The 44788-nt window shown below is 43.1% G+C and carries 47 protein-coding genes and 1 pseudogene (1 of these 48 cut by a window edge); 26 read left to right on the forward strand and 22 right to left on the reverse strand.

Features of this window, described 5'->3' with window-relative positions; genetic code table 11:
* The 3 genes from F0145_RS13385 to gpmI all read right to left on the reverse strand — a co-directional run.
* On the reverse strand, nucleotides 1-932 hold the 5' portion of the coding sequence (locus tag F0145_RS13385) for a M43 family zinc metalloprotease (protein ID WP_150088923.1). Its footprint begins 574 nt before the window's first position; only the first 932 of its 1506 coding nucleotides appear in the window; it begins with the start codon at nucleotides 930-932; its stop codon lies beyond the left edge, outside the window.
* An 82-nt stretch (nucleotides 933-1014) separates the two neighbouring features.
* Nucleotides 1015-1614, reverse strand: a complete 600-nt coding sequence (locus F0145_RS13390; RefSeq protein WP_150088924.1) for a hypothetical protein — start codon at nucleotides 1612-1614, stop codon at nucleotides 1015-1017.
* Between the two features lie 6 nt (nucleotides 1615-1620).
* On the reverse strand, nucleotides 1621-3147 hold the full coding sequence (gene gpmI / locus F0145_RS13395) for a 2,3-bisphosphoglycerate-independent phosphoglycerate mutase (RefSeq protein WP_150088925.1): 1527 nt from the start codon (nucleotides 3145-3147) through the stop codon (nucleotides 1621-1623).
* A gap of 159 nt (nucleotides 3148-3306) precedes the next feature.
* Between gpmI and F0145_RS13400 the strand changes: the two genes are divergently transcribed.
* Together F0145_RS13400 and nadC are read left to right on the forward strand one after the other, a co-directional pair.
* Nucleotides 3307-3711, forward strand: coding sequence for a DUF4783 domain-containing protein (locus F0145_RS13400; protein ID WP_150088926.1), 405 nt, complete (start codon nucleotides 3307-3309; stop codon nucleotides 3709-3711).
* Nucleotides 3712-3794: 83 nt separating this feature from the next.
* Nucleotides 3795-4658: a carboxylating nicotinate-nucleotide diphosphorylase gene (gene nadC, locus F0145_RS13405; protein ID WP_150088927.1), complete on the forward strand. Its 864-nt coding sequence runs from the start codon at nucleotides 3795-3797 to the stop codon at nucleotides 4656-4658.
* Between the two features lie 377 nt (nucleotides 4659-5035).
* On the opposite strand, the gene F0145_RS13410 is transcribed toward nadC, so the two are convergent.
* The gene (locus F0145_RS13410; protein ID WP_150088928.1) at nucleotides 5036-6169 is read right to left on the reverse strand and encodes a hypothetical protein; all 1134 of its coding nucleotides are present in this window, start codon (nucleotides 6167-6169) and stop codon (nucleotides 5036-5038) included.
* Nucleotides 6170-6585: 416 nt separating this feature from the next.
* Here F0145_RS13410 and F0145_RS13415 point away from each other — a divergent pair, with 416 nt between their 5' ends.
* The 4 genes from F0145_RS13415 to F0145_RS13430 all read left to right on the forward strand — a co-directional run bounded on the left by F0145_RS13415 (nucleotide 6586) and on the right by F0145_RS13430 (nucleotide 8689).
* Entirely contained in the window at nucleotides 6586-7059 is a 474-nt protein-coding gene (locus F0145_RS13415; RefSeq protein WP_150088929.1) for a YcxB family protein, read from the forward strand.
* A gap of 79 nt (nucleotides 7060-7138) precedes the next feature.
* On the forward strand, nucleotides 7139-7432 hold the full coding sequence (locus F0145_RS13420; protein ID WP_150088930.1) for a hypothetical protein: 294 nt from the start codon (nucleotides 7139-7141) through the stop codon (nucleotides 7430-7432).
* A gap of 50 nt (nucleotides 7433-7482) precedes the next feature.
* Nucleotides 7483-7773: a heavy metal-binding domain-containing protein gene (locus F0145_RS13425; protein WP_150088931.1), complete on the forward strand. Its 291-nt coding sequence runs from the start codon at nucleotides 7483-7485 to the stop codon at nucleotides 7771-7773.
* A 163-nt stretch (nucleotides 7774-7936) separates the two neighbouring features.
* Nucleotides 7937-8689, forward strand: coding sequence for a ZIP family metal transporter (locus F0145_RS13430; protein WP_150088932.1), 753 nt, complete (start codon nucleotides 7937-7939; stop codon nucleotides 8687-8689).
* Nucleotides 8690-9058: 369 nt separating this feature from the next.
* On the opposite strand, the gene F0145_RS13435 is transcribed toward F0145_RS13430, so the two are convergent.
* The 3 genes from F0145_RS13435 to F0145_RS13445 all read right to left on the reverse strand — a co-directional run bounded on the left by F0145_RS13435 (nucleotide 9059) and on the right by F0145_RS13445 (nucleotide 12251).
* Complete coding sequence (locus tag F0145_RS13435; RefSeq protein ID WP_150088933.1) at nucleotides 9059-9535, reverse strand: OsmC family protein; 477 nt, start codon at nucleotides 9533-9535, stop codon at nucleotides 9059-9061.
* A gap of 88 nt (nucleotides 9536-9623) precedes the next feature.
* Nucleotides 9624-11117, reverse strand: coding sequence for a hypothetical protein (locus tag F0145_RS13440; RefSeq protein WP_150088934.1), 1494 nt, complete (start codon nucleotides 11115-11117; stop codon nucleotides 9624-9626).
* A 213-nt stretch (nucleotides 11118-11330) separates the two neighbouring features.
* Nucleotides 11331-12251 carry an NAD(P)/FAD-dependent oxidoreductase gene (locus F0145_RS13445; protein ID WP_150088935.1) on the reverse strand — a complete coding sequence of 307 codons (921 nt, stop codon included), beginning with the start codon at nucleotides 12249-12251 and terminating at the stop codon, nucleotides 11331-11333.
* 172 nt (nucleotides 12252-12423) lie between these two features.
* Between F0145_RS13445 and F0145_RS13450 the strand changes: the two genes are divergently transcribed.
* Entirely contained in the window at nucleotides 12424-12798 is a 375-nt protein-coding gene (locus tag F0145_RS13450; RefSeq protein ID WP_150088936.1) for a Fur family transcriptional regulator, read from the forward strand.
* Between the two features lie 87 nt (nucleotides 12799-12885).
* Here F0145_RS13450 and bla read toward each other — a convergent pair whose 3' ends face one another.
* The 4 genes from bla to F0145_RS13475 form a co-directional block, all read right to left on the reverse strand.
* Nucleotides 12886-13629 (reverse strand): subclass B1 metallo-beta-lactamase, encoded by a 744-nt coding sequence (gene bla / locus F0145_RS13455; RefSeq protein WP_150088937.1) that lies wholly within the window; start codon nucleotides 13627-13629, stop codon nucleotides 12886-12888.
* 210 nt (nucleotides 13630-13839) lie between these two features.
* Entirely contained in the window at nucleotides 13840-14619 is a 780-nt protein-coding gene (locus F0145_RS13460) for a hypothetical protein (protein ID WP_150088938.1), read from the reverse strand.
* A 408-nt stretch (nucleotides 14620-15027) separates the two neighbouring features.
* A complete protein-coding gene (locus tag F0145_RS13470) occupies nucleotides 15028-15285 on the reverse strand; it encodes a hypothetical protein (RefSeq protein ID WP_150088939.1) in 258 nt (85 codons plus the stop codon).
* A 398-nt stretch (nucleotides 15286-15683) separates the two neighbouring features.
* Nucleotides 15684-19451 carry a DUF7948 domain-containing protein gene (locus F0145_RS13475; RefSeq protein WP_150088940.1) on the reverse strand — a complete coding sequence of 1256 codons (3768 nt, stop codon included), beginning with the start codon at nucleotides 19449-19451 and terminating at the stop codon, nucleotides 15684-15686.
* A gap of 287 nt (nucleotides 19452-19738) precedes the next feature.
* On the opposite strand from F0145_RS13475, the gene F0145_RS13480 reads away from it, so the two are divergent.
* From F0145_RS13480 to F0145_RS13490, 3 genes are read left to right on the forward strand one after another with little or no spacing between them, the layout of a single operon-like run.
* On the forward strand, nucleotides 19739-20281 hold the full coding sequence (locus tag F0145_RS13480; RefSeq protein ID WP_223816042.1) for an RNA polymerase sigma factor: 543 nt from the start codon (nucleotides 19739-19741) through the stop codon (nucleotides 20279-20281).
* Nucleotides 20271-21035 carry a hypothetical protein gene (locus tag F0145_RS13485; protein ID WP_150088941.1) on the forward strand — a complete coding sequence of 255 codons (765 nt, stop codon included), beginning with the start codon at nucleotides 20271-20273 and terminating at the stop codon, nucleotides 21033-21035. Before F0145_RS13480 ends, F0145_RS13485 begins: the two co-directional genes overlap by 11 nt.
* A gap of 23 nt (nucleotides 21036-21058) precedes the next feature.
* Nucleotides 21059-21802: a hypothetical protein gene (locus F0145_RS13490; protein ID WP_150088942.1), complete on the forward strand. Its 744-nt coding sequence runs from the start codon at nucleotides 21059-21061 to the stop codon at nucleotides 21800-21802.
* 70 nt (nucleotides 21803-21872) lie between these two features.
* On the opposite strand, the gene F0145_RS13495 is transcribed toward F0145_RS13490, so the two are convergent.
* Nucleotides 21873-22451, reverse strand: coding sequence for an Hsp20/alpha crystallin family protein (locus F0145_RS13495; protein WP_150088943.1), 579 nt, complete (start codon nucleotides 22449-22451; stop codon nucleotides 21873-21875).
* 203 nt (nucleotides 22452-22654) lie between these two features.
* Nucleotides 22655-23029: a septal ring lytic transglycosylase RlpA family protein gene (locus F0145_RS13500; RefSeq protein ID WP_150088944.1), complete on the reverse strand. Its 375-nt coding sequence runs from the start codon at nucleotides 23027-23029 to the stop codon at nucleotides 22655-22657.
* Nucleotides 23030-23134: 105 nt separating this feature from the next.
* On the opposite strand from F0145_RS13500, the gene F0145_RS13505 reads away from it, so the two are divergent.
* Nucleotides 23135-23395: a hypothetical protein gene (locus F0145_RS13505; protein ID WP_150088945.1), complete on the forward strand. Its 261-nt coding sequence runs from the start codon at nucleotides 23135-23137 to the stop codon at nucleotides 23393-23395.
* A gap of 180 nt (nucleotides 23396-23575) precedes the next feature.
* Here F0145_RS13505 and F0145_RS13510 read toward each other — a convergent pair whose 3' ends face one another.
* Complete coding sequence (locus tag F0145_RS13510; protein ID WP_150088946.1) at nucleotides 23576-24334, reverse strand: hypothetical protein; 759 nt, start codon at nucleotides 24332-24334, stop codon at nucleotides 23576-23578.
* Nucleotides 24335-25017: 683 nt separating this feature from the next.
* Here F0145_RS13510 and F0145_RS13515 point away from each other — a divergent pair.
* The 6 genes from F0145_RS13515 (at nucleotide 25018) to msrA (ending at nucleotide 29521) form a co-directional block, all read left to right on the forward strand.
* Nucleotides 25018-25326 carry an SH3 domain-containing protein gene (locus tag F0145_RS13515; RefSeq protein WP_150088947.1) on the forward strand — a complete coding sequence of 103 codons (309 nt, stop codon included), beginning with the start codon at nucleotides 25018-25020 and terminating at the stop codon, nucleotides 25324-25326.
* A gap of 523 nt (nucleotides 25327-25849) precedes the next feature.
* Nucleotides 25850-26161: an SH3 domain-containing protein gene (locus tag F0145_RS13520; RefSeq protein ID WP_150088948.1), complete on the forward strand. Its 312-nt coding sequence runs from the start codon at nucleotides 25850-25852 to the stop codon at nucleotides 26159-26161.
* Nucleotides 26162-26926: 765 nt separating this feature from the next.
* Entirely contained in the window at nucleotides 26927-27271 is a 345-nt protein-coding gene (locus tag F0145_RS13525; RefSeq protein WP_150088949.1) for a hypothetical protein, read from the forward strand.
* A gap of 124 nt (nucleotides 27272-27395) precedes the next feature.
* The gene (locus tag F0145_RS13530) at nucleotides 27396-27833 is read left to right on the forward strand and encodes a DUF2231 domain-containing protein (RefSeq protein ID WP_150088950.1); all 438 of its coding nucleotides are present in this window, start codon (nucleotides 27396-27398) and stop codon (nucleotides 27831-27833) included.
* A 1-nt stretch (nucleotide 27834) separates the two neighbouring features.
* Nucleotides 27835-28500, forward strand: a complete 666-nt coding sequence (locus F0145_RS13535; RefSeq protein WP_150088951.1) for a sigma-70 family RNA polymerase sigma factor — start codon at nucleotides 27835-27837, stop codon at nucleotides 28498-28500.
* A gap of 337 nt (nucleotides 28501-28837) precedes the next feature.
* The gene (gene msrA, locus F0145_RS13540) at nucleotides 28838-29521 is read left to right on the forward strand and encodes a peptide-methionine (S)-S-oxide reductase MsrA (protein ID WP_150088952.1); all 684 of its coding nucleotides are present in this window, start codon (nucleotides 28838-28840) and stop codon (nucleotides 29519-29521) included.
* Nucleotides 29522-29619: 98 nt separating this feature from the next.
* On the opposite strand, the gene F0145_RS13545 is transcribed toward msrA, so the two are convergent.
* Nucleotides 29620-30660 carry a ferredoxin--NADP reductase gene (locus F0145_RS13545; RefSeq protein WP_150088953.1) on the reverse strand — a complete coding sequence of 347 codons (1041 nt, stop codon included), beginning with the start codon at nucleotides 30658-30660 and terminating at the stop codon, nucleotides 29620-29622.
* A 543-nt stretch (nucleotides 30661-31203) separates the two neighbouring features.
* Between F0145_RS13545 and F0145_RS13550 the strand changes: the two genes are divergently transcribed.
* Nucleotides 31204-31503, forward strand: a complete 300-nt coding sequence (locus F0145_RS13550) for an SH3 domain-containing protein (protein ID WP_150088954.1) — start codon at nucleotides 31204-31206, stop codon at nucleotides 31501-31503.
* Nucleotides 31504-31608: 105 nt separating this feature from the next.
* Here F0145_RS13550 and F0145_RS13555 read toward each other — a convergent pair whose 3' ends face one another.
* A complete protein-coding gene (locus F0145_RS13555) occupies nucleotides 31609-32103 on the reverse strand; it encodes a YdcF family protein (protein ID WP_150088955.1) in 495 nt (164 codons plus the stop codon).
* A gap of 93 nt (nucleotides 32104-32196) precedes the next feature.
* Here F0145_RS13555 and F0145_RS13560 point away from each other — a divergent pair, with 93 nt between their 5' ends.
* Nucleotides 32197-32592 carry a DoxX family protein gene (locus F0145_RS13560; protein WP_150088956.1) on the forward strand — a complete coding sequence of 132 codons (396 nt, stop codon included), beginning with the start codon at nucleotides 32197-32199 and terminating at the stop codon, nucleotides 32590-32592.
* Between the two features lie 43 nt (nucleotides 32593-32635).
* The gene (locus F0145_RS13565) at nucleotides 32636-32842 is read left to right on the forward strand and encodes a YwbE family protein (protein ID WP_150088957.1); all 207 of its coding nucleotides are present in this window, start codon (nucleotides 32636-32638) and stop codon (nucleotides 32840-32842) included.
* Between the two features lie 57 nt (nucleotides 32843-32899).
* On the opposite strand, the gene F0145_RS13570 is transcribed toward F0145_RS13565, so the two are convergent.
* A complete protein-coding gene (locus F0145_RS13570) occupies nucleotides 32900-33118 on the reverse strand; it encodes a TM2 domain-containing protein (protein ID WP_150088958.1) in 219 nt (72 codons plus the stop codon).
* A 247-nt stretch (nucleotides 33119-33365) separates the two neighbouring features.
* Here F0145_RS13570 and F0145_RS13575 point away from each other — a divergent pair, with 247 nt between their 5' ends.
* The 3 genes from F0145_RS13575 to F0145_RS13585 all read left to right on the forward strand — a co-directional run bounded on the left by F0145_RS13575 (nucleotide 33366) and on the right by F0145_RS13585 (nucleotide 35390).
* Nucleotides 33366-33761: a DUF983 domain-containing protein gene (locus F0145_RS13575; protein ID WP_223816044.1), complete on the forward strand. Its 396-nt coding sequence runs from the start codon at nucleotides 33366-33368 to the stop codon at nucleotides 33759-33761.
* A 61-nt stretch (nucleotides 33762-33822) separates the two neighbouring features.
* Nucleotides 33823-34701, forward strand: a complete 879-nt coding sequence (locus F0145_RS13580) for a helix-turn-helix domain-containing protein (RefSeq protein ID WP_150088959.1) — start codon at nucleotides 33823-33825, stop codon at nucleotides 34699-34701.
* A 413-nt stretch (nucleotides 34702-35114) separates the two neighbouring features.
* Nucleotides 35115-35390: an SH3 domain-containing protein gene (locus tag F0145_RS13585; RefSeq protein WP_150088960.1), complete on the forward strand. Its 276-nt coding sequence runs from the start codon at nucleotides 35115-35117 to the stop codon at nucleotides 35388-35390.
* A gap of 890 nt (nucleotides 35391-36280) precedes the next feature.
* Here F0145_RS13585 and F0145_RS13590 read toward each other — a convergent pair.
* Nucleotides 36281-36808, reverse strand: a complete 528-nt coding sequence (locus tag F0145_RS13590; protein ID WP_150088961.1) for an REP-associated tyrosine transposase — start codon at nucleotides 36806-36808, stop codon at nucleotides 36281-36283.
* Nucleotides 36809-37065: 257 nt separating this feature from the next.
* Entirely contained in the window at nucleotides 37066-37386 is a 321-nt protein-coding gene (locus F0145_RS13595; protein WP_150088962.1) for a hypothetical protein, read from the reverse strand.
* 545 nt (nucleotides 37387-37931) lie between these two features.
* Between F0145_RS13595 and F0145_RS13600 the strand changes: the two genes are divergently transcribed.
* Entirely contained in the window at nucleotides 37932-39407 is a 1476-nt protein-coding gene (locus F0145_RS13600; protein WP_150088963.1) for a deoxyguanosinetriphosphate triphosphohydrolase family protein, read from the forward strand.
* 52 nt (nucleotides 39408-39459) lie between these two features.
* Here F0145_RS13600 and F0145_RS13605 read toward each other — a convergent pair whose 3' ends face one another.
* Together F0145_RS13605 and F0145_RS13610 are read right to left on the reverse strand one after the other, a co-directional pair.
* Nucleotides 39460-41847, reverse strand: coding sequence for a ribonucleoside-diphosphate reductase subunit alpha (locus F0145_RS13605; RefSeq protein ID WP_150088964.1), 2388 nt, complete (start codon nucleotides 41845-41847; stop codon nucleotides 39460-39462).
* Nucleotides 41848-42034: 187 nt separating this feature from the next.
* A complete protein-coding gene (locus F0145_RS13610) occupies nucleotides 42035-42994 on the reverse strand; it encodes a ribonucleoside-diphosphate reductase small subunit (protein WP_150088965.1) in 960 nt (319 codons plus the stop codon).
* A gap of 384 nt (nucleotides 42995-43378) precedes the next feature.
* Here F0145_RS13610 and rplU point away from each other — a divergent pair, with 384 nt between their 5' ends.
* Nucleotides 43379-43690: a 50S ribosomal protein L21 gene (rplU, locus tag F0145_RS13615; RefSeq protein WP_146899958.1), complete on the forward strand. Its 312-nt coding sequence runs from the start codon at nucleotides 43379-43381 to the stop codon at nucleotides 43688-43690.
* A 12-nt stretch (nucleotides 43691-43702) separates the two neighbouring features.
* The gene (gene rpmA, locus F0145_RS13620) at nucleotides 43703-43975 is read left to right on the forward strand and encodes a 50S ribosomal protein L27 (RefSeq protein ID WP_146899955.1); all 273 of its coding nucleotides are present in this window, start codon (nucleotides 43703-43705) and stop codon (nucleotides 43973-43975) included.
* A 474-nt stretch (nucleotides 43976-44449) separates the two neighbouring features.
* Here rpmA and F0145_RS26220 read toward each other — a convergent pair.
* Nucleotides 44450-44788, reverse strand: a pseudogene (locus F0145_RS26220) (IS4-like element ISSysp3 family transposase); the annotation flags it as partial.

The raw sequence follows: 44788 nt of genomic DNA on the forward strand, positions 1-44788 counted from the left end.
GCCTGCCCGTGGGTAAACAGGTTCATACAGGCATCATCGGCGTAATCCATGAAATTCTGGTACATATCGCCGCCCTGTGCGCTGTTGTTGCAAGAAATAATGGTACCGGTGGGGCAGCCATTACTTGCATTATCTTGCGGTGGCGTATCGGCTATGCCATCCGAATCATCGCAACCGGTATCTTTTATGCCCCATATATGCTCCAAACCCAGCCAATGACCAATTTCGTGGGTAGCGGTACGCCCCTGGTTAAACACCGATTTGTACGGATTAGCCGGAAATTTACCAACCGTTTGGTACCACAACACCACGCCATCGATGGCCGGATCGCCGCCCGGAAACTGGGCATACCCCAAAAAACCATTCTGGACATTACACACCCAAATATTCAGGTATTGGCTGGGGTTCCAGGCATTTTGCCCACCTTTGGCCGTAAATTTCATGGCTTCGTCGGAGGCAAAACCCAGGCTGTCGGTGTACGTGCGGGTAATGCCAGTAGTAGGTTTTCCGGTTGGGTCTACGGTAGCCAGGCAAAACTGAATACCGGTATCGGCGGCCAGTTTCTTAAAAGCCGCCAGGGTTTTAACAGAATCGGCGTTGCGGTGCCGGTAATCTTCGTTTAAAACTTGTAACTGCGATTGAATTTGTGCATCCGAAATATTTTCTGCGGGCGTATGGTAAATAACATGAAAAACTACTGGAATCTGGATTACCGGTTGCTTTAACCGCGCTCGCCCCGATAACAGCAAATCATCGACTACTTTCCGGACACGTTCCTGGCGCAAGCCCAAACTGGGCTGTTGCTGGTTTAGTTTTTCGCGCAGGTGGGTGGTACCGCAGGTGCGGGAAGTAACACCCGGCGTTTTCTGCCCCCATACCAACGTAATATTAAAGCCAAATAGCAGAAAAAGAAGGTATACTATTTTAGACATCCGCTACGGAAAAAATCAGGAAGTTAAAACACAGGCACCGGGCAGCATAGGCAAACAGTAAAGCAAAAACCGCTATACCAAGTTAACCTATTTTGGTAAATATTGTATAGTACAGGGCATTGAATATTATTGGTTTCTGAAAGCCCTGAATGGTGTAGGAAATAACGCGCGCAGTTCCGTTTTTAGTATGGCATTGCAGCTTCAGTTCGCGGCGCGATTTCAGCAATATATTTTCGCTTTCCTGCAAGCCCCGCACGCCCAGCACTTGCCCGCTGGCATTGGTCGTAACCGATAAATATTGCACAGTTCCGTCGTAACCGGGTTTCTTGCGATACATAATAGTGGTATTACCGGTGGCAGGGTCTTGTTGTTGGGTGCTGGCGTACGCATTCCGGAAAGCCGGTTTGTTAATATCCAGTTCCCGGAAATTTTCCAGCTCTTTTTCCCAATCCAGGTTTTGTACTTTTTTCGATTCGGTAGTTTTCTGGTTTTCCAGTACGGTTTTAACCGCGCCTGGCTTTTCCTTTTTCAACAGCGTAGTCTGCGCTTCTACAAAACCAACTACATCAAAATATTGCCCGGCGGTGGATTGTACCGGTGCTCCCGGCGATTTTTTTTCGCCGCAAGCACCCAGATACAAAACTATTGCCAGGAGAAATAAAATAGAGATCTTTTTAGCCAATATATTTTAGTGTTGTAATAATGAAGTGCCGGTCATGTCGGCGGGTTGCGGAATACCCATTAGTTCCAGAATAGTAGGTGCCAAATCGCCGAGTTTACCATCTTTTAAGTTGTTGCGGTACTGATTATCTGCCACAATAAAAGGCACCAGGTTGGTGGTGTGGGCGGTATTTGGCGTACCATCGGGGTTAATCATCATGTCGGCGTTGCCGTGGTCGGCGATTACAATGCAGGCGTAATCGTTTTGCAGGGCGGTGGTAACTACGGCCTGGGCGCAGGCATCTACGGTTTCGCAGGCTTTAACGGCGGCTTCAAATACGCCGGTGTGCCCTACCATGTCGGGGTTGGCAAAGTTCAGGCAAATAAAATCGGCGCTGCGGTTTTGGAGTTCCGGTACAATGGTATCCCGTAGTTCGTAGGCGCTCATTTCGGGCTTTAAATCGTAGGTAGCCACTTTGGGCGATGGGCATAACAAACGTCTTTCGCCTTCAAAAACCAGTTCGCGCCCACCCGAGAAAAAGAAAGTAACGTGCGGGTATTTTTCGGTTTCGGCAATCCGGATTTGGGTACGGCCGGCATTGGCTACCACTTCGCCGAGGGTATTATTTAAGTTGTCTTTATCAAATATTGGTTTTACGCCCACAAACGAATCGTCGTAGTTGGTAAGCGTAACATAGTACAGGTTTAGCTTGTGCATGTTTTGCTCATGAAAATCGCGCTGGGTTAAGGCCTGGGTTATTTCGCGTCCCCGGTCGGTGCGGAAGTTAAAGCAAATCACCACATCATCTTCCTGAATGGTGGCTAACGGCTGATCGTTGGCATCTACCGCTACAATAGGCTGAATAAATTCATCGGTTACGCCGCTGGCGTAAGAAGCCTGAATAACCGGAATAATATCGGTAGCATGCGTACCCGAACCGTGCACCATTAAATCGTAAGCTAATTTTACGCGTTCCCAGCGGTTATCGCGGTCCATGGCATAATAACGACCAATTACCGAAGCTACTTGCCCGCCGGTTTGCGCCAAATGCGCCTGTAAATTCTGTAAATAAGCTACGCCGCCTTTCGGGTCGGTATCGCGGCCATCGGTAAAGGCGTGTACGAATACTTGCGAAACACCGGCTTCGGCCGCAATGGTACACAAAGCTTTCAGGTGTTCTATATGCGAATGCACCCCGCCATCAGACAACAACCCGATTAAATGTACTTTTTTGTTTTGTTCTTTTGCGTATTTATAGGCATCAGCTAAAACCGGCATGTGGGCCAGTTCCCCTTCCCGAATCGATTTATTAATTTTTACTAAATCCTGGTAAACCACCCGGCCGGCGCCAATATTCATGTGCCCTACTTCGGAGTTACCCATTTGTCCTTCGGGTAAACCCACGGCCTCGCCGGAAGCTTGCAGTGTCGCGTGCGGATAATTTTGAAACAAAGAATCAATAAAAGGAGTTTTGGCCTGGTCGATGGCCGATACACGCGGATCGGTTGCAATGCCCCATCCGTCTAAAATAAGCAGAATTACCTTTTTTTCCATGATGCAAATATAGGCAACTTAGTAAAATGTTAAATTAATTATTACTTTGGGCACGCTTTACCCCGTAATAAAACTTAATTCTATAATTAAGTTACGGGCTTGGCATAGTTTTAGCTTATTTAAACCGTAACAAAGAGTAAATTTGATTAAATTATACACATGAAAAATATTAAGCTTGTGCTAATCTGGGTGTTGCTGCTAGTATTGATTGTAGGAACAGGTTCTGCAAGCGCACAAGGCGATGTGCCGGCCGAGATTAAGACAGCTATCCGCAATGGTTCTTCGCGCGATCTGGCCAAGTATTTTAATAATACCATTGAAATAGGGTTAGACGGCGAAAAATCTAGTTATAGTAAAACCCAGGCCGAATTTGTACTGAAAAGTTTCTTTACTAAAAATCCGCCGGCGGGTTTTGAGTTCGACCACCAGGGCAGTTCTAACCAGGGTCAGCGTTATGCCATTGGCACTTACAACACCAAAGCTGGGGCTTACCGGGTTTTTGTGGTGGTAAAACAAGGCAATGGCAGTTATATTATTGATACCATAGATTTTACGAAGAAATAAACCGGCTTTGTAACTAGTCTGGCTAATTAAAAGTAAATAAAAGGCTCGCAACTAAGTGCGGGCTTTTTTACTTTTACGCTGCCATGAACAACCTACCCTCTTACATTACCGAAGCCGCCTTAACCCAATTTATTCAAAATGCCTTACAGGAAGACGTTGGCGACGGCGACCACTCCTCGCTGGCGGCTATTCCGGCCAATGCGCAAAAACAAGCCCGCTTGCTGGTAAAAGACGACGGCATATTGGCGGGTGTAGCCATGGCCGAATTAATTTGCCAGGCCGTAGACGCGTCGCTTACTATCCAAATATTATTGCCCGATGGTACCCCCGTAAAGCGCGGCGATGTGGCTTTTACCGTTAGTGGCCGGGCTCAGGCCATATTAACCGCCGAACGTTTACTTTTGAATTGCATGCAGCGCATGAGCGGCATTGCTACGTACACCCACTACCTTACCGGATTAATTTCCGGCACCAAAGCCCGCTTGCTCGATACCCGTAAAACCACGCCTAATTTCCGGATGATGGAAAAATGGGCCGTGGTAATTGGCGGCGGCTTAAATCACCGTTATGGGTTGTTTGATATGATTATGTTAAAAGACAACCACGTAGATTACGCCGGCGGCATCCGGCAAGCCATTACGGCTACCCACGAATATTTGCAGCAGCACAACAAACAGCTAAAAATTGTAATAGAAACCCGCAACCTAAACGAGGTGCAACAAGCTTTAGATACCGGCGGCATCGATCGGATTATGCTGGATAACATGAGCCCTGCCCAAATGCGCGAAGCCGTAGCCTTGATTAACGGCCGTTTCGAAACCGAAGCTTCCGGCGGCATTACCGAAACAACCATTGCGGAAGTAGCCGCTACCGGCGTAGATTATATTTCCGTAGGCGCGCTTACGCATTCTATCCGCAGCCTCGATTTAAGCTTAAAAGCTTTCTGATTTGGGGCAATACACCTAATAAAATCTGAAAACCAGTTATTTACAGTTTAATTTATTGTAGAGCCCACCCTTGTCATTCTGGGAATCCGAGGATTCCCAGAATGACAAGGGTGGATTGCTTAAACGCTTTATCTTATATCTTTTGCGCAACAACAATAATTAATACCCTAATAAAATGAAACTTACGCTTAAGTGTTTGCTACTGGGTCATCCTGAGCTTGTCGCAGGACCTATTACATTTATGAATATGTAAATTCAGCTATTTCGACAGGCTACCTATGACTGCAATATTTTAAGCGCGTTACCCAAATAATAAGGGTATAATATGGGGTTGCCTAAAGAAAACAACTGGAAAGCAGTTCCTTTAAATAAAAATATTACTTAACCAATTGCCGTTTGGGGCCGGCAAAAAGAGCATAATAAGGCGTTCTGGTAAAATCTTCTTCGGTTACCTCTAAAGGCATATTATTTACAATAAAGTAATGCCGGGGCGTATAAGAGGATTTTGTTCTTTTTATGCTATATCGGCCGTTTTGGAAATTAGTAATTTTTACGTCGCTCTTTACTTTGCCAACTACCGTACCCAATGCTTTATCCGGAACGGCCAATGTATTTTCCAGGAAATCAATATCTAAGATACAATTATTAACCAAGGCTATTTGCAAAGAAACGCCCGGTACTAATCTGGGAAATAAGTCTTTCAGGTGGGGGCTTAAACGCCAGGTACTAGCGCTTACCAGAAAATGGTTATAAGTTAACGGACCGTCTTCGCCAGCTGGTAAACCGAGGTAAACATATTTATCTTTTACGGTTATCTGGAGCGTAGTGGCTTGTTCCAGTCCTTCGTAATATTTTTGGTTGAGTTTAGTGCGGCTAAAAACAGTTCCGGAAACCGGCAGCAGCGTTTGGTTTACTACCAGGTAATATTTCAACTCTTTTAACGGCTGAAACCTGTTTACCTGAAATTGCCCATCGCGGTAACCAATAATTTTAACTTCGCTGGCTACTTTGGCTACTACCTGGTTAAGCGGGTTGGCAGCAGCAATTTCGTTAGCGCCCGATACAATCTCAAAATCTAATATTTCGCGGGTAGTTTTGCTTTGCACAACGGCCGCCCGGATTAAGGTACCCGGTTGTAACTTCGCAAACAACACTGGTTTATCTTCGGGCAATTGCCAGTTGCCCGCGGTAGTTTTCACAAAATACCGAAACACAATAGAGTTTTGGGTACCGGGAAGCAGCTTTATATACGTAAACCGATCTACTACTGCTAATTCTATTATTTCGCCATTGCTATTTTGTAGTTTGCTGCGGGTTTTAGGGGCACGTAAAACATACCGCATTTTAATTAGGGCTGCCGTTAAAAATAATATGCCGGTACTTAAACCTAATTTTTCTATCCCGAATGGGCTAGCTGCAAAATGGCCCAAAGCCGGATAAAAATTTACAGCAGTAGTTCTTAAAAGAAAAAACAACCCCAGCCAAACGCCCGAACTAATTATTATCATCATTATAAAATCGGGAGGCACTTAAAACCCTAAGCTACTCTTAAACGTTTTATGCCAACCTTAATAAAACAAACACATCGCAAAATCAGCCTAAATATATATAAAATATTATATATTACAAAATTATCAGAAAATAATCCTGCATTTATTTATATTTTTTAACTTTACCCAGTTCTGCAAGAACTTTATTTAAACAATTCGGCACGTTTCAGGCTATAGTAACCTGCTTGGCGCTTGTTTAATTTATGCCGGAATATTACTACCTGCCCCAAAAACCTTACGGCGCCCGAACAATCCTTTATTAGGATTAAAAAGCTAATTGCTAGAAGTTAAAATTTAACTACTTTTGTGCTCGAAATAGAAAACAGCTTTTTTAGCGGCTTTCTGTTTAAGCTAAATAATTTAATTTCTTTTTACCGGTGATTATTAAAACAAAAAAATATAGGCTGGAAACCAGCCAATATATTAAAATGGCCATGGTGGAGCTGTTGCGTAAGCAATGGTGGTTTATTATTGGCCCAATTGCAGTGGCTTGCTTGGCTTTTATCTGGCCGTCGTGGTGGTTTATTTCGGGAGCCATTTTAATTGTGGTATTGTACCTGCTGTTCTGGGCCATTCAGTTTACTGGCGTTACCCAACTAGAGCAGAACAAGGTAATGTTCGAGAAAATGTCTTATGAAATAGATGGCCGGCAAATTTTAATGAAGCTGAACGAAAAGCAGGGTATGCCTGTGAGTTGGGATATGATTAAAAGTGCGAAAAAAACCGAGGACCATTTTCTGCTTTCGCTATCGAAAGCGCAGTTTATTTACCTGCCCTTCCGCATTTTTAATAACCCCAACGATATTAAAATGATGGAGGCTTACCTGAAACGGAAAAACCTAATTGCGTAGGCCTCTCGTATTTATCTAATCCGGCACATTTAAATTATTGTGCTTTTAACAGCAGAAAATAAATTAAGCAATAACCCACATGACAAAACGGATTTTAACCATAGCTTTTGCAGTAGGTAGTTTATCGCTGGCAGCTTGCAGCAGCGAACCTTCTGATTTACGTCCCGAGAAAAAAGTATCGGTAGATGCCGTACCGCCCGGAACCCGCAGCACCTCTAACCTGGATAACGCTGCCGATAAGAGCGCACACGATACCCAGCAGCAGGTACAACTTAACCACGACGAGCACTCTAATGAGTTAAAAGGCGGAGCAAAATCGATTGATAAAAAAGAGGAAACAACTGCTAAAGATGCCGTTGAAAACCACAACTAAAACAATTTAACCATTGGCTTAGTAATTGGCTGGTGCGTTTTTTAATACCCATGAAAAACAGAATTTTAGGAATATTATTTTCGGCAATATTATTGGCGGGAGTTGGCTGTAGCGGTAATAAAACCGAAAAACTGCCGGGTGAAGGTGCTTACGATACGGCTGAGACTAACGAAGCCGCGGCCAAACAAACGGCACAACTGGCTTACATCTGCCCCATGGAATGCGAAGGCAGTGCCAGTAACGAACCCGGTAAATGCCCGGTTTGTGCTATGGATTTGGTTAAAAACCCGCATTATAAAGGTACTACTGCGCCAGATTCGGCGGCTCAGGTTGCTAACTAATAAATTATCTTGTTTACAACATAAAAGGCAGGCGCAAACCTGCCTTTTTGCACATTATTCAGCGCGTTTAACTTAAGGCATTGGGCCTTCTTACAAGCAGTTCCGGATTGTTCTGGCAGTAGTACCGGCTCCGGAAACGTTGTAGATTTAAACACCTCGGCAAATGCTCACAGCTATTTTTATTCTTTTCTTTACGGTAGTGCTGGCGGGCTGGCTGGTGCGCTTTTTTCCGCAGCGCAAGCAAAGCTGGTTAAAAATTATCCTGGCTTTTAGTGGAGCCTACCTCTTTACGCTTACCATTATTCATATTCTGCCAGATGTGCTTATGAGCAGTGCCGACCCGCACGCAGTGGGCTACTACGTGCTGGCCGGGTTCTTTTTACAACTGGTGCTCGAAATATTCTCGCAGGGCATCGAGCATGGGCACATGCACTTGCACGCCCACGAAAAAAGTACTAATTCGGTACCGTTTCTGTTGCTGCTCTCGCTCACAATTCACTCGTTCCTGGAAGGCAGTATTCTGCTCGAAAACCGGGCAGTTGCCCCGCACTCGCATATATCCGAAAACTTTTATCAGGTACTGGCCGGTATTGCCATCCATCATATTCCCGCGGCTTTTGCCCTCATGACCATCTTGGTTTTCCGGCTGAATAATTTTGCCAAAGCTTTTGCTTACCTCTTAATATTTGCCTTAGCCTCACCGCTCGGTATTTTATTCAGTAACTATATTATTCCGGAGCAATTGCAGGAAGGCAATGCTTTTACCATTTTATCGGGCTTGGTAGCCGGTAATTTCCTGCACATTTCCACTACTATTTTGTTCGAGACCAGCCCCGAACACCGGTTTAACCGCAACAAAATATTGGCCACCCTGGCCGGCGCTCTCCTGGCCTTAGCCAGCGATTTGGCGCATTAAATATTAGTGATTAGTTGTTAGTTATTAGTGATTAGTTGTTAGTTGTTAGTGATTAGTTGCTAGTTGCTAGTTGTTGGTTGTTGGTTGTTGGTTTGGTTAATTTTTACTGGTGATTAGCGAAACCATATAATATTAGCAGGTAAGAGGGATTGCTCTATTCATTATTTAGTATCCCGAATTTAATAGTTGGGAAAAATATCCAGCAATGTGTTTCCTGTAAATTCCTGTCGGGCTTGTATAATTTTGTATAACTAAATCCTGACCAACTCACATTTTTATACTTAACATAAAAACTATTAACAGCCCTGAAAGGGCCTAATATCCTAGTCCAGGGTATAGCCCTGGGAAATAACACAAATCACTTCTGTTTTATTTATTAAGCGCTTTATAGGAAGGTTTGTGGTATACCGGAAAATTGACGGAATTGGCAATAAAGCAACGTTTATTTGCAACTTGGTGCATGGCATCGGCTTTGGTTATCATCCAGGCTTCCGTAACAGTTATTACGGGGTTTAAAGTAACTTCCGTAAAATGCCCGCCCCCATCCGGGGTTTCTACCATAGTACCGGTGGCAGTATCAACATAATTCATTACCACAATCCCGGCCTCGGCGCATAAATGCAAATACCAAAGCATGTGGCACGCTGATAAAGAAGAAACCAATAATTCTTCGGGATTATACCGGGTTGTATCTCCCCGGAAGGCCGGATCGGATGAGCCTAAAATATCACTTTTATTTTCAACCGATATGGTATGGCTGCGATCATAAGCTTTATAGCCAGAGGTACCTTCTCCTTTATTCCCGGTCCACTCGATGGTTGCTTTATATAAATGCTGGCCGTGCATAAGCTGCTTTTTAGTTTAAATTTCCTGTTAAAGTTGTTGTTTGCAGTTGGGTCTAGGTTTCTATTTCCTACTTTAACTCAAACCTAATTTACCTGGTATTCTTCAACCCAGGTTTATCGCTTCCATGGTACAAATATAATGCGCCGTAAGTCCAGTTGGGGCCTTGCAGACTCGGATAGTTATAGCGGTCCATCATTAAAGCCACGTACTTAACCGGGTAGCCATCGGGTAAGGTAACAATATTAGGCCACACCCGCGTACCGGCTTTCGCATCCCAGGGCGGTAAATCCATATTTAGGGTGCCGGCGGGTTGTAAATTAGGATAGGTGTAAATAAATATTTTGCGTTCAGCGCTACCCGAGAAACAATACCATTTGTTACCAATCCGCTGCATAGATGTACCGGTCGAATTTTCTTTTACCGGCCCGGCAATGCGTTTGTAAGCACCATCCCATTTATTGGATTCCAAAATAATTGCTTTGTAACCATTCTGATTTTCGCAGGTTAGCATGTGCCATTTTTTAACGGCCGCATCGTAAATAATATGCGAATCTTCTATGTCGCCGATAATATTGGTGGGTTTGGCTTTCATTATGGAAAAACCAAAGCGGGGATCGGTTTTGCTCTCGATGGCCCAGATTTGCTTTTTCTCGGTTTTAGGGTTTGCCGCAAACGAGAACCCGGTGGTAAATCCGCGCCAAACTTTTTCATCATCGTCGTAAAAAATATGCGACGAAATTTCATTGCGCAACAATCCATCCTGGCGGTCGAATACAATAATTCCTTCGAGTTTTAAATCGAAAGCTGATGGGCTTAAGCTAAAAACGCCTTGCAAATGATGGTCCAGCGCCCGCCCCCGGATAGACAGCGTATACCATAACCGCCCCCGATCGAGGTAAGGCGAACCGTCTTTGTGCGTAATAACCCGAATATCGGCCTGGCCCAACCCGGTAGTAATAGCCGATTGTGCGTTCCGGATGCTTACTTCTCCGTCGTTTAATAAGAATAACAGCCGCGCCTGAAAAGTATGCAGCACTTCCTGCTGGCGCAAATCCAGGGTTTGGTTAAAATTAGCCTGCGCTACATTTACAGGTAGCCCGGTATCTTTCACCAAAAAATTTAAGCCACTGCCAAATAGTTGTAATATTAACTCGCTGTTTTTGCTCGGAACGGGTAGCGGGTTGGTTGAAATAGATTTTTCCAGAACCACAGCGTTGTTACGCGTAATTTTCAAGATTACATCGGTAAAGCGGCCGGCTGCAAATTTGGTAAACACCTGGAAACGTTCGGTATTTTGAGCATCAGTAAATTCAAACCCAATAGCGCCGGTTCCTTTTAAATCGGCTACCTGCATGGTATAAGTAGCAAACGGGTTGCAGCCGCCCAGCCAAATGGCAGTTTCGGTTTGCTGCCCCGATTTTACTTTTAATAAATCTTTATCAATCGCCACCACGGCGGTATCCTGGGAATAAACCGTTTGGGGGTGCATGGCGGTAAAACCAACAATATTGGCCGGGTCGAGTTTGGCCAGTAAAATAGCTTGCTGCGGATCGAAAACCAGGCGTTGTACCCCTTCGCACAAACCGGATACTGCCCGGATTGACCTTTGACTGTGCCGATAGTTTTACAATACCAAAACAGATAAAAAGTAAGAAGAAAGCAAGTATATATTTTGTCATTGCTGCTATTATTCCGGACCAGGCGAAAATTTAATTCTGCTGGCAAGTTAACAGAAAGGCAAAACGTACCGAAACTTAAAATATTAGTTTTCGGAAATAAACGGCTTTGTATTTGCTCAACTAACGCTGCTAAATTCCTCTTCTATCAGTTCTTTGTTAGCCGATGCGCCAGCCATGGTACCGGCGGCAACTGCAACGGAAACGGCCCGGCCGAAAGTAGCATTATCGCCGCAGGCAATAACTCCTGGTACCGTGGTTTTCTGCATCATATCGGTTTTAAGTAAGCCTTGCTCGGTTAGTTCGCAGCCCAATGCGGCCGGAATGGAACAATGTTGCACCAAATTAGGCCGGGCATAAAGCGCATTAACCGAAATTTCAGATTGGTCTTTAAAAACAATTCGCTCTATTTGCCCCCGATTATGGACGAATTGTTCTATTTCCTTTTGCTCAATTTCTATCCCGTTTTTCTTAATTAAATTTACTTGCTCGGGCGTTAACGCCGAAGGGCCATTGGTGAAGATGGTTAAATCTTTCGTCCAGTTTTTAATTAATTTACTTAGCTCAAAAGCAACGTCGCCGTTGGTCAGAATACCTGTTTTTTGGTTGCTGTATTCGTAGCCGTGGCAATAAGGGCAGTGTAAAACAGATATTCCCCAGCATTCGGCAAAACCATTTATTTCGGGGAATACATCGGTTAACCCGGTAGCGAAAATTAACTTTTTAGCCGTAAAGATGGCCCCATCCTGAGCTTCAATCTTAAACCCACTGTTTGTTTTAGAACCGTTTACGGCTAATGCTTCCTGAAACTGAACCGTGTTGTATTTTAAAACCTGTGCTTTGGCTGCCTCCGCAATTTGGCTGGGAGTATTTCCATCTTGGGTAATAAAATTATGCGAATGGGGCGTTTGGCGGTTACAAGGTTTACCGCTATCAATAATTAATACGCGCCGCAACGCCCGACCTAAACTCATAGCGGCCGAAAGCCCGGCGTAACTGCCACCAATAATAATTACTTCAAATTCATTTTTAGTTACCATAGCCTTACTTTTAAAATAAAAACAGCACCCGCGCTAAGCCGCTAATTAAAGCCGCTCTAAACCCAGCATTAAAAAATATTGGCAAGGGAAGCTTGGTTTTGCTTAAGTTATGTTGGCAAAGGTATTTATTTTTCTTATTATTGCAACTTAGTCGCAATAATATTTAAAACCGATGAACTCCCGAAATACAAAAGCAAAGTCAGTTATTCTTCAATTATTAAAAGAAGCTAAGCAAGCGCTGAGCCACGATGCCTTGCAGGCAGCATTGGCCGGTTCTGCCGATCGGGCTACTATTTACAGGGTTTTAAATCGGTTTTGTACTGAAGGAATTATTCACCGGACGGTGGGCGATGATGGTAAGCAATATTTTGCCCTTTGTGTAGATTGCCAGGAAAAACACCACCAGCATAATCACTTTCATTTTCGTTGTTTTACTTGTGGCAAAGTAGAATGCTTGCCCAACCAAATAGAAGTAAATTTGCCCAAAGGGTACCGCACCGAAAATTTTACTGGTTTTATTTCGGGCTACTGTGCTGCGTGTGCTTAGTTCGCCTTCGGATTTAATACGATTGTTTACGATAGGCCAAGCCGTATTATTCTTTGGTATAGTTGCTAACCAAAACCGGTTTAGCTATTAATTTTGCCCAAATAGCTTAATGGTGTAGTCCAGCAATTCGGTGCCGCCGGGTTTTCCGTGGCCTGGGATTACTATTCTGGCATCAGGATATTGGTCTTTTAATTTGGTTATGGGTTTGGGCCATGCTTGCACATTGGCATCTGCTAAGTTTCCTTTCTCAGCTCCCATTTCTTTAATTAAACAGCCGCCAAACAGCACTTCTTCCTCCGGAAAGTACCCAATCACGTTATCTTTGGTGTGTCCTTCGCCCCAGAATTGAGCAAGCACTTTTTTGTCGACAACTTCTAGCTGCAATAAATTATTGAACCCGTTTTGGGGAACAACCAGATTATTTAAACCGGCTAATTGTATTGTTAAATTATTAGCGTACGAAGGTATTTTGCGTTTATGAAATGCCTCTAAACCACCCAAACAATCGGCGTGAAAGTGCGTGGCAATAATGGCTTTTACTTTGCCATGCAGCGTATCTTCTACCCAACTTATTAGTTCAGCAGCAGCATTATTATCCGTTGGCGTATCAAAAATAATGGCTTCGTTTTTACTAAAAACTATCATGCCATTGCACGTTACTTTGCCAAAACTTTCTGTAACCAAATACGAAGTATGTTGGTAAACGTGGTCCGAAACTTGCTGAATTGTTAATATTTCGGACTGATAATTCTGAGCATCTGGCGTTTGCTTTGTTCCATTACAGGCAAATAATATTAAACTAATAATTAAATATTTGTACTGTTTCAGCATAAAAAATTTGATTGTGCATTACCTGTAACAACGGCGAACAAACACCATTTAATATTAAAAATATGCTTCAGTTTCTTAATCATGCATATCTGCTAATTATTATCAAGTCGTTTTTGTTTGCTAATATTTTAATCCAAAATAATACTTAACAAAACCAATTAAGATTTTTAAACTAATATTAAGCAAAGCTTCATTACCGTGGTTTGGTTTTTATTTTACTTCGTATTCGTATAATCTGTGATTGATAGAGTCGCGATAGTAGCCGTTACTTTCAGAAGTAAATAATTCGTAAGATTCTGTTGGCAAATTATTACTGTTGTATTTAAATACGTATTCACTCTCCGAAATGGTATCGTGGTTAGCCCCTACAAACACTTTTTTAATTAAATTATTCGGCAATTTATAACTAATAAAATCCAATTCATTGGCACTTTCATTTACAGGATCGAGCTGAAATAAGGGGTTCTTTTTATTATCAAACGTATAATATTGCACCCCTACTTCTTGTCCGTTCGAAAATAAAACCGATTTTGTAAGTACCCCCGCCTGATCGTATTCATACCTGACAAAAGAAGACGGGCCGGTTATGTCTGTTACGCGTTGATTGGCATTGTAATTAACCGAATAATTAATATTGCCCGGGTATAAAGCAAACTGCCGTATTTTATCGGAATCATATTCATACATTATATACCCCTTAGGCACCAATGTAACATCTGTATTGCTGTTAATAGCAAAATAATCGATGCGGCTTACCAAACCATTTTTATACTGGTAATCAAACTTTTCGGTAATGGTATTATTAAACGTGAATGTTCTGGAAGCGAGCCGACCAGCGCTGTTATACTGGTAATGCCTTACCTGATCTGCCTGCTGATGATAAATTACTTTCTTTAAATAAATTCCGGAAGGAAAAGAATCTTTTTGGCGGTCGCAGCTCCATATACCGGTAAGTAACAGCAGGCCGGCAATGGCTATTTTCCTCAGCATAGTACTTTGTTTTTTAATGCAATATTCTTTTGAAAAAAGGGAAGCGTAATATTTAAGGGTTTATTGTTTTTTAGAACAACACCAAATGTAAAAACAATATTTTACTTGGGCTAAATGCAGTAATTTCCAGGTGTGACTGAGCAGTTGTGTTTTTATTTTATTCGTTCTGGATTTTGTCTGCTGTCGAAAATGTAAGCAATATAAATTTCTTGTCCTCTTACCTCATAGAAAATAGTAGTCTGCTTTGTCAATACAGCTTTTCTTAATCGGGGAGCAATATTTGAGGTTGGAAAAATATTCGGAAACCTCTTATAATATTTGTTTGTTCCGAAAGTTTAATTTTGAATTTATTAACTTCTTTGTCTGTCCAGTTAGTGGCTAAATAGTTGAGGATTTGTTCTAAGTTTCTTATGGCCTCGTCCGTCCATAAAATTGTGTACCTAATAAGCCAAAACGCTTTTTTATTTCTTCATGAGAAGTTACTCGCCCTTCGTCAATATCTTTTAATCCTCTTTCGATTCCACTTTTTTGCTCAGGTGTTAAATCTTCCCACCAATCGTTTTCTGATTGGGAATCTTTAACAACTTTTAAATATTCAATTGTATCCTCATCTTCTAACTTAGTTAACCATTCAATTAACTCTAGTTTTATAGCTTCTAATCCCATCTTCTTTTTTTTTAGTTGTTAAGTTAGCAAATTTTAATCATCTTTTAATATTTGGAGATTTTCCTAGTGATTTTGATTAAAGATTTATTAAAAGGCAACAAAGAATTAAAATAAAAGCAATACCAATCAGTTTGTTTCCAACATCATAGGCTATACTATCAGCAGATATTCCTTTGTATCTATTTTTAATAATGTTAAATGATTTAGGCTTTTTTCCTCTACATAAATCAATTACATACATTACAATCCAACGGATAAATAGTCCAGTATATTCGAATAATAAAGTACTAAAAAACCTTTGAAACATCTTCTTACCTTTTTAAAGCGCCTTTATGCACTTACGGCTAATTTTATCTATTCTGGAATATTAAATTTAAATATTACCCATCTACCCCCTTCTACCGGATAATCTCGACCCAGCCTTTCCAGATTTGGCCTTTGGTGCTGGTTAGCTGGTAATAATAAATGCCATCGGTGAGGCCTTCGCCGCCCCAGTTGTTTTGGTAGTTTTTTTGCTCGTATACTTGCTTGCCCCAGCGGTTAAATATTTTCAGGTCGGTGGGCAAACAGGTAATGCGGGGTATAAAAGTATCGTTCAGGCCGTCGTTGTTGGGCGTAAATACGTTGGGTACCAGTTGTTTTTTTTCTACCTGCACCGAGGCAATGGGCCGTTGCAAGCGACAGTTGTTGCCAAAGAAAACCGTGAGCGTAACTTCGTAATTTCCTTCGTTTGCGTACTGGTGCGTTGGTAAGGTTTCGGTAGAAGTGCTGCCATCGCCAAAATCCCAGAGGTAGCCGGTAGCGCCGGTGGTGGTATTGGTAAAGCTGGCGGTAAAAGGCGCAAAGCCCTGAAGTTGGGTGGCGGTGCCGCATTCGGTGGGCACGGCAGCGGCCTGCACTACCGGCAAAGCGCTTACGGTTACGTTTTTGCTACTAATACCGCTGCAGGCCCCAACCGTTACAAAATAAGTAAGCGGCTGCGGTCCGTTCATGCCGGGTGCTGGCGTAAAAATACCATCGGAGCTCACCCCGCTTCCCGACCAGGTACCGCCCGGTGGAATAATATCGGTCACGGCAAAAGCGGTAGCATCGGGGCAAATAATTAAATCGGGGCCCTGGGTAAACTTAACGGTGGGGTCTACTACCACCGTCTTGGTTTGGGCTACGGTACAACTGCCGTTGGTAATGGTATAGGTAAGTACGTGCGTACCCACCAAAGCTTCGGAAGGGGTAAACAGGCCATTGGCACTTACGCCCGTTCCCGACCAGGTACCGCCGGCTGGCGCAAAACCACTCAGCATAATTGGGAAAGAACCGGAACAAATACGCTCATCGGGTCCGGCTGTTACGGCGGGCATTTCCGAAATAACTACCTGCCGGCTGCTGGTTACGGTACAGCCTTTCTCGTTGGTGAAACTATAGGTAATGGTGTGGGTACCGGTTCCGGCCGTGGCGGGCGTAAAAATATTGCTGCTCATGCCCGGCCCCGAAAAAGTACCGCCCGCCGGCGAGCCCACCAACGTAACAGCCGTGTGCGGCAAGCAAATTGACGGCGACAAACCCGTAAAGGAAACTACCGGCAAGGGCATTACTGTAATAATTTTGGTGCTGGTGCTAATACAACTGCCGTTGGCTACCGTGTAAGTAAGGATTTGAGGGCCAACCAAATTTGCACTGGGTGTAAAGGTGCCATTGGCCGATACGCCCGGTCCGGACCAGGTACCGCCCGTAGCCGGCGTAAAACCACTAAGCTGAAAAGGCGGCGCGTTAGCACATATTTCCTGATCGGGACCAGCTTCGGCCACTACAATATTAAAATCGAACTTAAACGAGCCGTTGTTGCAGTTAAGCGCATTGTTAGACCTGGACCAGGCATTGGGCGTAGTTGGGAATGCCTGGCTGCCGCCGCACCCGGCGCAAACCGCCTGGTACACAAAACCGCGCTTATCGAAACGGCTGGTGCCGCCATCTACGTGTTCGCCGGATTGTATACCTGTTTGCTCCGCACCAAAAAAAGTAGCGTACTCCAGCGCGCTGGCATCCCTAGATAACAGCATTAAATAAAAATCGCTGCCATCGGTGGTGCGCTGGTGCCCATCGTTGCTTACCGGTAAACCCGTGGTAGTACCGTTTGAATAAGGCTGATTGGCATTAGCGCCGCCGCCCCAGCCGGCCACGTAAATGCGGTTGCAGTTATCTACCAAAAAAGCGGTGGGCGAAATATTTACCTGCGCGCTGTTACCGGAGCCAAAAGTAGTAGATAGCAAGCTGCCGGTTAAATCGTTGTTTAGTTTATGAATAAATTGCCGGCCATCGCGGTTCGCGTAAACGCCCGCCGAAGTGGGATAACTGCCTAAGGTTTGGCCCAGCAAATACACGTTGTCTTCGCCGTCTAGTTGCACAAAATAAGTTTGGTCGTAAGCCGAAGTACCCAGGTAAGATACCCGTTGCAGCGCCGAGCCATTGTTATTTATTTTAGCCACAAAACCATCGGCTTGTCCGCCGCGGTACCCCGACAGGAACGCGCCGTTGGTGCCCGGCAAATCGGCGCTGGTGGTACCGCCGCAAATAAAAATATTGCTGTTCTTATCTAGTTGCACCGAATAAGCCGCATCGGCCCCATTTCCACCCACAAAACTGCTCCACTGCACCGCCAAAGCTGGGGTTAGTTTGGCTACTACGCCATCGTTGCTGCCGCCACCGTAAGCCGACTGAAAACCATTAACCACCGGAAAATTATTAGAACGCGTAGACGAAACAATATATACCTGGTCAGTAGCATCGGTAAAAATATCGCCCCGGAACTGATCGCCGTAATTTTTATCCAGCGGGTTGCGGGCGGTACTGTTCGATAAAATACCATCGTCGGAAGTGCCGCCCAGGTACGTAGAAGCCAGCAACGCTGAGCCGTTGGACCGCAACCGGCTGATTAATAAATCGGTGCCCTGGTTAAACTGAATGCCACTTAAGGGCACAATATTAGGGCTGCCTCCGTTAAAGCTCTGGTCGTGGGCGCCGGCCGTAGTGGGGTAATCATCGGAGCCTGTAACTCCTAAAATTAATAATTCGTTTTTGCTGTTAACCACCAGGCTGTTGGGTACATCGCTGCGGCGGCCGCCCAGGTAAGTAGCGTATAACAGCGAAGAAGCCCCGGCAGGATTTGTTTTGTATTTTAAGATACCAATATCCCAACCCGTACCGCTGCCGCCGTCGGGGTTGCCGCCCCAATCAATATTATAAGCGCCCATGGTAGCCGGAAAACCAAAACCCGCAACAATACCGCCCGAGTACATATTGCCTTCTTCGTCGTAGGTAGCCGTAAAGCCCCAATTATCGGCCCGCGAACCGGTGTAAGTAGAGAAAACCAATACCGGATCTATCACCAGCGGTTTGCTGCGATCGTACCCGGCCGGAAATTCAAACGTAACCACATCGCCATCGAGCTTAAAAAAACAAGGCACTTCTACGGGCTGGTTGTTTTGGAGCTGGTACGCATACGGCTTTTGCTCTACTACCTCGGTTACCGAAGTTTTAATGTGGAGCTCGTTGTTCTGAATAAATATTTTATCGGCACCCTGGTACTGCATCTTTATTTGAGTTGGATTGGCCTGGGGCTCTAATAAAAATTCGTATTTCAGGTGCGCATCTTGCTCGTACAGGTGCATGTTAATGCCGGGGTACAAAGCTTCGTAGGTTACCTGGGCAAATGCTTTTACGCCCGCCGCCCACCGGCTGGGGTCTTTACCAATGTAATAATTGCGCACGGCTTCGGAGGGTTGCTGGCCATTAACTTTATTATTGCCCGTACCGGCTCCCACAAAATTTACTTTATAGGCGTGGGCTTTTATTTTTTCAGTGGCTTTTTGGGCAGTAGCAGCATTGGGGTTGTTGTGGGCGTGGGCCAGTTGGCTTTCCTCGAAAAAAGTATACACCAAACTTTTGTTTTGCAGGAATAAGCGCCCACCCGGCAGTTGTGCCATAAATGCCACCGATTTATCCCATTGGTTTTTATTCTGAATAAACTGCAGACTTTTTTCCGGATGCGGTTGGTTAAGGGCTACCGGCGCGATAGGCGTACCGGGTTGCTTCATTTGGGCAAATGCCGGCTGCCCGAAAAAGTTAAAAAGAAGAATTATTAAATATAACCGGGTAAACTTGTACTGCATATATACTAAATCTGAATTATAAAGATAAAGAAGTTTTCCGGGCCGGTTTATGTTTTTGAAATTTCCTCCCAAAACCACTCCGGGCCGCTAAATGTAAGAGCATTAATTATTCTTTTTGGTTGCTTGTTTTAACTGAAGTTTCCGCATAAAATTTAGATTTAAGCCGGCTTCCGGCAATATTTTTCAGGCTGTTTATGAAATACTTACAAAAAGTTTTTAACCCCAGGCAACGGTTTAACCAACCTTAGCATTCCTATCTTTGAAAACGGTTATTACCAAAACTAAATTTGAAAGGAGAGAAATTAATAAAGCGGTGTCAGGAAGGCGATGCCAAGGCCCAGAAAAGCCTGTACGATGCGTATGCCACGCCCATGTTCCGGCTTTGTCTCCGCTACATCCGCAACCAGGCCGAAGCCGAAGATGCTTTCATGAAAGGCTTTCATAAAGTGCTAACCAATATTAAGCAGTTGCTTTACCGCGACGATAAAAGCCTAGATGGCTGGATAAAGAAAATAATGGTAAACGAATGCCTGATGGTGTTGCGCAAGTCGAATAATTTTAACCTGACCACGATTTCGGATGACCTGAAAATTGCTACAGACGTTACTCCGGACAGTAATTTATCGGCCGAAGCGATTTACGCTCTAATACTGGAACTACCCACCGGTTACCGCACCGTTTTTAACTTATACGTGCTGGAAGGCTACAGCCACAAAGAAATAGCCGACCAATTAGGAATTAGTGAGTTAACCTCCCGCTCGCAGTTAAGCAAAGCCAAAGCGGTATTACGGGAGTTGCTCACCAAAAACAACCTGAAATATGCCATCTGATAACCTGGAAAAATATATTAAAGAAAACGTAGAGGCGGTGCAGCACACACTTCCGCCCGGCGTTAACTGGGACCCGGAAGCGGCCTGGCTTAAACTACAACAACCACCGGTGCTTACCCGCCGCAAAAAAACGACTTGGTTTTCTTACGCGGCCGCTATTGTAATATTGGCTTTATTGGCCGGTTTAGCGCGGCAATATTTTGTTTCGGAACAACCGCGTACCAAAACATTAGTAGCAACCAAGCCGGCTAAAAAAATATTAACGCCTGCTAAGCCAACTGAAAATACAGTAGCAAAACCGGTTAAGTCCCAGGTTGGCAATATTGTCTCAGCAGTTAAATCCGGTGAACAGCAACTCAAAATGGCGTTAGGTAAAAAAATGGAACAGGCTGTAAAATCATCAGCTTTGCCTGCGGCTAATACCAAAATAAATAATGCAACGGTTGTGGTTATGCCCGGCACGCCGGAGGTACAACCAGCCAAAGCAACGGAGAAATCCGAAATAATAGCCGCATCCGAAGCTAAAACTCCTGCCCAAACTACGGCGCAGCCTTTAAAAATAACGGTAGTGCTGGGAAAAACCTCTACGGCTAAAATGCTGAGCCAAACGGCGAACAACAACTTACCGGCCAAAAGAAGAAAAACGCGTTTGCGCCTGAATGTACCCGTTCCGGAATCAGTGGATAACGGCCACTTTGCCACTACCGACAGTGCTTACCAACTGCTAAAACTACAAGCCAGAATAGACTTATAATTTAACCTTTAACTTATACCCCCATGAAAAACCGATTTTTTATCTCGGCAGGAATCTTTATGCTCTTTATTTTCTGCACTCCGGCTTTTGCTCAAACCCAAATCCGATACAATGCGCAATCGCAGCAAGACTCTGTTATGGTAGAACTACCGAATAATATTAAGCTGCTGTTAATAACCGATGATATAAATAAACTGCAACAACTGGATAAAATAAACCTCGACTCGGTGGTTAGAAAGGTGAACAGACAAGTGCAGGCAGCTTCCGCCGGAAATATTAAAACCCCACCCGATACTACTACTAAAAATGTAAATAAACCCGATTTACGTTACGATGTAAGCTACAAACGCAAGAACGACCAGTTAGCCTTAACCTTAGGGGCCGGAGCAGGCTTAATCCGCAGTCAGTTAGTACCTAAATTATCGCCTACGCTGGCACTTAAACGGAAAAGGATGGAATATTCGGTAACCTACGACATGAATTATTTTTTTGAACGGCAAGAAAACCGGCAATTTAAATTATACATGAATAATTTCCTGGATTTTGGTATCGGCACCAAATTATTTAACCGACCGGAAAATGTGGATGTTTATCAGAAACTAACCATTGGCTATTTAGTTTATTCTAAAGGCGATTATTTTGGCAAAAACACCTTTAAGCTCTCCTACTCTTACCCCATCACCAACAAAGCCATCCGGCTAATGCCAGAATTGTATATTACAAATAACTTTAAAACATTATTTCCGGGTATCAGCGTTAATTTTTAGGCGAAACTCTAAAATAATAAAGGCGCTCCGGGAGCGCCTTTATTATTTTAGAGTCGTGGTGCAGTTCAGCCTACTTCGAAGCTTTTGTTTTCTTCTGATGCTGGTCGATGTTAATGGTTTGACCATTCTGACCATTTTCGCCGGACTGATTATTTTGCTGCCCACTGTCGGAGGCGTTTTGCCCCTGTGCTACCCGGGTTTGGGTAGCGTCGTCTTTAATTTGTATTTGATGCTTTTGTGTTTTTTGTTGGTCTTTTGGTACGGTTAACCGCAATATACCATCCTGAAACTCGGCGCTAATCGCATTCGGATCGATATTATTGGGCAACTGGAAAGAACGGGAAAAAGAACCGTACTGCGACTCAATTATTTGGTAACGCTTGTTGGTATCTTCGTTCCGGAACTTTCTTTCGCCCGAAACAGTCAGGCGGCCTTCCTGCAACTCAATCTTAATATCTTCTTTCTTCAGTCCAGGTAAGGTTAATTCAATTTCAAATCCGCTTTCGGTTTCGCAGGCATCTACCTGCGGACTAAAATCGGTTAAGTGCCGGCGCTGGTTAACCGAATCCTGAAAGAAACGGTCGATCATGGAGCTAAAGGTGGGTGGCACAAAATCGTCCATTAAACCACCAAATTTTTGAATTGCCATAGTAACCTCCTTAGTTAATAGTTAAACAATTCTGAAAAACCACTAAATAAAAGTATACTAAACAACCAGGTATAAAGGTGTTATTTACAGCTATAATTACTGCGGATAAAAGAAAAATGTTGCAGCTAAAAACCAGAAATTTAGCATCTTAAGCTACTTAAAAATATTACCAGGCAGCGCTAAACCATTATTTTGGCTTAACACTAAGGTTTTCTGGTTACTTTAATGGTAACGGGTGCAACCCCGCTTTGTATCATATCCAGGCGCCGGGCAGCGGCCAGCGATAAGTCCAGAATACGGCTTTTGGCGTGCGGTCCCCGGTCAGTTATTTTAACTTTCACGGTGCGGCCGTTCTGCTGGTTTTTAACTTTTACTTTGGTGCCAAAAGGCAAGGTATTATGGGCCGCCGTTAGTTTACCTTTGCGGTAGGGTTGGCCGTTCGCCATTTTCTTCCCCTGAAATTTATTGCTGTAATAAGATGCTTGGCCGGTTTGGGTAAAAGCCCGGCTACCGGTGCAACTTTCCATTACCAGTAGCACCAAACCCAATAACCCCCACTTACATTGTAAAACTTTCATACGCCAAAAAATATTACTTACCTAACCAGCCAGTTTAAAACCCAAGCCCCAACCCGGCGTAAAATTAACCTTAAAATATTTTACACGGTTATAACCTGAATAATTATGGGTTTAAATCCGGCCTTAGAAGCCAAACTAGCCAAGCCCCAAACTGCCTCGGCCCGGATAGACGATAACTTCCGGGGCAAAGATATTACGTTTATTACCGATAAAGCCGGCCAGGCCATTACGCTGTTTATAGGTAAACGTAACCCCGACGGCAGTATTACCGGCGAGCGTTACGTACGGCACCTGCAATACGCGCCCAATGGCATTACCGTAATAAAAAGTCACTGGGATAATAAAGGCAAAGTAACCCGCGCCTGAGTTAGAAAGAAAAACCTCACAGGTTTTAAAACCTGTGAGGTTTGCTTAATCTACCAAACTGATTAAAGGCTATGGTGCCCACACCTGTCATTCAGGAGGAACCTATTTAGTAGGCAGCCAAATAGGTTCCTCCTGAATGACAACGATTAATTGCTTAAACTTCGCTTAACACCACGCTACTTAGTCTTTTCTTTCGTAGTTATAAAGCTCTACGGCCTGGGTTATTTTGTCTTTCTTAAACAACCCCGAAATCCAAGGAATACTAATTACCGCGGCACCTACATAAACCGTAGGAGCTACGCTGCCGCTCTGGCCGTTTTGGTAACTTTTAAAGGTTTGCGACATACCGTAAAGCAAAATAGCAGCACCCGCAATAGACAAACCGGTTTCTACGTATTTACCTTTGCGGTACTGGTTTAGCAGCGCCACACTGCCGGGGTTATCGGCTAGCGCTTCGCGTATGTTTTCGAAATTATAGCTTTGCAGCGGGCCATCGTCTTTGGTAAAGAAATAAATATTACGCGACGAGGGCATACCGTAGCCATAACCCCCAAAACCACCGTAGCCGTAACCGCCGTACCGCCCATAAGGGCTATACATGTTGTTGTAAAAAGTTTTAGAAACGTAATATTTAGAGATGCGGCCGCTAATGGTTCGTTTGGCAAAATCGTCGCGATCGTACGGGTCCGAGATGCGCAGGAAAAAACCATTATCGTTCTGGTAATATTTTACGCTGCCCATGGGATAGCGCAAGGTATCGTCCAGCAGAAAATAGCTATCTTTTAAGAAAGGATTTTTTAGTTGTACCCGCTTGGCATACACTTTCTGGCCATTCTGCAGCCCTACAAAGTGGGTGCGGGGGTCGCTATCGCTACCAACCTGGGCCATGGTAAACAAGGGCAAGCAAAAGAAGATCATTAAAAGCAATCGGTATTTCATAAATTACTAGGGTATAGAATATAAGGTAAGGATAAATAATAAAGCTGCAACAGTTTCAGCGTAATTTAATTAACGTAAAACCTGCTTAAATCTTGTTCTGGGTAAGTGTAACAAAACCGAACATTGTTTTGTCCGGAAACGAACAGAAAAATGCCGCTTATTTCTGTTTAAACCTATGTTTTTAAAAAGTTAATAAAATATTTTGGGTTGTTCTTAGCTGCTAAGTTACTACCGGAACAAGTTAAAACCAGCATTTTCACCGGAATTATAGTCCCGGATTAATACATTTCAACCAGCTAAAACTGCTATTCACCGCACTTATCAGGCTATTCGCACCATTCCGTTTTGGGCTTTGTGTGGGCTGTGCAATATTTGTACTGTTGGTAGCTGACTAACACGTTGCAACAAGGCCCACCGGATTAATACCCGGATAACAATACCAGGCACTTATGGCACAGCTCTTGATTTAAAATAAACCAGTTACGGGTTGTAACTTTTAAAAATAAGACAAGTGTGTTGGGTTAGAAGCAGTTGTAAAATTAATTTAAAATAAAAAAAGCCGTGCAGGCAACCAGCAAGTAAGTAGCTGCATCTAAATAACAAAAGCAGCTGCCAGGGTTAAGCTCCCTAAAGTTAAAAAGCTTACTAAAACAAAAACACCATAAATACTAAATATTAATACTATGAAAAAGATCATCTTCACCTTCGCTCTCTTATTACAAACTGCATTTTTATTTGCTGCCAGACCAGATCAAACTGCTTCTGCCAGCTTCGAAAACGTAAAGATGTATCGCCAGGCTGCCACTTCTACCGAAGTGCTGAGAGCCCTGAAAAGCACCGACCAGTTAGCTGTAATCCGGAAACATAATGCTAACTGGACCATTGTTACTGTAAACGGCCAGGTTGGTTATGTACTCACCTCGGAACTGACGCTGAACAAGAATGCAAGAAATATTGCAATGAATAAAGCCAGTCGCAAAAACACTTTCTAAGACATTAAAAATTTTGTTTGTTTGTTTGTTGGAAAGGGGGATATATTTTATATCCCTTTTTTTACCCTTCGCATCCCTTTTCTCCTAGCCTGTCTTTTGCCGGTTTGTGCCAAAAGTGAACTTCTTTAATAGGTACGAAACATTCCCTGGTTCTTTTAACTAACAGTTATTGCAGCACTTTTAAATTTAGATTCTTCTACCGCGCTGGCCTTGTAAATTAGCTCATCAAATTGGCTAAGTGCTAAAAGCATCAACCCTTACTAAATAGAACTAAAATCTTGTTTTTAAAACAAGACTAATATTGTATTGACACTCTCCGGCAGCAGCTACATCCCTTAAAGCTCTGAAAAATACCAATTCAACTTTAATCTTGTATTTGATTTTATTTAACAATTGCTTAACCAAACCCAGTTTAAACACCATTTAGCTTTAATTAAATTAATAGTACCAACCTTTACTTACCCCAGCACCTTAATAAAAACCATTTTTTAACCTGATAATTAAACCCATAAAATCTAAAACTATGAAAAAGTTAATCTTCACCTTCGCCTTAATTATACAAGCCGGCTTTCTTTTTGCCGCTAACGACAAAACCATTGTGGCCCAGGCCCGCCAAGATAATGTAAAAATGTACCAGCAACCCGGTACCTGCACCACTATTTTAAGGTCATTGTCTACGAACGATAAAATTGAGGTTGTACGCCGTTATAACGACCAGTGGACCATTGTAATGGTAGATGGTCAGCCAGGTTATGTGCTGCATTCCGAAATAGGCAAACCAGCCCAAACTCTCGAAATAAAAACATTGGCCTCTACTAAAACCAGTCGTAAGTAAGCATTGCCAAGTAAATAATTCTGTTTTGTTGCAGCAAGGGTATGCCGGGTGGTGTACCCTTATTGCTTTATAAGCCTTTAGGTACAATTTTCTCCGTATTATTACATAAAGGCTATTCCGGTGGGCTCCGTATAATGTCCTAATTTAAGCTAAAATACAACTGTACACGCTACCCTGGGGTAAACATTTTAAATTATTTACTTTTAGCGCGTTTTCAATTATGGTTTTAATTATAATATTAGTTGTAATCGCGGCTTTTATAGCAGCATATTTTTTATAAAAAAAATGCCGCGTCAATCCGGCGAACCAGCTACTAATAGCCCTAACTTGCAGCCGGTTTCGCCGCCAATTCCTGACGCGGAAACCCGGCCCCGCCGCCCTAAATATTAGGGCTGTTTTGGTAAGCTTTAGTAAACATTTATAATCTATACAGGAAGCCTTAACGGCTTCCTTTTTTTATGCAAAAGCTTAAATAAATTTGGCATAACCAGCGCATTGGTGGCAGATTCAAATTTACCTTACGCGGCAAAATACCTCTCACTAAATTCCTTAACCGGTACACAGTTTTAATAATCGAGGATCAAAAATATTAGCCTTTTTCCGGAGCAAAAGCAGCTAATATTTTTTTACACTTAGTTGTAACCTCCACCGGGATTGGCTACTCTATTGGGTATTAATAAAGCAAAAAGCACCAATTAAAAAAAAGCGCTTGTTCGCAAGAGCAACATCTAAATCAGATTGTACTAACCCTTAACCCATACAACCATGACTATACTTTATGCCTCCATTGGTTTCTTTGCCTTAGCCGCTTTATTTGGTTTATATTTATTAACCTTTGTTTTAAAAGGCCGGGAAACGCCCAAAGCTGTTGTTTTCACACACGGTCCTTTAGCCGCTACTGGGCTAATATTATTAATCATCTACATTTCGCGAGGCGGCCCTGGGCCAATAGAAAGCCTGGTTTTGTTTTTATTAGCAGCTTTGGGCGGACTTTACATGTTGTTCCGGGACTTGAACGGTCGGCAAATTCCTAAAATACTGGCCATTGGCCACGGCTTGCTGGCGGTAACGGGTTTTATCTTCCTGCTCGTATTTGCGCTAAATAAATAATACTTCGCACGCTAGTAACAGGCTAAAATTATTCATTTCCGGAGCAGCACGCTTATTTTTATTCTGACTAATGTACCCGCGACAACTCTGGTGCTTTGCTTAAACCCTGCTAATATTTACAGCCATGAAAATACTGGGGCACCCCATTCACTTAATAATGGTTCATTTTCCGGCAGCCTTATTCCCGATGGATTTAGTCTGTTCTTTTATATATTTTTATACAGCAGATACCGCTTTTAGAGATGCTGCTTTTTTTGCGCTGGCCGGCGGCGTAATAACCGGTTGGCTGGCTGTTTTCTTTGGCGCCGTAGATTTAACCCAAATAGCAGCCGATAGGCCCCAGGTTATAAAAAAAGCTTACCTGCACGGCGGCATTAATTCGTTGGTAATATTTTTTTATACCATAATGGGTTTTATGCAGTTAGATCTGTACCCCCACTTGCCCGCAGCAACGCTTTTAAATTTGCTTTTAAAATTAGGGCTAGTAGGCCTTTTAACGGCCGGCAATTATTGGGGTGCCAGTTTACTGTTAAAAGATAAAGTAGGTATTGAGCACTCGTAACATGGAAGCAATCCTGAAAACCAAAACAATATCAGACGCAGAACTGATAACCAAAATATTAGCCGGCGAAACAGCGGTTTACGAAATATTAATCCGGCGGAACAACCCTTATTTATTTAAGGTAGGGCGGGCTTATGGCTATAATAAGGAAGATGTAGAAGACTTAATGCAAGATACTTTTATAAGTGCTTATCAAAACTTAGTTAAATTTGAGCACCGCGCTTCTTTTAAAACCTGGTTGGTAAAAATAATGCTCCACCACTGTTACCACAAAAAACAGCTACTGCGTTTTAAAAACGAAAGGCCGGCGTATGCGGCCATTAATGAAAAAGAAATTCCTATGTTTTCGCATCAGCCCGCAGACCCCGATAAAAAAATATTGCACAAAGAGCTTGGGATAATTATTGAGCAAGCCATCGGTCGGATTCCGGTTGATTACCGGCTGGTATTTTCGTTACGGGAACTGAACGGCATGAGTGTGGCCGAAACTGCCGAAGCCATGTCTTTATCGGAAGCCAACGTAAAGGTGCGGCTTAACCGGGCCAAAGCCATGCTACGCAAAGAAATTGAAAAAATGTACGCGCCCGAAGATATTTACGAGTTTAACCTTATTTATTGCGACCGGATGGTAGAAAAAGTAATGCACCAAATCAGCAATGCACATTAAGATGCTCCCGGATTATTTGCCCTTGTACGCCTTCATAAATGCCTAAACTTTTGCCGCAGTAAATTGTTCAGTAACTATACTAGTTCTAGCGGCTGTTTCGTATACCTGTTTTGAGCAGAATACGACGCCATTGGTGGTGTTATTACTGCCAATTCTAACGTTGCGGCCAAACTACTTGCTGGTGAAGCTACCGCTGTGCGCAATACAGAACTAGCTAAAAAAATAGCTTCCGTTTAAAATATTATTCCGGCGCTTAACGCCCATACCGCTAATCCAAAGGAATTATTTTACCCTTATATTTGGTTCTGGTTATACCTAACTGTTATTCTGTACTCTTATGAAACGGCTTTCCAATTTTTTGTTATTAAGCTTTATATTAATATTTAATGCCTGTACTGATGCCAGTTCGCAGCAGGCCCAAAAGGCACCGGCCCAATTACCGGCCGAAGCCCAGGTAAAAGCCGCCGGGCAGGAAATTGCTACTTTTGCCAGCGGTTGTTTCTGGTGTACCGAAGCTATTTTTGAGCGGGTACAAGGCGTAGATAAAGTTATTTCGGGGTATAGTGGTGGCAAAGAGAAAAAGCCCACCTACGAGCAGGTAAGTTACGCCAAAACCGGCCATGCCGAGGCCGTGCAAGTTTATTACGACCCCAAAGTGGTTACTTACCCCGAGTTGCTACAAATATTTTTTGCTACCCACGATCCTACTACTTTAAACCGCCAGGGTCCGGATGTTGGCCGCCAGTACCGCTCTGCTATATTTTACCGCTCCGACGCGGAAAAGCAGCAAGCCCAGGACTACGTAAAAAAACTGGAAACCGAACGCAAATATTCCAAACGGATTGTAACCGAAATACAACCGTTTTCCGCTTTCTGGCCAGCCGAAGGTTACCACCAGGATTATTACCAGCATAACCCCAACGATTCTTACATCCAGAATGTATCGGCGCCCAAAGTGCGTAAATTCGAAAAAGAGTTTAAGCACAAACTAAAACCCCAATACCTGAAAACAAGCTCATAAGTTTAGCCAGAACATATTTTAAAAGCACGGATATTCCTTATCCGTGCTTTTTTATTTTCAGCCTGCAGCCAACACTTGTAACAGCGTACAAATGATTTTCAGATAGTTAGCGTAACGTCGCCGCCGATGGGGTAACCTACGCACGTGAGAATTAAACCCTGCTGAATTTCTTTATCGGTTAGTACTTCGTTGTAGCTGTGCCAAACCTCGCCGGTATTGCAACGGGCTACGCAATTACCGCACTTACCGGCTTCGCAGCTATAAGGCAACGAAATACCTTGTTTTTTGGCCGCCTGCAAAATAGTAACCGGATATTGTACCGGCAGTTGGTATAGCCGATTCTGGTAATGCAAAGTAACCAAGTGGGGTTCGGTATCGGGTGGCAGATTAGGCGTTACTGGTTTATCGCGGCTGAAGTTTTCTTTCCGGATATTAGCCGCCGGCACCTCGGCTTCCCGCAGGGCGTACGTGCACATGCGCATGTAATTAAGCGGACCGCACACATAGCACAATATTTCTGCGAGATTAGCCTGGCCGTAAGCTGCCAAAAATTGCTTCAATAAATCTTTGTGTAAATGTGCCCGGGTTAAATCCGGCGAATTGCTGTATACAAATTCAATCCGGAACCGGTCCGGAAATTTTTGTGCTAATTGGGTTAAGGCTTCCCGGAAAATAGTGGTACCCGGCTCGTGATTGCTATAAATTAATACTACCGATAGCGCCGGATAAACATGCAGCGCGGTCTTAATTAATGAAAATATTGGGGTAATGCCGCTGCCAGCCGCCAGAAAAAACAACTGTTTATAAGTACTTACATCCGGAGGTAAAGTAAAAAAACCGCCGGCGCCCGTAGTTAATATTTGGTCGCCGGGCTGCGCCCTATCTACCAGGTACCGCGACATGTGGCCGTTATCAATGCGTTTTACCCCAATAGTTAAGAGTTCGCCCAGTAGCGGCACCGACGTAATTGAATAAGACCGCCGGATTTCCTGGTGTTGCGTTTTAAGTACCAAGGTTAAATATTGCCCCGGTTCGTATGTTATTTCGTTGCCTGCTTCCTGCGCAAAAGTAAAAGTTTTAAAGCCAGCTACCGCCTCCTGTATTTTCGTGATGGTTAAAACCTTGTATAATAAATTCATGCAAAAAGCAGCGTTAAGCAACTGAAATTTCACTCTTACCAGCCCGCATTTAGCTGATTTAATCTGTTTGGGATACCCTGTTTCGGAATAAATAGTTACCCCCTGGGTTCCGGGCCCAAAACTACTGTTTACCTAAAAATACTTAACCTGGCGAATGAAGTTGAAATATTCGTTTAACAGCTTTGCCCAAACAGCCAACAAACAGGTTTACCGCATTAGGCTTATGAGGTTATCATCACTAATTAACTTCAAAAAATTACGGGACTAAGCATAAAATATTCACCCCGTTAGCTGCACCAATTAAATTGTAACGGAAGCGAACAATAATGAACCAGACCGTCCGCATCCGGACAACCTATTTGGGTTATTTACCCAAAAAAGCTTCTTTTCGGGCCTATTAAGGCTATTTTGGAATTGGCACAACGGTTGCAAACAACTATACCGAAGCCATTAACCGGTAACTACCCTAAACAAGCGTAATCCGGAAGTCAGCATAAAACTATTGAAAAAAGAAAAACAGAAAATCTAAAAAACTATACAACTATGAAAAAAGCATTTTTTACCCTCGCCCTTTTAGTACAAGTAGGTTTTGCCATGGCCACCGAAAAAACCAAAAACGTAGCCCAGGTGCGTCACGAAAATGTAAAAATGTATCAGCAGGCCGGCACGGCTTCTAAGCTGTTAAAATCATTAACTACCGCCGACCGGGTGGAAATACTACGCCGCCTGAATAACCAGTGGACCATTGTAATGGTAGATGGCGAGGCCGGCTACGTACTGCACTCCGAGTTAGTTAAGCCAACTGCTTACCAAACCCTGGCGGCGGCTTCTGCTAAGCGATAAATCTCTGTTAAAAATATTGTTTGTTTGGGTATAAAGGGCGTGCATATTGTGCGCCTTTTATTTTTTACTTCTGCCTGTACCGCTCTTCTGAACAGGCCATATTTCTCAGTTAAAATCCGGCTGCTGGCGTAACCACGCCAAGGCGTTGCGTTCGTGCCCCTGTAATTTATTTAGTGTAGCCGCATCCAAGGTAGAAACAGCTTGCAGAAATAAAACAGGCTGGTTGGTTACGTACTTGTTAAATAGCAGCTCTGCGCGAGGCAGGTGAAAATCGGAAGTAACCACCACCACCTTATCGGGCTGATGTTGGGCTAGTAGGGGCTGCACCAGGGTAGCATCTTCTACGGTATTGCGGCTTAGTACAAAGGGCAAAATATTAGCGGTTGGCACGCCCCGGCTCATTAAATATTGGGCAGCATAGTACGCGTGGGGCTGGTTAGTGGTGTTAAAGTGCGGACCAAAGCCGCCGGTGCACAAAAATTTAAAACCGTAGTTATGGCGGTAAAACCTTAAAGCCGTCTGGAGCCGGTTCAAAGCCATAATACTTAATTGCCCCTGCTCATCGTTGGGTGCGCCCAAAACTATAATTATTCCTTTCACGGTAAACTAAACGCAACCAGATTATCTTGGGCCGGTTCTTTGTTCAAGTTACGGATAAATAGTTTATTTGCACCCGTACCAAAAACTGCTATCATGCCCAAGCTTCTGAATATTTTCTCAGCTTTGTTTATTTTACGCCTGGGTTTAGGCATTAATATGCTCATGCACGGATTAGTACGTTTGCCCAAGTTAAACGCGTTTGCCACTAAAATGGCCACGGGCTTTGAAGGCACGTTTTTACCTACCGCTCTGGCCAAACCTTTTTTACTGATATTGCCAATACTGGAATTTCTAGCGGGCATTCTGATATTGGCTGGTGGTAAATATGGCCGCTACGGCTTAATATTATGCGGCCTGATACTAGGGGCGCTGCTGTTGGGCACTACCTTAAAAGAAGATTGGGGAACCGCCGGCACCCAGCTTATTTATGTATTAGCAACGGCTTACGGCTTAGCCTTGTACGAACAGCAAGATCGCACCTTAACCTAAAGTTAGCAACGGCACAAATCAGATAAATATTAATTTACCCAACATGAGCGGCCAAAACCGAAAAGACATTTACCCGGGCTTACCCGTAGCCATTATTTTAAAAAAAGACCAGCGCAGCGGTAAGCTTACTTACGGCATTGTAAAAGATATTCTTACCAGCGCACTGTTTCACTCGCGGGGCATTAAAGTACGGCTACAAGACGGCCAGATTGGGCGGGTGGCCGAAATAGAACCGGAAGAAACAAACTAACCCTTGCATTACCAACAGGCTCCGGGCAACTTAATACCGTTGCCCGGAGCCTAATTTTTAGCGGTAGCCCCGTTCCAGTTGTTCTATCCGGCGTTCGTTGTTATAGTTATCTACCATGCCGCTTAAGGTAAACGCATCTATCAGCCAGCCAATACCAAATAACTGAAAGGTAACCAGGTATAATATACCCGTTCCTACCTTACCCAGGTAAAATCGGTGCAAAGAAATAAATCCCAGGAAAAACCAAAGTATATACGCTACTAATTTCGATTTCATCGTTTTGTGTTTTAAGGTTGTATAGGTTTAATTAATAATTTATTAACCCCAATAAAATAGTTTTGGTTAGGGCTCTCTGCCAAACGGGCGGAACAAAGCCTTGTTTAAATTTATGACGTATACGCATAAACCGGTCGGTTAAGGCCAGATTATGCTATAAATTGTCTATTCTGTCCGGTAAATAATTAACCTTACCGGAATACCTTTGTGCCAGGATAGAGTATAAGCAAGAAAGCTCTTTTTATTTATGGAACCGCGAGAAAGATCATTATTATACGGTATTATAAACACCAAATGCCCCCGGTGTCGCGAGGGCAATATGTTTCCGCCGGGCACTTTGTACACCCGCCGTTTTGCCGATATGCACCCTAATTGTAATTGCTGCGGCCAAACTTTTGAGCCGGAACCAGGCTATTATTACGGCGCCATGTACGTGAGTTTTGGTTTCAGCACCGGTATATTTTTAGTTGTTTTATTTTTACTCAGCTTATTTGTAGAAGAATTAACCACAGCCATGGTGGCAGTAGCAGTATTGGTAGTAGTAGTGGGCCTGCTGCCGGTTATGTTCCGGTTATCGCGGGCGCTCTGGATTAATATTTTTATCCGGTACGAAGGGCCTTGCAGCCTGATTCCGAAAAAGTAAACCCGGATAGGTTAGTGTAATATCCTTTCTGTATTTTTGGGTTGGCGCTAACCTAACCCAAATGCCGAAAAAGCCTTTACCCATTTACCAGATCCACGATTTTACCGAAGCTTCGCGCCAGGGTCCGGGCTTTTACCTGAACCGGTTCGAAGCCCATTTAAAACAACATGCGTTTATTCAGAAGCCGCATAAGCACAATTTTTATATTATTCTGCTGATTACCCAAGGCTCCGGCACCCATACCATCGATTTTAAAACTTACCCTGTAAACCCGCACACCTTATTTTTTCTTAGTCCGGGCCAGGTGCATGCCTGGCAATTAGCCGCCGATACCGCTGGTTATATTTTGTTTTTTAACCAAGATTTTTACCGGCTCGTGCAGCCGCTGGGCAAAATATACCGCTTCCCGTTTTTTAATACATTGCTGCCAAAACCAACTTTAATGCTGCCGACCGGCCACGTAAAACCGGTTACCACTATCATTCAACAAATGGCCGCTGAGCAACTAAACCAACAACCGCAGTGGGATAATGCCGTAGCCAGTTACCTGAATATTTTGCTTATTCTGCTGAGCCGGGTTTACCAAGCCCAATACGGTTCCAGACAGCCGGCTTTTAACGCAAATACCCCCTGGGAGCAACTGGAAGAATTATTGGAGCAGCATTACAAACAACACCAGCCGGTAAGCTTTTACGCCGAAAAAATGCACCTAACCGCCAAGCAACTAAACGACCTGGGTAAAAATATTGCGGGTAAAACGCTTTCGGAATTATTGCAGGAGCGGATATTACTGGAAGCCCGGCGCTTGCTCACGCATTCGTCCTTAACCATTACCCAAATTGCCGCCGAACTGGGTTATTTCGATAATTCTTATTTTGCCCGGTTCTTTAAAAAACACATTGGCCAAACCCCCGAAGCTTTTCGTCAGTTGCTTACCTGAGTAAATTAACCTTGGTTACAATAGCCTAAACCGCTAATAAATTAGTTACAACCGGGCCCCTATTCTAATCTGTACCGAATTCATATTTTATGAACAGCGGTTTCGTTTCTAAGGGTTACGTTAAAGAAATATATCTTCAACCAGAAAGAAATTTTAATTGGTTTGGCAAGCGCGTGCCTACTTGTATTCCGGGGCATCCGGCAATGTAGCAGCCCGTGTTTGAACTGTATTAATACCGAACATTAATTGTTCGGTAATAGAACAGTTCTAAGCTGTTATTCGCAAAAACAGGCTTTTTAGCCTATTTTAGGCTTTTTTTAGATTTGGCACAAGCGTTGCAAACTACTTTATATAACCAGTTATAAAAGATTAATAAAAAAATAAGCAACGTCTAAAACAAATCAGATAAAATTATGAAAAAAGCATTCTTCACCCTCGCTCTTTTAGTACAAGTAGGTTTTGCCATGGCTCACAACAATACCACCCTCGAAACCCAGGTTCGTCACGAAAACGTAAAAATGTTTCAGCAAGCTGCTACCTCTACTAACGTACTCGAAACCCTGAACGCGAACGACCGGGTGCAGTTTATTCGCAAGCATAATGCCCAATGGGGTATTATTACTGTAAACGGCAAAACCGGTTATGTGCTGCTGAGCGAACTATCCGACTTAAAAAAAGTAAAATTATAAGCCCGGTAATTAACGGCCTGTTCTAAAACCCTTGAATACACCGTGCGCCTGTAAGCCCACTTTGGCTACCGTGAACCCGTAAGTTCACAAAGCAACCAAGAGCAGCTATAAATTACGCTAGCCACCAGAGTAGCCCCGTAAGGCTACCCATAAAAACAGTAAATCCGTAAATTTATCCAAAAAGCTGGTGAGCCTGTAAGCTCACCTTTTTCTTTTTATATGCTGCCCACCAGTTTATAAAAGCAGCAGATAACAAATAAGGTGCTACTGCATTTCTAACCAATCATCCGGCGCTACCAAAATATTCAAAATACAACCACCCTAAAAATATTTCAGCCTTACACTGAAACATTCAGTTAAACTTCTAAAAATATTTAATAAATATTAATGGACAAGCAGCCTGCTTTTAAATTAACGTGAACTCGGGAATCAGATACTACACAATGCTACCGCTTTGGTAATTATTATGCTGGGTTATGCGTAGAGTTAGCGCAGCGCTCTACGTATTGTTCGGAAAGCCAATCTCTGATTGGCGTAACCCGAAAAAACATTATTCTTCTAACTTATTTACTTATATAACAATACCTTATGTAGTAGAATAAGGAGTGCAGTTTGGCCGGACTATTATTTTTTATATACATTATTAGCGAATATGCCAATCAGAGATTGGCTTTCCAAACAATACGTAGAGCGCTGCGCTAACTCTACGCATAACAGGATTCCGCAAAAGTCTATGCGTAGAATAACCAATAATCTATCGCGCTATCGCGAGCGTCCCGCTCGTGATTATTTCTTCCGGCCTCTGGCCGCTGTAAACATTAAATTATTACACAGGCCAGGGGCCTGAAAATGATAGACACGAGCGAGACGCTCGCGCCAGAGTTACTGAACTACAGCGGCAGAACTTTTAAAGGACTTAGCGGATTGGCACTGCTGTAAAAATAATCCTGCGGTTCATTTACGAAACCACTAGTAACCGGATTCTGGTGGATATATGCTACTTTCTGGTCGATTAAATTATTACTGGTTAACTCAATAGGATGGTTGTGGTGCTGCCAGAATTGGTTTTGCGTATTAGCCGTACTTTTCGCAAAGTGTCGGAATAAATACAACAACCATTCTTTGCGGCTTTCTTGCGGATTATCGGTTATCAATTGCAGCAGTTGTTTAGCGGTATAGCTTTTGAAATCACGTAGCAGAAAATTAAGCAGCCCGGTTTCTGCTGCCGCAATCAAATGCACATGGCTGCTCATGATGCAATAAGCGTAGAGTTGCAGTCCTTTCTTTTCCTGGCAATATTTCAGGTTTTGTACCAGGCAATCGCAATATTCGCGGCGGGTAAATACGTCTATCCAGCCTACTACGGTAAGCGTTACAAAGAATAAACCGCCTTCATACGTTTTATACCGCCTCGACATAATATCGCCTTATACGGCACTTTCCAAAACCAGTTAATCTGCCCCAACCAAACACCACCCTATCGCGAGCGTCCCGCTCGTGATTACTTCCTCCGGCCTCTGGCCGCTATACTTATTATTTAAAATTTTATCAACAGGTAGGTTCACACCGGCCAGAGGCCTTTGGAATAAAAAGACACGAGGCGGAGCCTCGCGCCAGCAAGAGATAAGCTACAATTTTGGTAAACTGAAGTTTTGCTTCCTTCGACCAAAGAATATTATACCTTGTCTTCATAACCAGCCCAGAACTCTTTGTTCGTTAATACCTCGCCTTGCTCATGATTGGCTTTACCCCGGTTTATAGATTCTTTTTCGGCCAGACTTAATTCATCGAACCAATTGGTGGAAGAAGCATTAGAATCTTTAATAGACTTAAGCGCTTCCAGCAAAGAATTATCCTGAGTTTGGATTACCCATTCTATAATTTCGTATTTAAGCGCCTGGATATTCATGGATTTTACCTTTGTTTTAACTAAAGATACGTAGCAAATATTTATCTGGAGAAAATGCTGGCCTAATATTTCAATTCCAATTAACAAGATTTATCTTAGCTATAAGTAGAGCGATCCGCTAACTCTACGCACAACAAGGTAGATTGGCTTCCTAAACTATAAATAGAAATAATATAAATCATTGAATTATAAACCATTATAACGCAAACAATCTATTGAGCTAATAACGAATAAAAATAATATTAATTTTTATTCGTTATGTAATAAATTATATATAAGTTTAGATAAAATAATCATTAGCACCATTATTGAACATTCTTTTAACAGTTTTAAATATATAGCGTATATATAATTATATCAAAAAAGTTAATACTTTTGCTATCATGAAAAGACAATCTGTTTTTGGTAATTTGTTTAAGGAATCGCGCGAAAAAGCCTTTCAAAGATCTTATTATACAGAGTATAATAATAGGACCGAAACTTCTGCAAGACAGGGAAAAGAAACTAGTGAGGAAAAGAGCACTAGGCATTCTCATAAAGCATCTACATTTATTAATAAATAGTATTAATAAAATTTTAATTATTTCGATTAAAGGCGAGCAGATATATTTGCTCGCCTTTAACTTTTTAAGATGAAAAAATTATACAATATAATATCAGATTGTGACCGGGAGATACCTACTATAAACGATACAGCTTATAGAAATGATTTCCGAAGAGATTATGCACGCCTAATTCATTCATCCTCATTTAGACGATTACAGGGAAAAACCCAGCTCTTTCCTGGTGTAGAGTCTGATTTTTTTAGGAATAGATTAACTCACTCTATCGAGGTTGCACAAATTGCAAAAACAATAGCTTTGAAATTAAATGAAGATGAGTTTTTTAAAAATGTTGGAAAAATAGATACTGAACTTATTGAATTTGCCGCATTGGCACATGATTTAGGTCATCCTCCATTTGGCCATAATGGAGAAGAAGCATTAAATGAATTAATGTTTGATTCCGGAGGGTACGAAGGAAATGCACAGACATTAAGAATCTTAACAAAAATTGAAAAAAAAGCCTTTAAAGGCAATAAACATCATTTTGATTATAATGGCAATATAGACAATAGATGTGGATTAAACTTGTGCTATAGGACTTTAGCGGCGATTCTAAAACATGATAAAGAGATCCCAGAAAGTTTAGGAGAAAACCCTTTTGTTCATAAAGGCTATTATCATCATGATAAAGAATTAGTTAAACGCATAAAGCATAATGTAACAGGAAGGCCTGGATTTTCTGATAATTTCAGGACAATAGAATGTTATATTATGGATATTGCAGATGATATAGCGTATTCTACTTATGATTTAGAAGATGCCTTTAAAGCAAAATTTTTAACACCCTTAGATCTTTTAGGTGCTAAAGCGGAAAGCTTAAAAAGAGTTGCTGCAAAAGTCTCAAGAAATATGGAAAAGGAAGGCGTTTCCACCATTTATAGTGAGGTCGATATAAGTATAATTATTCAAGATTTATTTTATGAGCTTTTAGCATATACACCAGAAGACATTGTATCAAAGTTTAATACTGAATTTACTTCAGTTTCTGACGATGAGTTAAATCCCCGCAGAGTAGCCGAATTCGCTAGTCATTTCGCATCAACATCATATATGATGGCTTTAGATGCAGCGCAAGATGGTTATTTAAGGACACAACTGACATCTACTCTGGTAAATAGATTTATAGAAGGTGTAGACTTTGAACCGAATGAAGATATCCCTGCTCTGTCAAAGGTATATCTAAAAAAGCAAACCAGAGAAGAAGTTGAGGTTTTAAAAAATTTTACTTTTACTTCTCAAATCGAGTCCTCAAGATTAAAAATAGCTGAGGTTAGAGGCAAGGAAATAGTTAAGACGATTTTTGATGCCCTTTATAAAGATGACAGAGGCTATCAATTAATGCCTGACGATTATCAGTTTGTATTTAGCAGAATCCCAAGTGCTGATCTTTATAGAAAAAGAATAATCTGTGATTTCATTGCAGGGATGACTGATAGATATGCAATAGAATTTTATGGAAGGTTAAAATCAGAAAACCCTCAAACCATCTTTAAGCCATTTTAATAAAAGAAAAAGGCGGTTTAGTTAAACCGCCTTTTTCTTTTATTAAGGATTATTAACTACCACAAGCCTCACATGCATCCGGGTTATCCAGAGAGCATGCCATGTCGCTTTTGTTTTGGTCGACACTGCTGTTGTTGTAGACTGGCTGGAGCGTTTCGGCGGCTTGTTTTTCCACCGTAAACTTGATGGCATCCACGGCGGCTTTGGTACGCAGGTAGTACATACCGGTTTTCAAGCCGCGTTTCCAGGCGTGGAAGTGCATCGAAGTAAGTTTACCGAAGTTCGGGTTCTGCACGTGCAGGTTCAGGCTCTGGCTTTGGCAGATGTACGCGCCGCGGTCAGCACTCATATCGATAATGGTTTTCTGCTTAATTTCCCATACGGTTTTGTACAGGCCTTTAATATTTTGCGGGATGTTCGGAATATTTTGTACCGAACCGTTGGCCGCAATAATCTGGTTTTTCAGGTTATCGTTCCAGATGCCGAGTTTAATCAGGTCTTTCAACAAGTGCTTGTTTACCACCATAAACTCGCCGCTGAGTACGCGACGCACATAAATATTAGAGGTATAAGGTTCGAAGCTTTCGTTGTTACCCAATATTTGCGCGGTAGAAGCGGTTGGCATAGGCGCTACTAATAAAGAGTTGCGCACACCGTGCTCTACTACCTCGTTGCGCAAAGCTTCCCAATCCCAACGGCCCGACTCGGGTTTTACGCCCCACATATCGAACTGGAAAATACCCCGGCTCAGCGGCGAACCTTCGAAGGTCGCGTACGGGCCGTCTTTCTTTGCCAAATCTTTCGAAGCCGTCATGGCCGCGAAATAGATGGTTTCGAATATTTCTTTGTTCAGTTGCTGTGCCTCTTCGCTTTCAAATGGCATGCGCAAATGAATAAACGTATCGGCTAACCCTTGTATACCCAAACCAATTGGCCTGTGGCGCATGTTCGATTTTTTGGCTTCTGGTACCGGGTAATAATTAATATCAATAACCTTGTTCAGGTTTTTGGTTACCTGATACGTTACGTCGTACAGTTTCTGGTGGTCGAAACGCTTGTGGTCGCCTTCGCCGGTTACGTAGCGCGGCAAAGCCAAAGAGGCCAGGTTACAAACCGCAATTTCGTCGGCGGAAGTGTACTCCATAATTTCGGTACACAAGTTACTAGACTTAATGGTACCTAAATTTTGCTGGTTAGACTTGCTGTTGGCATGGTCTTTAAACAGCATGTACGGCGTACCGGTTTCGGTCTGGGCTTCCAGAATGGCAAACCACAGTTCCTGCGCTTTTATGGTTTTGCGGGCGCGGCCTTCACGTTCGTATTTAGCATAAAGCATTTCAAACTCTTTGCCCCAGCACTCATCTAAACCAGGCGCTTCGTTCGGGCAGAAAAGGCTCCAGTCGCCGTTTTCTTCTACGCGCTTCATAAACAAATCCGGCGTCCAGAGGGCGAAAAATAAATCGCGGGCCCGCATTTCTTCTTTACCATGGTTTTTGCGTAAATCCAGGAACTCGAAAATATCGGCGTGCCAAGGCTCTAAATAAATAGCAAAAGCGCCTTTGCGTTTACCGCCGCCCTGGTCTACGTAGCGGGCCGTGTCGTTAAACACTTTCAGCATCGGCACCAAACCATTAGATGTTCCGTTGGTACCTTTAATATAAGAGCCGGTTGCCCGTACCCCGTGGATGCTTAAGCCAATACCACCGGCACTCTGCGAAATAAGCGCGCAGTTTTTCAGCGTATCGTAAATGCCGGCAATGCTGTCGTCTTTCATCGTAAGCAGGAAGCAACTCGACAACTGCGGCTTGGGTGAGCCGGCGTTAAATAAAGTAGGCGTAGCGTGCGTAAACCATTTCTCCGACATTAAATTGTATGTTTCGATGGCCTGCTCAATGTCGTTTTTATGGATACCAATAGCCACGCGCATAAGCATGTGCTGCGGACGCTCTACAATTTTACCGTCGAGGCGCAGCAAGTAAGAGCGCTCCAGGGTTTTGTAACCGAAATAATCGTAGTTATAGTCGCGGTCGTAAATAATGCTGGAGTCCAGCAAAGCCGCGTGTTTCCGGATTACCTCGTACACGTCTTTGGCCAGCAACGAAGCGTTTTCACCGGTTTTTGGGTCTTCGTAGGTATACAACCGTTTCATGGTGCTGCTGAACGACTTAGCCGTTACTTTGTGCAGGTTAGAAATGGCAATCCGGGCAGCCAGAATGGCGTAATCCGGGTGTTTGGTCGTCATGGAAGCGGCAATTTCCGCGGCCAGGTTATCGAGTTCTACGGTGGTTACGCCATCGTAAATACCATCGATCACTTTTTTGGCCACCTCAATCGGACTCACAAATTCCATGTGCAGCCCGTAGCACAACTTTTCTATCCGGGCGGTAATTTTATCAAATTTAACCGATTCACGTCGGCCGTCTCTTTTTATAACTAACATAGGCAAATAGAGGAATTAAAAGGTTGTGGAACAGGCAAAGCAAAACATTCCCTGCACCCGGCCAAAACCGGTGTAACAGTACATTGATAGATAAAAAATTGTGGTAGATGAAAGTAGACGGGGGAACCTGAAAGGGCAGAAGTTTTAAATTTCTTTTTTTCAGGTTCCTCATCTTGCAAAGGTTAGGTTAAAAGTCCTCGTCGAGCGAGAACATGTTATCCGTCCGGTCACTCATAACGCCCGCTTTCTGGTACTCTCCTACCCGTTTCTCAAAGAAATTGGTCTTGCCTTGCAGCGAGATCATTTCCATAAAGTCGAATGGGTTGGTAGCATTGTAGATTTTAGAGCAGCCCAGAGCTACGAGGAGGCGATCCGCAACAAACTCGATATATTGGCTCATTAATTTGGCATTCATACCTATCAGGTCAACGGGCAACGCATCGGTTACAAACTCCTGCTCAATGCTAACGGCGTCGCGAATTATGGTTTGTACGCGCTCTTCCGTTAACTTGTTTTGCAGCATTGAGTACAGCAAACACGCAAAATCACAGTGCAATCCTTCGTCCCTGGAAATCAATTCGTTCGAAAAAGTTAAGCCAGGCATTAATCCGCGTTTCTTCAGCCAGAAAATAGAGCAGAAAGAACCCGAGAAGAAAATACCTTCTACGGCCGCAAAGGCGATCAGGCGTTCGGTAAAGTTTTCGGAGTTAATCCACTTCAACGCCCACTCGCCTTTTTTCTTCACGCAATCCACGGTTTCGAGCGCGTTAAAGAGGCGGTCTTTTTCTACCGGATCTTTTATATAAGTATCTATTAATAAAGAGTAGGTTTCGGAGTGGATATTTTCCATCATAATCTGGAAACCGTAAAAACAACGGGCTTCCGGAATCTGAACTTCCTGCATGAAATTAATGGCCAGATTCTCGTTTACAATACCATCCGAGGCGGCAAAGAAAGCTAACACGTGCGAGATAAAATGTTTCTCCCCGTCGTTCAGGCGTTCCCAGTCTTTCTGGTCCTGCGAAAGATCAATCTCTTCGGCCGTCCAGAAACTTGCTTCCGCCTTTTTATACATCTGCCACACATTGTCGTGCTGAATCGGGAACAGGACGAACCTATTCGGGTTTTCTTCTAAGATTGGCTCCATGCTTTGCTCTTTAAATTATCAGTTAATTTTAGAAAGATTAATATTTAACCCTTTGATTCACTTTTAATTACCTTTTTATTTTTTAAATATTCCGGGATATACCGGGGTTATTTAAGCGAATCTTTGAGTCAAATATACGGAACAACCCCTTTTTATACCGCCCTAAAAAAGGTTTATTTCTCCACAAGTTATACAGCAGTTAATGTTGATTAAGTACCTGTTTATCCACAAGTTTATCCGTAACAGTCACTTAGTTATCCCCAAACAGCACATATAAGTTGAGCTATATTTCTGTTTCTAACAAAATAAACTATTGGTTGTTTGGCCCTTTCTGAAATTTCTGTTACTTTTGCACCCTAATTATCAAAACAAAAAGAAAGCAACATGTACGCAATCGTAGACATAGCTGGTCGTCAGACCAAGGTAGAAGGCGGTAAATTCGTCTATACCAATAAGCTTTCCGGCAATGAAGGTGACGCCGTAGAGTTCGCCAATGTATTATTAACCGACAACAACGGAACCGTAACTGTAGGCGCTCCGCTTGTTGATAACTTTAAAGTAACCGGTAAAATACTTGGCCATGTAAAAGGTGACAAAGTGATCGTTTTCAAAAAGAAACGTCGCAAAGGTTACAAAAAGAAAAATGGTCACCGCCAACAATTTACCAAAGTATTAATTGACGCTTTACCGTTTTAATTTTATAAAGAGATGGCACACAAAAAAGGAGCAGGTAGTTCGAACAACGGTCGTGAATCGCATAGCAAACGACTGGGTGTAAAAATTTATGGTGGCCAGGCCATCATTGCTGGTAATATTATTGTTCGTCAGCGGGGTACCGCACACCACCCTGGCAAAAATGTAGGTTTAGGAAAAGACCATACCTTATTTGCTTTAGCTGATGGCGTGGTTGAATTTAAAAAAGGTGCTAAAAACCGTTCTTACGTATCTGTGTTGCCCGTTGAGGCGCCGGCTGAAGCGTAATTTGGTTTTTAATCACATATAAAAAAGGGAAGCTTTAACAGCTTCCCTTTTTTGTTTTGTGCAGGCTTATGCATATAAGGGTTTGTGCTATGTAAAATACACCTAATCAAAGTCAGCACTCCGCCCTTGCCGTGTCTTATGACCGGCAAGCAAATTTATTTTTTTACCTGTTTACCTTTTGAAAGATTTCATCTTTCAATGCCTAAGTGCTAACTGTTGGCCATTACCTAAGTAGCCTCCTGCCCGGTGGGGCCCGTTTGGTCATTCGGGCTGTCTAAGCTTGTTTTCCTCCTATCGTCGGAATGCTGCGCACCACAACCTTAGAAGGCCCTCATTGCCCAAACTGATGTCAGATGCCAGTAGCTGCTGCTTTTCTAAGCTTAAATTATTGTTAATAATTAACAAGCCCGCTCAACAAAGCTAATCCGCAACGTTCCGGTTCGGCCGAACTTCTTCCCTAATTTAGGGCTACGATTAGGACACAAATTTTTGGGCCAGGGTCCACCCGTGCAAGATATGCTGGAAGTAATTCCAACCGCGCAAAAGGGTAATCACCCCCGCCTGCTTTTCGTGGGGTTTCCACCCGCCTAATCGGGCTATTATCCAGTAGCACCATTGTAAAGAGTCTTGGGGGTAAGGATTCCGCTGCTTGGCTGTTTTTCCTTCATAACGTTTTTGTAAAGCCTGCAGACAAGCGACTTCTTGCCGGGTAAAGCTTTCTGCCAGCGGCACGGCTTCTTTCTGTTTAGAAGCCAGGTGCAAGAGCATTATCTTGCTAGCGGCAAACAAAGCCAGCAGCGTGAGTTGCACTAA

Origin of the sequence: Adhaeribacter rhizoryzae (genome assembly GCF_008629685.1) — a bacterium.
In the GTDB taxonomy this organism is placed as follows: Bacteria; Bacteroidota; Bacteroidia; order Cytophagales; family Hymenobacteraceae; genus Adhaeribacter; species Adhaeribacter rhizoryzae.

What these genes read in the sequence shown, in the direction of transcription:
- F0145_RS13550 (WP_150088954.1), top strand. Translation starts at nt 31,204, where the DNA reads ATGAAAAAAGCATTTTTTACCCTCGCCCTTTTAGTACAAGTAGGTTTT.
- F0145_RS13580 (WP_150088959.1), top strand. Translation starts at nt 33,823, where the DNA reads ATGCCGAAAAAGCCTTTACCCATTTACCAGATCCACGATTTTACCGAA.
- F0145_RS13515 (WP_150088947.1), top strand. Translation starts at nt 25,018, where the DNA reads ATGAAAAAGATCATCTTCACCTTCGCTCTCTTATTACAAACTGCATTT.
- F0145_RS13470 (WP_150088939.1), bottom strand. Translation starts at nt 15,285, where the DNA reads ATGGGATTAGAAGCTATAAAACTAGAGTTAATTGAATGGTTAACTAAG.
- F0145_RS13400 (WP_150088926.1), top strand. Translation starts at nt 3,307, where the DNA reads ATGAAAAATATTAAGCTTGTGCTAATCTGGGTGTTGCTGCTAGTATTG.
- F0145_RS13545 (WP_150088953.1), bottom strand. Translation starts at nt 30,660, where the DNA reads ATGAATTTATTATACAAGGTTTTAACCATCACGAAAATACAGGAGGCG.
- F0145_RS13435 (WP_150088933.1), bottom strand. Translation starts at nt 9,535, where the DNA reads ATGCACGGCCAGCATTTATATAAAGCAACCATCGAGTGGACCGGGAAT.
- F0145_RS13510 (WP_150088946.1), bottom strand. Translation starts at nt 24,334, where the DNA reads ATGAAATACCGATTGCTTTTAATGATCTTCTTTTGCTTGCCCTTGTTT.
- F0145_RS13535 (WP_150088951.1), top strand. Translation starts at nt 27,835, where the DNA reads ATGGAAGCAATCCTGAAAACCAAAACAATATCAGACGCAGAACTGATA.
- gpmI (WP_150088925.1), bottom strand. Translation starts at nt 3,147, where the DNA reads ATGGAAAAAAAGGTAATTCTGCTTATTTTAGACGGATGGGGCATTGCA.
- F0145_RS13410 (WP_150088928.1), bottom strand. Translation starts at nt 6,169, where the DNA reads ATGATGATAATAATTAGTTCGGGCGTTTGGCTGGGGTTGTTTTTTCTT.
- F0145_RS13565 (WP_150088957.1), top strand. Translation starts at nt 32,636, where the DNA reads ATGAGCGGCCAAAACCGAAAAGACATTTACCCGGGCTTACCCGTAGCC.
- F0145_RS13520 (WP_150088948.1), top strand. Translation starts at nt 25,850, where the DNA reads ATGAAAAAGTTAATCTTCACCTTCGCCTTAATTATACAAGCCGGCTTT.
- F0145_RS13570 (WP_150088958.1), bottom strand. Translation starts at nt 33,118, where the DNA reads ATGAAATCGAAATTAGTAGCGTATATACTTTGGTTTTTCCTGGGATTT.
- F0145_RS13590 (WP_150088961.1), bottom strand. Translation starts at nt 36,808, where the DNA reads ATGTCGAGGCGGTATAAAACGTATGAAGGCGGTTTATTCTTTGTAACG.
- rpmA (WP_146899955.1), top strand. Translation starts at nt 43,703, where the DNA reads ATGGCACACAAAAAAGGAGCAGGTAGTTCGAACAACGGTCGTGAATCG.
- F0145_RS13610 (WP_150088965.1), bottom strand. Translation starts at nt 42,994, where the DNA reads ATGGAGCCAATCTTAGAAGAAAACCCGAATAGGTTCGTCCTGTTCCCG.
- F0145_RS13575 (WP_223816044.1), top strand. Translation starts at nt 33,366, where the DNA reads ATGGAACCGCGAGAAAGATCATTATTATACGGTATTATAAACACCAAA.
- F0145_RS13445 (WP_150088935.1), bottom strand. Translation starts at nt 12,251, where the DNA reads ATGGTAACTAAAAATGAATTTGAAGTAATTATTATTGGTGGCAGTTAC.
- F0145_RS13525 (WP_150088949.1), top strand. Translation starts at nt 26,927, where the DNA reads ATGACTATACTTTATGCCTCCATTGGTTTCTTTGCCTTAGCCGCTTTA.
- msrA (WP_150088952.1), top strand. Translation starts at nt 28,838, where the DNA reads ATGAAACGGCTTTCCAATTTTTTGTTATTAAGCTTTATATTAATATTT.
- F0145_RS13420 (WP_150088930.1), top strand. Translation starts at nt 7,139, where the DNA reads ATGACAAAACGGATTTTAACCATAGCTTTTGCAGTAGGTAGTTTATCG.
- F0145_RS13600 (WP_150088963.1), top strand. Translation starts at nt 37,932, where the DNA reads ATGAAAAAATTATACAATATAATATCAGATTGTGACCGGGAGATACCT.
- F0145_RS13495 (WP_150088943.1), bottom strand. Translation starts at nt 22,451, where the DNA reads ATGGCAATTCAAAAATTTGGTGGTTTAATGGACGATTTTGTGCCACCC.
- F0145_RS13500 (WP_150088944.1), bottom strand. Translation starts at nt 23,029, where the DNA reads ATGAAAGTTTTACAATGTAAGTGGGGGTTATTGGGTTTGGTGCTACTG.
- nadC (WP_150088927.1), top strand. Translation starts at nt 3,795, where the DNA reads ATGAACAACCTACCCTCTTACATTACCGAAGCCGCCTTAACCCAATTT.
- F0145_RS13605 (WP_150088964.1), bottom strand. Translation starts at nt 41,847, where the DNA reads ATGTTAGTTATAAAAAGAGACGGCCGACGTGAATCGGTTAAATTTGAT.
- F0145_RS13530 (WP_150088950.1), top strand. Translation starts at nt 27,396, where the DNA reads ATGAAAATACTGGGGCACCCCATTCACTTAATAATGGTTCATTTTCCG.
- F0145_RS13485 (WP_150088941.1), top strand. Translation starts at nt 20,271, where the DNA reads ATGCCATCTGATAACCTGGAAAAATATATTAAAGAAAACGTAGAGGCG.
- F0145_RS13460 (WP_150088938.1), bottom strand. Translation starts at nt 14,619, where the DNA reads ATGCTGAGGAAAATAGCCATTGCCGGCCTGCTGTTACTTACCGGTATA.
- F0145_RS13425 (WP_150088931.1), top strand. Translation starts at nt 7,483, where the DNA reads ATGAAAAACAGAATTTTAGGAATATTATTTTCGGCAATATTATTGGCG.
- F0145_RS13490 (WP_150088942.1), top strand. Translation starts at nt 21,059, where the DNA reads ATGAAAAACCGATTTTTTATCTCGGCAGGAATCTTTATGCTCTTTATT.
- F0145_RS13430 (WP_150088932.1), top strand. Translation starts at nt 7,937, where the DNA reads ATGCTCACAGCTATTTTTATTCTTTTCTTTACGGTAGTGCTGGCGGGC.
- F0145_RS13475 (WP_150088940.1), bottom strand. Translation starts at nt 19,451, where the DNA reads ATGCAGTACAAGTTTACCCGGTTATATTTAATAATTCTTCTTTTTAAC.
- F0145_RS13560 (WP_150088956.1), top strand. Translation starts at nt 32,197, where the DNA reads ATGCCCAAGCTTCTGAATATTTTCTCAGCTTTGTTTATTTTACGCCTG.
- bla (WP_150088937.1), bottom strand. Translation starts at nt 13,629, where the DNA reads ATGCTGAAACAGTACAAATATTTAATTATTAGTTTAATATTATTTGCC.
- F0145_RS13450 (WP_150088936.1), top strand. Translation starts at nt 12,424, where the DNA reads ATGAACTCCCGAAATACAAAAGCAAAGTCAGTTATTCTTCAATTATTA.
- rplU (WP_146899958.1), top strand. Translation starts at nt 43,379, where the DNA reads ATGTACGCAATCGTAGACATAGCTGGTCGTCAGACCAAGGTAGAAGGC.
- F0145_RS13505 (WP_150088945.1), top strand. Translation starts at nt 23,135, where the DNA reads ATGGGTTTAAATCCGGCCTTAGAAGCCAAACTAGCCAAGCCCCAAACT.
- F0145_RS13585 (WP_150088960.1), top strand. Translation starts at nt 35,115, where the DNA reads ATGAAAAAAGCATTCTTCACCCTCGCTCTTTTAGTACAAGTAGGTTTT.